The sequence below is a fragment of the Metabacillus litoralis genome (genome assembly GCF_007994985.1).
GTDB lineage: Bacteria > Bacillota > Bacilli > Bacillales > Bacillaceae > Metabacillus > Metabacillus litoralis.
Genome location: NZ_VOQF01000001.1, coordinates 576,715 through 633,266 on the forward strand (window position 1 = coordinate 576,715; position 56,552 = coordinate 633,266).

73 protein-coding genes and 1 pseudogene (2 of these 74 only partly in view) are annotated in these 56,552 nt (G+C 31.6%); 21 read left to right on the top strand and 53 right to left on the bottom strand.

Translation table 11 applies throughout. From position 1 onward, the window contains the following. Both FS935_RS02950 and deoD read right to left on the bottom strand, forming a co-directional pair. Positions 1-655: the 5' portion of a M15 family metallopeptidase gene (locus FS935_RS02950; RefSeq protein ID WP_146946022.1), read on the bottom strand. It extends 209 nt beyond the left edge of the window; only the first 655 of its 864 coding nucleotides appear in the window; the start codon lies at positions 653-655; its stop codon lies beyond the left edge, outside the window. Between the two features lie 211 nt (positions 656-866). Next, on the bottom strand, positions 867-1,571 hold the full coding sequence (gene deoD, locus FS935_RS02955) for a purine-nucleoside phosphorylase (protein WP_146946023.1): 705 nt from the start codon (positions 1,569-1,571) through the stop codon (positions 867-869). 213 nt (positions 1,572-1,784) lie between these two features. On the opposite strand from deoD, the gene FS935_RS23570 reads away from it, so the two are divergent. Together FS935_RS23570 and yoyE are read left to right on the top strand one after the other, a co-directional pair. Beyond that, on the top strand, positions 1,785-1,922 hold the full coding sequence (locus tag FS935_RS23570; protein WP_168714455.1) for a hypothetical protein: 138 nt from the start codon (positions 1,785-1,787) through the stop codon (positions 1,920-1,922). 16 nt (positions 1,923-1,938) lie between these two features. Next, positions 1,939-2,079 carry a protein YoyE gene (gene yoyE / locus FS935_RS23575; protein ID WP_168714456.1) on the top strand — a complete coding sequence of 47 codons (141 nt, stop codon included), beginning with the start codon at positions 1,939-1,941 and terminating at the stop codon, positions 2,077-2,079. A gap of 77 nt (positions 2,080-2,156) precedes the next feature. Here the strand turns inward: yoyE and FS935_RS02960 are convergent, their stop codons facing one another. The 5 genes from FS935_RS02960 to FS935_RS02975 form a co-directional block, all read right to left on the bottom strand. Further along, complete coding sequence (locus FS935_RS02960; protein WP_146946024.1) at positions 2,157-2,465, bottom strand: YodL domain-containing protein; 309 nt, start codon at positions 2,463-2,465, stop codon at positions 2,157-2,159. Positions 2,466-2,534: 69 nt separating this feature from the next. Next, positions 2,535-3,164 (bottom strand): phosphatase PAP2 family protein, encoded by a 630-nt coding sequence (locus tag FS935_RS02965; protein WP_146946025.1) that lies wholly within the window; start codon positions 3,162-3,164, stop codon positions 2,535-2,537. 262 nt (positions 3,165-3,426) lie between these two features. After that, entirely contained in the window at positions 3,427-3,567 is a 141-nt protein-coding gene (locus tag FS935_RS23580) for a hypothetical protein (RefSeq protein ID WP_168714457.1), read from the bottom strand. Between the two features lie 474 nt (positions 3,568-4,041). After that, the gene (locus tag FS935_RS02970) at positions 4,042-4,761 is read right to left on the bottom strand and encodes a YebC/PmpR family DNA-binding transcriptional regulator (RefSeq protein ID WP_146946026.1); all 720 of its coding nucleotides are present in this window, start codon (positions 4,759-4,761) and stop codon (positions 4,042-4,044) included. Positions 4,762-4,973: 212 nt separating this feature from the next. Continuing rightward, positions 4,974-6,275, bottom strand: coding sequence for a hemolysin family protein (locus FS935_RS02975; protein WP_146946027.1), 1,302 nt, complete (start codon positions 6,273-6,275; stop codon positions 4,974-4,976). A gap of 461 nt (positions 6,276-6,736) precedes the next feature. Here FS935_RS02975 and dat point away from each other — a divergent pair, with 461 nt between their 5' ends. Then, complete coding sequence (dat, locus tag FS935_RS02980) at positions 6,737-7,594, top strand: D-amino-acid transaminase (protein WP_146946028.1); 858 nt, start codon at positions 6,737-6,739, stop codon at positions 7,592-7,594. A gap of 267 nt (positions 7,595-7,861) precedes the next feature. Here the strand turns inward: dat and FS935_RS02985 are convergent, their stop codons facing one another. From FS935_RS02985 to FS935_RS23585, 4 genes are read right to left on the bottom strand one after another with little or no spacing between them, the layout of a single operon-like run. Beyond that, positions 7,862-9,031: a CapA family protein gene (locus FS935_RS02985; RefSeq protein WP_146946029.1), complete on the bottom strand. Its 1,170-nt coding sequence runs from the start codon at positions 9,029-9,031 to the stop codon at positions 7,862-7,864. A 52-nt stretch (positions 9,032-9,083) separates the two neighbouring features. After that, positions 9,084-9,854, bottom strand: coding sequence for a sporulation protein (locus FS935_RS02990; protein WP_146946030.1), 771 nt, complete (start codon positions 9,852-9,854; stop codon positions 9,084-9,086). A gap of 13 nt (positions 9,855-9,867) precedes the next feature. Next, positions 9,868-10,668 carry a serine/threonine protein kinase gene (locus FS935_RS02995; protein WP_146946031.1) on the bottom strand — a complete coding sequence of 267 codons (801 nt, stop codon included), beginning with the start codon at positions 10,666-10,668 and terminating at the stop codon, positions 9,868-9,870. Further along, the gene (locus FS935_RS23585; RefSeq protein ID WP_168714458.1) at positions 10,668-10,844 is read right to left on the bottom strand and encodes a hypothetical protein; all 177 of its coding nucleotides are present in this window, start codon (positions 10,842-10,844) and stop codon (positions 10,668-10,670) included. Before FS935_RS23585 ends, FS935_RS02995 begins: the two co-directional genes overlap by 1 nt. A gap of 117 nt (positions 10,845-10,961) precedes the next feature. Between FS935_RS23585 and FS935_RS03000 the strand changes: the two genes are divergently transcribed. Continuing rightward, positions 10,962-12,092: a DUF2515 family protein gene (locus FS935_RS03000; protein WP_146946032.1), complete on the top strand. Its 1,131-nt coding sequence runs from the start codon at positions 10,962-10,964 to the stop codon at positions 12,090-12,092. A 58-nt stretch (positions 12,093-12,150) separates the two neighbouring features. Here the strand turns inward: FS935_RS03000 and FS935_RS03005 are convergent, their stop codons facing one another. Beyond that, on the bottom strand, positions 12,151-12,342 hold the full coding sequence (locus FS935_RS03005) for a YozD family protein (protein WP_146946033.1): 192 nt from the start codon (positions 12,340-12,342) through the stop codon (positions 12,151-12,153). A gap of 254 nt (positions 12,343-12,596) precedes the next feature. Between FS935_RS03005 and FS935_RS03010 the strand changes: the two genes are divergently transcribed. After that, positions 12,597-12,791, top strand: coding sequence for a hypothetical protein (locus tag FS935_RS03010; protein WP_146946034.1), 195 nt, complete (start codon positions 12,597-12,599; stop codon positions 12,789-12,791). Between the two features lie 210 nt (positions 12,792-13,001). Here FS935_RS03010 and yodN read toward each other — a convergent pair whose 3' ends face one another. The 6 genes and pseudogenes from yodN to msrA all read right to left on the bottom strand — a co-directional run bounded on the left by yodN (position 13,002) and on the right by msrA (position 17,307). Next, the gene (gene yodN, locus FS935_RS03015) at positions 13,002-13,661 is read right to left on the bottom strand and encodes a germination protein YodN (RefSeq protein WP_146946035.1); all 660 of its coding nucleotides are present in this window, start codon (positions 13,659-13,661) and stop codon (positions 13,002-13,004) included. Between the two features lie 446 nt (positions 13,662-14,107). Further along, positions 14,108-14,335 (bottom strand): YozE family protein, encoded by a 228-nt coding sequence (locus tag FS935_RS03020; protein ID WP_146946036.1) that lies wholly within the window; start codon positions 14,333-14,335, stop codon positions 14,108-14,110. A gap of 75 nt (positions 14,336-14,410) precedes the next feature. Next, positions 14,411-15,400 (bottom strand): biotin synthase BioB, encoded by a 990-nt coding sequence (gene bioB, locus FS935_RS03025; protein ID WP_146946037.1) that lies wholly within the window; start codon positions 15,398-15,400, stop codon positions 14,411-14,413. Positions 15,401-15,527: 127 nt separating this feature from the next. Continuing rightward, a pseudogene (locus tag FS935_RS24540) lies at positions 15,528-15,608 on the bottom strand (YjcZ family sporulation protein); the annotation flags it as partial. A gap of 233 nt (positions 15,609-15,841) precedes the next feature. Beyond that, complete coding sequence (locus FS935_RS03035; protein ID WP_146946039.1) at positions 15,842-16,225, bottom strand: VOC family protein; 384 nt, start codon at positions 16,223-16,225, stop codon at positions 15,842-15,844. A 119-nt stretch (positions 16,226-16,344) separates the two neighbouring features. Further along, on the bottom strand, positions 16,345-17,307 hold the full coding sequence (gene msrA / locus FS935_RS03040; protein WP_146946040.1) for a peptide-methionine (S)-S-oxide reductase MsrA: 963 nt from the start codon (positions 17,305-17,307) through the stop codon (positions 16,345-16,347). Positions 17,308-17,554: 247 nt separating this feature from the next. Here msrA and FS935_RS03045 point away from each other — a divergent pair, with 247 nt between their 5' ends. Together FS935_RS03045 and FS935_RS03050 are read left to right on the top strand one after the other, a co-directional pair. Further along, positions 17,555-17,977, top strand: coding sequence for a MarR family winged helix-turn-helix transcriptional regulator (locus FS935_RS03045; RefSeq protein ID WP_146946041.1), 423 nt, complete (start codon positions 17,555-17,557; stop codon positions 17,975-17,977). Between the two features lie 351 nt (positions 17,978-18,328). Further along, complete coding sequence (locus FS935_RS03050; RefSeq protein WP_146946042.1) at positions 18,329-18,574, top strand: DNA alkylation repair protein; 246 nt, start codon at positions 18,329-18,331, stop codon at positions 18,572-18,574. Between the two features lie 112 nt (positions 18,575-18,686). Here FS935_RS03050 and FS935_RS03055 read toward each other — a convergent pair whose 3' ends face one another. Both FS935_RS03055 and FS935_RS24140 read right to left on the bottom strand, forming a co-directional pair. Continuing rightward, positions 18,687-19,496: an alpha/beta fold hydrolase gene (locus FS935_RS03055; RefSeq protein WP_146946043.1), complete on the bottom strand. Its 810-nt coding sequence runs from the start codon at positions 19,494-19,496 to the stop codon at positions 18,687-18,689. 264 nt (positions 19,497-19,760) lie between these two features. Then, positions 19,761-19,886 (bottom strand): hypothetical protein, encoded by a 126-nt coding sequence (locus FS935_RS24140; protein ID WP_275669554.1) that lies wholly within the window; start codon positions 19,884-19,886, stop codon positions 19,761-19,763. Positions 19,887-20,185: 299 nt separating this feature from the next. On the opposite strand from FS935_RS24140, the gene FS935_RS03060 reads away from it, so the two are divergent. Continuing rightward, positions 20,186-20,365 (top strand): hypothetical protein, encoded by a 180-nt coding sequence (locus FS935_RS03060; protein ID WP_146946044.1) that lies wholly within the window; start codon positions 20,186-20,188, stop codon positions 20,363-20,365. 39 nt (positions 20,366-20,404) lie between these two features. On the opposite strand, the gene ypmT is transcribed toward FS935_RS03060, so the two are convergent. The 10 genes from ypmT to ilvA form a co-directional block, all read right to left on the bottom strand. Next, complete coding sequence (gene ypmT, locus FS935_RS03065; RefSeq protein ID WP_146946045.1) at positions 20,405-20,596, bottom strand: protein YpmT; 192 nt, start codon at positions 20,594-20,596, stop codon at positions 20,405-20,407. Positions 20,597-20,632: 36 nt separating this feature from the next. Then, positions 20,633-21,754 (bottom strand): S1C family serine protease, encoded by a 1,122-nt coding sequence (locus FS935_RS03070; protein ID WP_146946046.1) that lies wholly within the window; start codon positions 21,752-21,754, stop codon positions 20,633-20,635. A 3-nt stretch (positions 21,755-21,757) separates the two neighbouring features. Further along, positions 21,758-22,912 carry an FxLYD domain-containing protein gene (locus tag FS935_RS03075; protein ID WP_146946047.1) on the bottom strand — a complete coding sequence of 385 codons (1,155 nt, stop codon included), beginning with the start codon at positions 22,910-22,912 and terminating at the stop codon, positions 21,758-21,760. Positions 22,913-23,125: 213 nt separating this feature from the next. Next, positions 23,126-23,707, bottom strand: coding sequence for a YpmS family protein (locus tag FS935_RS03080; protein WP_146946048.1), 582 nt, complete (start codon positions 23,705-23,707; stop codon positions 23,126-23,128). An 8-nt stretch (positions 23,708-23,715) separates the two neighbouring features. Then, positions 23,716-24,522, bottom strand: a complete 807-nt coding sequence (locus tag FS935_RS03085) for an SGNH/GDSL hydrolase family protein (protein ID WP_146946049.1) — start codon at positions 24,520-24,522, stop codon at positions 23,716-23,718. Between the two features lie 374 nt (positions 24,523-24,896). Further along, positions 24,897-25,484 (bottom strand): SCO family protein, encoded by a 588-nt coding sequence (locus FS935_RS03090; RefSeq protein WP_439116616.1) that lies wholly within the window; start codon positions 25,482-25,484, stop codon positions 24,897-24,899. Between the two features lie 82 nt (positions 25,485-25,566). After that, on the bottom strand, positions 25,567-26,556 hold the full coding sequence (locus FS935_RS03095; protein ID WP_240050800.1) for a nucleoside hydrolase: 990 nt from the start codon (positions 26,554-26,556) through the stop codon (positions 25,567-25,569). Between the two features lie 384 nt (positions 26,557-26,940). Then, positions 26,941-27,783: a DegV family protein gene (locus tag FS935_RS03100; RefSeq protein ID WP_146946050.1), complete on the bottom strand. Its 843-nt coding sequence runs from the start codon at positions 27,781-27,783 to the stop codon at positions 26,941-26,943. A 191-nt stretch (positions 27,784-27,974) separates the two neighbouring features. Next, positions 27,975-28,226, bottom strand: coding sequence for a DUF2535 family protein (locus FS935_RS03105; protein ID WP_146946051.1), 252 nt, complete (start codon positions 28,224-28,226; stop codon positions 27,975-27,977). 282 nt (positions 28,227-28,508) lie between these two features. Beyond that, positions 28,509-29,777 (bottom strand): threonine ammonia-lyase IlvA, encoded by a 1,269-nt coding sequence (gene ilvA, locus FS935_RS03110; RefSeq protein ID WP_146946052.1) that lies wholly within the window; start codon positions 29,775-29,777, stop codon positions 28,509-28,511. Between the two features lie 158 nt (positions 29,778-29,935). Between ilvA and FS935_RS03115 the strand changes: the two genes are divergently transcribed. After that, on the top strand, positions 29,936-30,172 hold the full coding sequence (locus tag FS935_RS03115; RefSeq protein ID WP_146946053.1) for a hypothetical protein: 237 nt from the start codon (positions 29,936-29,938) through the stop codon (positions 30,170-30,172). A 204-nt stretch (positions 30,173-30,376) separates the two neighbouring features. Further along, positions 30,377-31,024, top strand: a complete 648-nt coding sequence (gene trhA / locus FS935_RS03120) for a PAQR family membrane homeostasis protein TrhA (RefSeq protein ID WP_146946054.1) — start codon at positions 30,377-30,379, stop codon at positions 31,022-31,024. Between the two features lie 149 nt (positions 31,025-31,173). Here trhA and FS935_RS03125 read toward each other — a convergent pair whose 3' ends face one another. The 9 genes from FS935_RS03125 to FS935_RS03165 form a co-directional block, all read right to left on the bottom strand. Next, on the bottom strand, positions 31,174-31,665 hold the full coding sequence (locus tag FS935_RS03125; protein ID WP_146946055.1) for a dihydrofolate reductase: 492 nt from the start codon (positions 31,663-31,665) through the stop codon (positions 31,174-31,176). Then, the gene (locus FS935_RS03130; RefSeq protein WP_146946056.1) at positions 31,662-32,456 is read right to left on the bottom strand and encodes a thymidylate synthase; all 795 of its coding nucleotides are present in this window, start codon (positions 32,454-32,456) and stop codon (positions 31,662-31,664) included. Before FS935_RS03130 ends, FS935_RS03125 begins: the two co-directional genes overlap by 4 nt. Before the next feature lie 45 nt (positions 32,457-32,501). Then, a complete protein-coding gene (locus FS935_RS03135) occupies positions 32,502-33,245 on the bottom strand; it encodes an anthrax toxin lethal factor-related metalloendopeptidase (RefSeq protein WP_146946057.1) in 744 nt (247 codons plus the stop codon). Between the two features lie 461 nt (positions 33,246-33,706). Beyond that, the gene (locus tag FS935_RS03140) at positions 33,707-34,315 is read right to left on the bottom strand and encodes a YpjP family protein (RefSeq protein WP_146946058.1); all 609 of its coding nucleotides are present in this window, start codon (positions 34,313-34,315) and stop codon (positions 33,707-33,709) included. A 428-nt stretch (positions 34,316-34,743) separates the two neighbouring features. Beyond that, a complete protein-coding gene (locus tag FS935_RS03145) occupies positions 34,744-34,878 on the bottom strand; it encodes a YuzL family protein (RefSeq protein WP_193559346.1) in 135 nt (44 codons plus the stop codon). Positions 34,879-34,906: 28 nt separating this feature from the next. Further along, a complete protein-coding gene (locus FS935_RS03150) occupies positions 34,907-35,686 on the bottom strand; it encodes a class I SAM-dependent methyltransferase (RefSeq protein ID WP_146946060.1) in 780 nt (259 codons plus the stop codon). A gap of 129 nt (positions 35,687-35,815) precedes the next feature. Then, on the bottom strand, positions 35,816-36,250 hold the full coding sequence (locus tag FS935_RS03155; protein ID WP_146946061.1) for a BrxA/BrxB family bacilliredoxin: 435 nt from the start codon (positions 36,248-36,250) through the stop codon (positions 35,816-35,818). Between the two features lie 129 nt (positions 36,251-36,379). After that, complete coding sequence (ilvD, locus tag FS935_RS03160; protein WP_146946062.1) at positions 36,380-38,086, bottom strand: dihydroxy-acid dehydratase; 1,707 nt, start codon at positions 38,084-38,086, stop codon at positions 36,380-36,382. Positions 38,087-38,218: 132 nt separating this feature from the next. Further along, complete coding sequence (locus FS935_RS03165) at positions 38,219-39,343, bottom strand: conserved virulence factor C family protein (protein ID WP_146946063.1); 1,125 nt, start codon at positions 39,341-39,343, stop codon at positions 38,219-38,221. 188 nt (positions 39,344-39,531) lie between these two features. Here FS935_RS03165 and FS935_RS03170 point away from each other — a divergent pair, with 188 nt between their 5' ends. Next, positions 39,532-40,509, top strand: a complete 978-nt coding sequence (locus FS935_RS03170) for a C40 family peptidase (RefSeq protein WP_146946064.1) — start codon at positions 39,532-39,534, stop codon at positions 40,507-40,509. 194 nt (positions 40,510-40,703) lie between these two features. On the opposite strand, the gene FS935_RS03175 is transcribed toward FS935_RS03170, so the two are convergent. After that, on the bottom strand, positions 40,704-41,315 hold the full coding sequence (locus tag FS935_RS03175) for an HD domain-containing protein (RefSeq protein ID WP_146946065.1): 612 nt from the start codon (positions 41,313-41,315) through the stop codon (positions 40,704-40,706). A gap of 108 nt (positions 41,316-41,423) precedes the next feature. Between FS935_RS03175 and FS935_RS03180 the strand changes: the two genes are divergently transcribed. Next, positions 41,424-41,669, top strand: a complete 246-nt coding sequence (locus FS935_RS03180; protein WP_146946066.1) for a hypothetical protein — start codon at positions 41,424-41,426, stop codon at positions 41,667-41,669. A 104-nt stretch (positions 41,670-41,773) separates the two neighbouring features. On the opposite strand, the gene FS935_RS03185 is transcribed toward FS935_RS03180, so the two are convergent. Both FS935_RS03185 and FS935_RS03190 read right to left on the bottom strand, forming a co-directional pair. Next, entirely contained in the window at positions 41,774-42,259 is a 486-nt protein-coding gene (locus tag FS935_RS03185; RefSeq protein WP_146946067.1) for a glutathione peroxidase, read from the bottom strand. A 62-nt stretch (positions 42,260-42,321) separates the two neighbouring features. After that, complete coding sequence (locus FS935_RS03190) at positions 42,322-42,828, bottom strand: hypothetical protein (RefSeq protein ID WP_146946068.1); 507 nt, start codon at positions 42,826-42,828, stop codon at positions 42,322-42,324. Between the two features lie 682 nt (positions 42,829-43,510). Here FS935_RS03190 and metA point away from each other — a divergent pair. From metA to FS935_RS23590, 4 genes are all read left to right on the top strand, one after another. Next, positions 43,511-44,419, top strand: a complete 909-nt coding sequence (metA, locus tag FS935_RS03195; RefSeq protein WP_146946069.1) for a homoserine O-acetyltransferase MetA — start codon at positions 43,511-43,513, stop codon at positions 44,417-44,419. A gap of 241 nt (positions 44,420-44,660) precedes the next feature. After that, entirely contained in the window at positions 44,661-45,818 is a 1,158-nt protein-coding gene (locus FS935_RS03200; RefSeq protein ID WP_146946070.1) for a diglucosyl diacylglycerol synthase, read from the top strand. Between the two features lie 45 nt (positions 45,819-45,863). After that, complete coding sequence (locus FS935_RS03205; RefSeq protein WP_146946071.1) at positions 45,864-46,859, top strand: metal-dependent hydrolase; 996 nt, start codon at positions 45,864-45,866, stop codon at positions 46,857-46,859. A 326-nt stretch (positions 46,860-47,185) separates the two neighbouring features. Beyond that, on the top strand, positions 47,186-47,338 hold the full coding sequence (locus tag FS935_RS23590) for a hypothetical protein (protein WP_168714459.1): 153 nt from the start codon (positions 47,186-47,188) through the stop codon (positions 47,336-47,338). A 36-nt stretch (positions 47,339-47,374) separates the two neighbouring features. On the opposite strand, the gene FS935_RS03210 is transcribed toward FS935_RS23590, so the two are convergent. Together FS935_RS03210 and FS935_RS03215 are read right to left on the bottom strand one after the other, a co-directional pair. Then, entirely contained in the window at positions 47,375-47,641 is a 267-nt protein-coding gene (locus tag FS935_RS03210; RefSeq protein ID WP_146946072.1) for a phosphocarrier protein HPr, read from the bottom strand. Positions 47,642-47,871: 230 nt separating this feature from the next. Next, positions 47,872-48,123 (bottom strand): hypothetical protein, encoded by a 252-nt coding sequence (locus FS935_RS03215; protein ID WP_146946073.1) that lies wholly within the window; start codon positions 48,121-48,123, stop codon positions 47,872-47,874. Positions 48,124-48,389: 266 nt separating this feature from the next. Here FS935_RS03215 and cspD point away from each other — a divergent pair, with 266 nt between their 5' ends. Beyond that, positions 48,390-48,590 carry a cold-shock protein CspD gene (gene cspD, locus FS935_RS03220; protein ID WP_146946074.1) on the top strand — a complete coding sequence of 67 codons (201 nt, stop codon included), beginning with the start codon at positions 48,390-48,392 and terminating at the stop codon, positions 48,588-48,590. Positions 48,591-48,853: 263 nt separating this feature from the next. Here cspD and FS935_RS03225 read toward each other — a convergent pair whose 3' ends face one another. Next, a complete protein-coding gene (locus FS935_RS03225) occupies positions 48,854-49,048 on the bottom strand; it encodes a hypothetical protein (protein WP_158638519.1) in 195 nt (64 codons plus the stop codon). Positions 49,049-49,245: 197 nt separating this feature from the next. On the opposite strand from FS935_RS03225, the gene FS935_RS03230 reads away from it, so the two are divergent. Further along, complete coding sequence (locus FS935_RS03230; RefSeq protein WP_146946076.1) at positions 49,246-49,512, top strand: DUF2564 family protein; 267 nt, start codon at positions 49,246-49,248, stop codon at positions 49,510-49,512. Between the two features lie 72 nt (positions 49,513-49,584). On the opposite strand, the gene FS935_RS03235 is transcribed toward FS935_RS03230, so the two are convergent. Together FS935_RS03235 and FS935_RS03240 are read right to left on the bottom strand one after the other, a co-directional pair. Then, a complete protein-coding gene (locus tag FS935_RS03235; protein ID WP_146946077.1) occupies positions 49,585-49,761 on the bottom strand; it encodes a zinc-finger domain-containing protein in 177 nt (58 codons plus the stop codon). Continuing rightward, on the bottom strand, positions 49,754-50,431 hold the full coding sequence (locus FS935_RS03240) for a reverse transcriptase-like protein (protein ID WP_146946078.1): 678 nt from the start codon (positions 50,429-50,431) through the stop codon (positions 49,754-49,756). Before FS935_RS03240 ends, FS935_RS03235 begins: the two co-directional genes overlap by 8 nt. Positions 50,432-50,646: 215 nt before the next feature. Between FS935_RS03240 and FS935_RS03245 the strand changes: the two genes are divergently transcribed. Beyond that, complete coding sequence (locus FS935_RS03245) at positions 50,647-51,033, top strand: reverse transcriptase-like protein (RefSeq protein ID WP_146946079.1); 387 nt, start codon at positions 50,647-50,649, stop codon at positions 51,031-51,033. Positions 51,034-51,174: 141 nt separating this feature from the next. Next, positions 51,175-52,071, top strand: a complete 897-nt coding sequence (locus FS935_RS03250; protein ID WP_146946080.1) for a DMT family transporter — start codon at positions 51,175-51,177, stop codon at positions 52,069-52,071. Positions 52,072-52,272: 201 nt separating this feature from the next. Here FS935_RS03250 and FS935_RS03255 read toward each other — a convergent pair whose 3' ends face one another. Continuing rightward, the gene (locus FS935_RS03255; protein ID WP_146946081.1) at positions 52,273-52,539 is read right to left on the bottom strand and encodes a DUF6123 family protein; all 267 of its coding nucleotides are present in this window, start codon (positions 52,537-52,539) and stop codon (positions 52,273-52,275) included. 269 nt (positions 52,540-52,808) lie between these two features. Here FS935_RS03255 and sspL point away from each other — a divergent pair, with 269 nt between their 5' ends. Then, positions 52,809-52,949 carry a small, acid-soluble spore protein L gene (gene sspL / locus FS935_RS03260; RefSeq protein WP_146946082.1) on the top strand — a complete coding sequence of 47 codons (141 nt, stop codon included), beginning with the start codon at positions 52,809-52,811 and terminating at the stop codon, positions 52,947-52,949. A gap of 142 nt (positions 52,950-53,091) precedes the next feature. On the opposite strand, the gene FS935_RS03265 is transcribed toward sspL, so the two are convergent. From FS935_RS03265 to FS935_RS03280, 5 genes are all read right to left on the bottom strand, one after another. Beyond that, positions 53,092-53,985 carry a 5'-3' exonuclease gene (locus tag FS935_RS03265; protein WP_146946083.1) on the bottom strand — a complete coding sequence of 298 codons (894 nt, stop codon included), beginning with the start codon at positions 53,983-53,985 and terminating at the stop codon, positions 53,092-53,094. 216 nt (positions 53,986-54,201) lie between these two features. Beyond that, the gene (gene ypzF, locus FS935_RS24145; RefSeq protein WP_275669555.1) at positions 54,202-54,336 is read right to left on the bottom strand and encodes a protein YpzF; all 135 of its coding nucleotides are present in this window, start codon (positions 54,334-54,336) and stop codon (positions 54,202-54,204) included. Between the two features lie 108 nt (positions 54,337-54,444). After that, a complete protein-coding gene (locus tag FS935_RS03270) occupies positions 54,445-54,711 on the bottom strand; it encodes a DUF2533 family protein (RefSeq protein WP_146946084.1) in 267 nt (88 codons plus the stop codon). After that, complete coding sequence (locus FS935_RS03275; protein ID WP_146946085.1) at positions 54,704-54,889, bottom strand: hypothetical protein; 186 nt, start codon at positions 54,887-54,889, stop codon at positions 54,704-54,706. The genes FS935_RS03270 and FS935_RS03275 overlap by 8 nt, the downstream gene beginning before the upstream one ends. A gap of 74 nt (positions 54,890-54,963) precedes the next feature. Continuing rightward, positions 54,964-56,552: the 3' portion of a dynamin family protein gene (locus FS935_RS03280; RefSeq protein ID WP_146946086.1), read on the bottom strand. The gene runs 2,005 nt beyond the window's last position; 1,589 of the gene's 3,594 nt are visible here — the last part of the coding sequence; its start codon lies off the right edge, out of view; its stop codon occupies positions 54,964-54,966.

Sequence of the window (56,552 nt, forward strand, 5' to 3'; positions counted from 1 at the left end):
CTTTTGTTATTTCAAGATTTACACTTCTACTTGTCACATCCATTGCTAGTCCAGTTTGATGTTCACTTTGCCCTGGTAATGCAACTGCCTGTAAAGCTTTTTCTTCCCCTTTATTTCCTTTTTCAACATTAAAGATACCCTGTTGTCGAAAAAAAGATCTATATCCTGAAACTGCAAGCAACTCGATATTATCTTCTTTTGCAAGTTTAAATAATTTTTCTAGAGCAGTAGCAGCATCTTTTCTTAGATAACTTTGAGGAATGTCTGCATCACCAAATGAAAAGTCAACTTCAGGAATCACTAAATCCTTAGGAACATAATCATCTTCTAACCCATATTCTTTATTCACCATTGCCATGATATTTGAGGGATTTTCAATAACCTGGTTTCCATTGACGACTTTTACCTCATTAAAAAAATGAGACTCTAATAAAAATTCCCTATCTATTTCTGTTTCTTCTATTTCTTCACTGTTAATTTGGTTTTCATCGATAGAATCATTGTTATCTGTAGTATGACTGTCACCTTTTTCTATTGCTTCATCCTGGTTTACCTCATTAAATGGAATTCCTCTAGGTAATGAAAAGTTTGTTGTGCATGCTGATAACACAGTAATTCCGCTTATAACGACAAATAGCTTTACATAATAAGACATAAATATCACCCAATCTAAAATAGATAACATCTCTATTTTATCATTAAGTGCCTTAAAATTGATATGAGATAAAGCACCTACACACATTTTTACCCTATTTTCCTATTTGTTAAAACAATCTATTTAAAAAATAGTGTTATTTTTTTCGACATTTTTTTTGCAAAGAAGTAAATCACAAAAAAAACGTATGCAATGGCATACGTTTTGACGTTTATTTTTTTATAGCAGCATCTAAAGCAACAACAATCATATCATTAAATGTTGTTTGTCGCTCTTCAGACGTTGTTTCTTCACCAGTTAAAATGTGGTCACTAACAGTAAGTACTGATAATGCTTTTCTTCCGAATTTAGCGGCTAAAGTATAAAGTGCGGAAGACTCCATTTCTATTGCTAATATCCCATATTTTGCCCATTTCTCTAATTCAGCATTATCATTGTAAAACATATCGGCAGTGAATATATTTCCAACTTTTAAATTTAATCCTTTTTCGATTCCAGTATCATATGCTTTTTTAAGGAGTTCAAAATTTGCAGTTGGTGCATAATCAACTCCTCCAAAAGTTAGACGGTTCATTTGATTATCAGTTGATGCACTCATCGCCAGAATGACGTCTCTAACTTTTACATCTTTTTGGATTGCACCACAAGTACCAACACGAATTAGCTGTTGAACACCGTAGCTACTCATCAACTCATTTATGTAAATTGAAATAGAAGGTACACCCATTCCCGTACCTTGCACTGAAATACGCTCTCCTTTGTATGTACCAGTAAACCCTAACATACCTCTTACTTCATTATAGCATTTAACATCTTCTAGAAATGTTTCAGCAATATATTTAGCACGTAATGGATCTCCTGGTAATAATACCGTTTCTGCTATTTCGTTTTCTTTTGCCCCAATATGTACACTCATTCTCTTTTACCTCCACTTAAAATAATCAAAAAGAATCAATTTACTATAACATAATAAAACAAACATGAAAAATCTTTAAAAGCGCAAAATGGATCTTACTCTACACTTTTATTATCATCCATTATTTTTGTTAGCATTCTAAGTATTATTTTACAGCTTAACTCTACTGATTAAGGGCAATATAAATATGAATACAATTTTGGAGGGATTTCTATGAAAAAAAAGTTGGAACAAGCAGTACAACATGCTAACGAAACAACTCCAGGTTCACGAAATGGAACAATGCCACATGAATCAAAAAAGCCTAGAAAACAAAAAACACATAATACTAATAAATCCAACGAAATTTAAGGGGGGATATGAATAAATGGGTAAAAAACATCGCAACAGAAACACACCTAAAAAAAATAACCATATATCACCAGAAGTTTTAGCAGCAGAAGAAACTGCACATTCGAAAGAACATACTTCTGAGAAACGTAAAAATGGTCCAGGTCACCATATTTAAATGGTAAAAATTCCATATCACTCATGAAGACTTCGGTATAATTAAAAAGAAGCTATGGATAAATACATAGCTTCTTATCACCTTACATGTATTCGGTTAATTTTTTTCCATTCTTGAGGAAATAACTTATAGTAAAATTGCCCTTTTTTACCTTCATCAATTAAGATAATATCTCCTGTACTTAAATACCTTGCAGTATAATCCTGAGGAATTCGATCATTCACATTAAAAACTTGAAATATATTATTTAGAGCATCATTATGCGTAGTACCGACAACACTTATACGATACACTTCTTTATAACCTTTTTTGTCCCCAAAATTTGGCGTTTGAAAAATGGTCATATCATATGTAACTGCACGTTTTTTTACTAGTAAGGAATACATTTTTTCCATCTCCCCTAATTATTTTGTCTATTTAACTTAATTAGAGAAAAGATATGTAAATCCCTTTATCTAATATCTTCTATTTTTGTCGAAAAACACTTTAATTTTAGAGGGAATCGTTGTTATTACAATTAATAACATTAAACCAGCACTAACTCCAGCTATAACATCTGTGATAAAATGAACGCCCAAGTATACTCTACTGATGCATATTAAGCCGATTAATATGATCGTGCTAACCAATACAATAGACTTTTGCTTAGCGCTTTTTATCAGGTGATTTAAAGTAATAAAACATAAAAACCCATAGATTGCTGTAGAGTTCATAGCATGTCCACTTGGAAAACTATAATGACTTTCCTCATATACATATTCAAAAGAAGGACGATCTCTGACAAATAAATTTTTTAATAATCCATTTAATTGTCTAACCGTAAAAAAGATCACAGTTAACATAACAAGATCTAACAGTTTCCTTTTTTTATAATAAAAAAAACCAGCAAAAACTATGCAAATAGGCAGGGTATATTTTATTGAACCAATATCTGTTATGAACATGAAAATATTAGTTAAAATAGGATGACGAATATCCTCAAAAAATAAAGTTACCTTAACATCCCATTGATAGAAAAATTCAATAGGATAAATAAGCGCACATATGCAAAAAACAAATAATAGAGTTAAAAATCTAAATAGCATAATTCCCCATTTTCCCCTCCCACAAAGTTCTATTATTTAAGAGACCCCTAGTTATAGCGGGTCTCTTAAAAATAATATTGTTTTTCACTACATTTTATACCTTTTTGTATTTTATAGTTCAAGATTAGCTCTTATTAACCAATTTCTATTGTGAATAATAACTTACACTATCTTGCTTAAATTATGGATCTGTTTAACTTTGTAGTTGATTTCCGTTAAAGGCATTTGCTTTTCCGGAAAAAATGCAGTTGGTTAGCCTAAATTATTGATTTGTTGCACCAATTGAAGTTGTATTGCGAATATGATCATCTTCATAATTATTTACCTTTGACTTTTTAGCTTTATCATTTACTAATTGCTTTTGATCGACCTCTTTTGAAGGTGTCTCCTTCTTCTTAGACATTCTAAATACCTCCTACAAATAGTTTTAGAGCACTATTAGTTTAACTTAAAAGCAGAAAATCATTCTTATTTTAAATGATCATCTTATAAGGGTGTTCAAATACATATATCACTTGAAATTAGGATAGAAAAGAGTATATGTTAATAAGTAGGTTTTGCAATAAAATATGAAAACAATTACGAAGGGAATAGAGAAGGAACAGAACAAAAGATAATGAAAAAACCGAATTATTAGGTGCTTTTTCAATAATCATTCGCCTAATAGTTCGGGTCTTTATTTACCTTCTTCAATAGATTTTTTGATTTTACATACTATTATTAATAACTAGTGAATGGAGCGGAAGACACACTAGAGCATCTTCGAGATTAGAGGAAGAGCTGATACCTAAGCAGGCGTAGCTGAGGAGGATCTGCTTGCTTCCTCCCCGGTGAACGCGAGTGTCTTTAATTTATGTCCCAGCCTCTACGTTTTAAGCTATTCACTTAAATCTACATTATGATAAACTTGCCTAACATCTTCCAGATCTTCTAAAGCGTCGATTAACTTTTCGAATTGTTGTTGTGAATCATCTGTTAATGAAACATCATTTTGTGCTAACATAGTTAATTCAGCAACATTAAATTCAATTATCCCTGCATTCTTGAATGCCTCTTGTATTGAATGAAATTGATCTGGCTCTGCATAAACAATGACTGAATTTTCTTCTTCTAAAATATCTCGTGCGTCAACGTCTGCTTCCATTAATAATTCAAGAACATCGTCGGCAGATTTCCCTTCAACACCAATTACAGCAGTTGCATCAAACATGTAGGAAACAGATCCACTAACCCCCATATTTCCTCCGTTTTTACCAAATGCTGCTCTGACATCTGAAGCAGTACGGTTAACGTTATTTGTTAAGGCATCAACAATAATCATTGAACCATTAGGTCCAAATCCTTCATATCGAAGCTCATCGAAATTTTCTTCTGATCCACCCTTAGCTTTATCTATAGCACGATCAATTATTGTTTTCGGCACATTATATGTTTTTGCTCTTTCTAGAACAACCTTCAAGGCCTGGTTAGATTCTGGATCAGGTTCTCCTTGTCTAGCTACTACATAAATCTCTCGACCAAATTTGGCATATATACGACTAGTATTAGCATCCTTGGACGCCTTTTTTTCTTTAATATTATTCCATTTACGACCCATTATGAACACTCACTTTCAACATTAAATCATACCACTTAACATAATCACACATTTTCAAAAAAGAGATTTTAAAAATTGATATATTTCAAAATATGTAATGGTATTTCTAAATACTTGTCTTTATTATACCTTAATTGCCTCATTTGTTAAGTGGTTAATCATTAAAAGTCCTCTCATTTATTTCACAAAAATAAATATGAAATGCTGAGGTATTATTCACTTTTCACTACCTCTAAATATGAAATATGATGTCCATTTATAGTTTTAACTCTAAATATATAACCTTCAGCTTGAATTTCTGAGCCTGCTTTTGCTTCAAAATTTCTTGTTAAGAACCAACCACCTATTGTATCAATTTCTTCATCCTCTAATTCGACTCCAAGTAAGTTATTGACTTCATCAATTAAGATCTTAGCATCTAGAATGTAATGATTTTCGCTCACTTTTTGAATTTCTGGAATTTCATCTTCATCAAATTCATCCCGAATTTCTCCAACAATCTCCTCTAAGATATCTTCTACAGTAACTAAACCTGATGTACCTCCGTATTCATCAATTAATATGGCAATATGTGTTCGTTCCTTTTGCATTTTTACTAACAAATCATGAATAGGTACGGTTTCTATCACTTGTATAATTGGATTGATAAAGGATTGAAAAGATTGTTGATTTTTATCTGTTTTTTGCATAATCATTGCAGTGAGAAATTCTTTAATATTAATAAATCCAAGAATATTATCTTTATCACTGTCTTGAATAACCGGATACCGAGTATATTTTTCTACTGTTACAATATTTATAACTTCCTCATAAGTATTTTCCATGGATATACTAACAATCTCAGTTCTAGGGACCATAACCTCTTTAGCGATTCTTTCATCAAAAGCAAAAATATTATTAACATAATTCAATTCATTTTGATTGATTTCACCACTATGAAAACTCTCTGACAGCAATATTCTTAATTCTTCCTCTGAATGTGCTATATCAAACTTCGAGGCTGAACTTAATCCGAATAAACCAACAAAAATACGAGCCGCACCATTTAAAATCCAAATAAACGGGTACATGACTCTATAAAACCAAATGATTGGTAATGAGAAGAATAAGATAATTTCTTCAGCTTTTTGAATAGCTACTGATTTAGGAGCCAATTCACCAACTACAACATGTAAAAACGTAATGATACCAAATGTAATACAATATGATAAAAGTTGTATTAGAGATTCATTAACATTATATTGGTTAAATAAAGGTTGAATAATATTTGTAACAGTAGGTTCCCCTAACCATCCTAGACCTAAAGCAGTGACAGTTATACCTAACTGACAAGCTGACAAATACTCTTCTAGATGAGATAAAACAATCTTAGCCGAATTGGCACCTTTCTTCCCTTCAGATATCAGTTGCTCAATTCTCACCATACGTACTCTCACAATAGCAAATTCAGTTGCCACAAAAAAGCCAGTAAAAGCAATTAATAGGATAATGAATAGTAAATTTAATGTAATCAATAGCACAACCTTACAAATGTAAGATCTACACCTCCTCTATATCCACGGGTAAAAAGTCATAATGGGATGACTTGCATATAATCTAACTAATGGATTTCTTAAGACTGCTGATCCTAATTAGACAGTAATATCATCTCTTTATCTTGCGTAAGGGTACCTTTCTATAAAGAAAAGCTGCCCGATATCTATAAAAGTGCCCTTTTAAATTCACAAAGTTTCGACAATATCCTTGACCAAAAGCCCTTATAATAAACTGTACCCAAAAAAACTAGGACTATACGACAGACAGTATAGAGAAGTCACAAATGTTTTTAATCTAGATTAAATTTTGTAACAAATTTACGTTCCATTTTAGTAAAAAACCTTTTGGGTTAAGTGAACTAAGTTTACTAAAAGTGAATCATCAAGAAGTAAATGTTATATGATACACTAATTAGTAAAACCTTTTAAAGGAGTAAAAAATGAAAAACATCATATTTAATGGCTCAATGGTTGATAAATCCACTGTACATATTGATATTGAGGATCGTGGCTATCAATTTGGGGATGGTATTTATGAGGTTATTAGAATATATAATGGAAAACTTTTCACAGCTGATGAACATTTAGAGCGCCTTATTAAAAGTGCTACAGCTATTGAAATAAATATTCCTTATTCAATAAAGGAAATTAAAAATCTTTTGATCAAACTTATAAATGAAAACAATGTTACGATGGGAATTGTTTATATTCAGGTTTCTAGAGGAGTTTCTCCGAGAAAACATTCATTTACAACTATTCACACAGCTCCTGTATTCATAGCATACACAAGTGAATTAAAGATTCCTAAAGATTCTTTGAGTTGTGGAGTTTCTGCGATTACGATTGAAGACATTCGTTGGCTAAGATGTGATATCAAAAGTTTGAATTTGTTACCAAATGTACTTGCTAAACAAAAAGCCGTAGCTGAAAATTGCTTTGAAGCAATTCAGTATAGAGATGATACCGTTACTGAGGGAAGCTCTTCTAATGTTTGGATAGTTAAAGAGGGAGTAATCAAAACTCATCCAGCAAACAACTTTATTTTAAATGGTATTACTCGTCAAGTCATTTTAAGCATATGTAAAGAGCTAGGAATAAAAACTATTGAAGAAAAATTCACAACAGATGAATTACTAAATGCTGATGAAGTCTTTTTAACTGGAACAACAACAGAAGTCATGCCAATTATCGTAATTAATAACCATAAAATTTCTACAGGTATACCTGGACCTGTGACAAAGAATATACAATCTTTATTCACCCTAAAAATTGAATCCATATGCGGACCTATTAACTAAATTCGAGATAAAAAAGGTTAACGAAAAATTAAAGAAATTCTCAACTATTCAATATATTACTGTTTTCTTTTAAGTAGTTAAGCTGGAACAACAAGTTCGTACCATTGCTCTGCGAACACACGCTTCTAATAGTTATTAAAAATAGCATACATAATCATCAAAATAAAACCCGAACAATACCTACTAGTTCGGGTTTATCATTAGCTTAAATACTTGTGTCCCAATTTTTAGTGTAATCATTTAAGCAGTTGAAGCGAAATTCACTTACTAAATATCTTGATCATAGACAATCCACTGAGAACCATTTATTTCATTTGAATAATGAAGGATCTTTTCCATCACTCGAGAAGATTCTTCACCACTTAACTTTACCGGTTGATAATTGTTTCTAGTAGAAACTGATGAAATCGAATAAGGAATAATATTTATCTCTTTTTTATCTGTCAAAATCCCATCCTTTATATGGAAAGTCTGTTGAAATACAAATGTATCTTTATCACTTGGATTTCTATTTCCACCAAACATAAAATTCCCTAGACTATATACGATAAACTTACCTTTATATTCCTCAATTCCTTGAATCACATGTGGATGGTGACCTAAAATTAAATCAGCACCAGAATCAATTGTGAATTTTGCTAGCGTTTCTTGACTCACATTTGGTATATATTGCTTTTCATCTCCCCAATGAAAATGTATAATAACGATTTGTGTACCTTTCTCTTTTAATCCATCAATATCTTTTTTTATTTTCTCTCTAATGTCAGGTGTGTCCTGCCAGCCTTCATAACCAAGAGCAGCTATTTTCACATCTTTTATTGATGAAATGAATTGATCTTCATAGCCAAAATAGCCAATATTAAACGTATCTAATGCTAGCTTCGTATCTTCATATCCTTTTTGCAAGTAATCAAACATATGGTTATTTGCTAAATTGACCGCATCAATTCCTCCAAGCTTAAGAATTTCTGCATACACTGGGTCTCCTTTAAAACGAAATGTTTTATCAGCTTTATCTGTAGAGTTTGTTAGTGTTGTTTCCAAATTTACCGATGTAAAATCATCCTCTAAAAAAAGTTGATCAATACCCTCAACGAAATACGGAAGGCCATTTTTAGAAGCTTCATCTACAAATGACCCAGAATAGGCGTAATTTTCATCTCTACCAAGTGTAAAATCACCGGCAGCACTAATTTTAATTGATGTATTTAATGTTGCTTCATTAGACTTTACTTTTTCCAAAACACTTGTTTCTTTAGAATTATGTGTATTAACCTTAACAACTTCATTTTCTAAAATAATAAACTTATAGGTTAAAACAATCCCCACTACAAATAACACTAGTAATAAAAATCTACGAACAGACTTCTTAAGTCTACGCTTTTTCTTATTATGTTGGGATCTGACTCTAGAATATGTCCCCTTCTTCTCATCCATCTTTCTACTCCTTAAATAAACTACCAATTAATAAATAAAAATAAATTATAGCTTAGGAATGATTTACTAGAATTTTTTCTATTGTTTCTTGTAATCTAGGTAAATCCTCTTTCTGAATTGAGAACCTAATTATAGATTCATCTAAATCTAATGCTTCAGAAAATAAACCAGATATACCTCTGGCACGACGATCTACTTCCATAAGAATATCCATTTTTGTTTCACTTATAGGAAAAAAGATCACTTCTACTTCATCAAACTTCTTGTAGAATGTACCTCCAGTTGGAACCAGTTCAAATTCTTGAATAAACGGTAATCTTTTTCGGATTTTATATGAAGCCGCTTCATTTTTCACCTTTTTCATAGCAAATCCTAATCTATTAAATACTGCTAGTGTTTCATCCATTAAGTTATTTGGTAAAACAGTCACAATATCACGATCAGTTGGATCTACTGATCCTTTTATATCAATTCCAGTTTGTATCCATACTTTTGATGAACCAGCTGAAATTGGTGTATCTAGAGGTAATTTAAATTGAAACGGTATTGTTTTCGTTTCTCCAGGCATGATGATAAATGGTTCGTTTAATTTAATTGATGAAATGACAGCTTGTTTATGCACAACCCTGTCATCGTCTTCTTGCTGATAATTTGTATTAATTGTTAAATATATTTCCTCAATTGCTTGTTCAACACTTCCTCCTGTTACTTCAACAACTCCTTCTACATCTTCCCCTACTTTTATTGATGATTGAGCTAACTTTGTATCTACCTTTGAGGAACCAATCCCTACACTTGCTAGAATTTTATTAAAAAAAGACATAAAAAAATCTCCTTTACTTGAATAGATTATTGTCAAGATCATTAATTAGTTCATTAACATGATGATATGGCTCATCTAGCTGAAGCATTTTTCTTATTAATCTTTTACTCTCTTCTTTAATAGGTAATTCTTCTTCCCAGGATCTTGATTGATGAGAAACGGGTTCATATGAAGAATATAATAAAAACAACATAAAATGTCCTAATGCATACAAATCACTTTTAAAAGAAACCTCTCTAAACAGTCTCTTTTCTTCATTTTTGAATGCTTCCTCTTGAACTTCTGAAGCTTCATTAATTCTTTTTGCCAAACCAAAATCTATAATGAAAACATTATTTTCAGCTTTAAGGATATTTGGGATTCTTAAGTCTCGATGAACATAGCCTTTAAGATGGATTTTCTGTACTAATTGTAATATTTTGGATAACTCTTTAAATGCTTCCGTTTCACTAAATTTCAGTCCTTCAATAAAGATTAGCTCTTCATAAGTTTTACCATGCATATATTCCATCACGATAAAGAGCTTCCCTTTATCTTCAAATTGATCAAGTAGTGTTGGGAAAGCTTTGTCAGTCAAATCGCTTAATACCTGAGCTTCGAACAAAAAGGAATTTCTCGCAGATTCTTCGACCCTTTTATACTTCCTTAGTTGTTTAAGAACTTTAATATCATCTTTTTCATCTTTCACTAAGTAAGTAAAACCATAGCTTCCTTTACCAAGCAGCTGAAGAATTGTGTATTTCGCACCAACAACTGCACTGGTCTTTAAAGGTTTTTCAAAAAGCTCTATTAATTTAAGATAGAGCTTTTTCATTAACTACTGTAAGAGCTAAAAAACCCACTTGATTTATGTTTTTTCTTATAATGTTGATGTCCATATTTTGAGGGATGATGATTAGTGTATTTCCTTCTTTTAAAATCACTCGAGCTATATGAGCGACGGTGTGTTTGTTTATTTGTTAGTAATGATTTAAGAATTTTTTTAATCATTAAAATACCTCTTTCTTTAATATGTTTACTTATAATACGGTGAAGCTTAACAAAAGTTTCAGAAATTCATATACATATTATATATTATTCAATTAAAGTTTGGGCTGATTAAAAACCATGAAGAAGAAAATAATAACAACAAAGAATTCAAAAAAAGCATCACAGCAACCAACACTCAATAAAACAGATAAATTGCACCTTTATACAAGAATTGAAGAAAGTTTAAGGAAAGTAGATCCAGTCGTAATTACACAAAAAGAGAGAAAGCTTATTAGGAATATACAACGTAATACTAAACGGTTAAACAAAAATAATATCACTAGAACTAAAGCATATCTTTCATTTTTCAAAGATCATGAAGAAATACAATGGGCTTTTTTAGCGCATATGGTTTCACGTAATGGTGGATATAATATGACCGATTTAAAAGGATCCTTGTTAGAGCGATTACTAGATGCAGAAGATAAAAAGGTATTATTTCACTTTCTTGAAAAAGCAAATGCATTGATATTCCATGATGCATTTCCACAATTATTATTGTATAAATTCAGTTTGAAAGAACAAACATCATTATTTCACTTATTACCAGCTTTTAATGTGTCAAAATTTATGATACCTATATGGGAGGATTTCTTAAAACACAAAAATTCTACCCTTTTAACATTTGCATTAATAACAAATGAACAACAATATATTGAAAAAAATTTAATGTCCGAAAAAACAATTAAAGAAAATATCTTACATTCATTATCTTACTTACTGCAGGAAAAATTAGGCTTTACTCATGTTATCTTTCCATATAAACGATATTCCTTTTTACCTAAATATTCTCTAGCTGGAATAGAAGTTCATAACTTTAACTCTGTTGATAATCGGATTAAAATCGGGAAGCATCTTTACAATATTCTTTTTACAAAAAATCGTTATGAAACCATATTAAAATTCGCAATAAAACATCATCATAGTGGTTCTAGGTCTGATTATTGGCCTCATATTTTTTCTAATAATGAACTGGAACATCATAAGCTTATAAGCCCAACACTAACAAATGCTTGGGATAATATTCCTCATAGATTTCATATGAATCAAGATTGGTTTACAAAACTATCCCAGATAGAGAATTTCGAAATAGGAAGCGAGAAGCTCTTTCAGGATATAACAAAGGATATTTCAAAGGACATACATTTATTAAAAACAATAGGAAAGGTAAAAACTCTAACTTTACCTCCACAAAAAGAAAAAGGCTGATAAAGCGCTAAGGACAATTTAGTACCTCAACCTTTATCAGCCTAAGCTTTTTTAAAATTTACTCGAATTCATCAAATTCATCGTCTTCATTGTCTTCATCAATAATGCATTTGTTAAGAAGGTAATCAAATGTGATGTCAGCCAGTTCACCTAGCTCATCCTCTCCAGGAACATACCCTCTCTTCGTGAGCTCATTGTAAAAGAACTCCGCAATCTCCTCTGTATCAATAATCACTTCGATTTCCTTCACAATATCGCCCCCCTTTTATTGTTTATGTCCTTAAAGAGGGACATATGTCTATTCATACAACAAAAATAAATTAACACTTTTTTATTATGTTAAAAATTCACCTTTATTAGATGAATACACACCAGTTTTAGAATAAAAAAGATTTTAAATCTTAAGTTTCAATTCGTTCTACAAAATATAGGCATATATCATAAAAATCATCATATAGATAATTTTAAGTGGACAAGCTTATATGACGAAGGGGAGTTGAAACAATGTTAAGAGATAAATATCAGCAGTTTGAGGTCAATTCCAATGATGATGTAATAAAAGAGAATAAATTAATAACCTTTATTGATGGTGAGGGCTTTGATCGATTTTTACAAAATTTAATAAAAGGATTATATATAAGCATACTCTTTTTTTGTATTCCTTATTTTTGTTTTCTATTTATAACATTTATTTTATAATGCTTTATTAATCTAAAAACACGTTACTATTCGATGAGCTGCAAATTTTTGTGCTTTACTAATTCATATAAAAAGATTATCTAACATAAATATAGCTGTGCTTTATCCTTGCTAGTTTTAATTTAAATACCAACAATGATTGCTCTGTATGCTGTGCATTGATGACTACTGACGCGACTTATAAAATATAGCTCATCTAAAATAAAACATTCAAAGATTGGGGTCTTGATATCTTTTTAAGCTTCTGATAATTAGCTGCATCATGTCTTTATAGTCTTGATCACAAAACATCTGGTATAGAGTATGGTAATCATTATACATATCAAGTAATTCATCAGTTATTTTTATATAGGGTTTTTCTTGATTTTCTTCATTTAAATAGTGAGAAAAGAATTCATCATATCGACTCTCATCTGAGAGTGTATTATTTAGATATAGCTGCTGTATAAAAGATTCTGCCTCATGTTCGCTTATGATAAGACTTATTTCATCCTCATCAGCTTCAAGCCATTCTCCATCTGATATTCTAGTTAACTCATATGTTAGATCTTCCCAACCATCTTCTTCATAACGCCAGATTTCGGTTCTTATTCCTACCACTTTAAAAAAAGATTTTCCATAGCCTTTCACTAGAACAATATCACCTATCTGGTAATGTACATCTATGCTGATTTTTTCTGTTTCGATAACCACTCCATCGTAATCCGAAAATAATTGAAGTGAGTTTTCGAAATATAGAACTTCACTATAGTTTACTTCATAAACATACTGATCATCGACAAAGTGAATTTTTGTGATCGTGCCAACAGTTCCATACAAAACAATCACGACAATATCCCCTAATTTAAATTTTGGTCTATTTTTTTTCATCTCCATCTCTCCTTTGTCGTGATTTATAAGGATAAGATAGTATATGCTTACTTTTATATTTCGTCATGGGCATAAATTTAAACATGAAGGAAGATAGGAAGGAAACCATTCCTCATACTGCAACTCGAAAAAGCTATACAACTGTATGTCTGAAGAGTGATATAAATCTGTTTGCTAGCTCTCTCTAATAAAAAAGATTAAAAATAAAGGCTCTTTTCTAAAAAGATTGTTGCTTTTAGACGTCATTATTGTTGCAAGCAGTGTGTTATCGCATAAAAGGTGCGATTTGTAGAAGAACAGATGCCTCTAGACTTTGTACAGAGTTCTTTTCATCATGAATCCTAAAAACAACAAATTTACGAAAACAGCAAAAATAAAAAACAGGCGAAAAATTCAACTTCACCTGTTTAACAAAAGTAATTCAATTTTTTTCATCTGCAAAAACATTAAATTCTTTTTAGAATTTCGTTTTCGTACCCTTCCCAAGCCTGATCAAATACTGACATACTTTTTAAATAATGGCCATTCATTTCTAAATATGTGCTAAGCTCTTCGTAATTGTCTGTATTTCTAGGGAAGCTATGATCTAGATACGCTTCATTAGCAAATTGTGATATGTCATCTTTCGGCTTAGGATGGCGAAATTTCATTAAAAAGTGATAAAAGGATTTCATCGTTATTCCCCCATCGACAAGATTTTTCAATTATAGCTTGTAAATGATCAGAATGAAACCCTTTATTTTTAGAAATTAAATAGGTGCTTTCTCAAAATTAAAATCAATCTCGAAACCTAAGTCTTCAAGCATTTTATGATCTGCAGTACCTTCTTGTCCAGGAGTAGTTAAATAATCTCCAATAAATATAGAATTCGCAGCATATAAACCTAATGGTTGAAGGGTTCTTAGATTCACTTCTCTTCCACCTGAAATTCTTATTTCCTTCGTAGGGTTAATAAACCGGAATAATGCAAGTACTTTTAAGCAATACATAGGATTCAAATCATCGGTACCTTCTAGTGGTGTTCCATCTATTGCATGAAGAAAGTTGACCGGGATAGAGTCCGCGTCTAATTCTCTTAAACTAAACGCCATATTTATTACATCATGTAAACTTTCTCCCATCCCGATAATAACCCCTGAGCATGGTGAAATACCACTTTCTTTTACAGCTTGAATTGTATTTACTCGATTTTCATATGTATGTGTAGTAGTTATTGAGGGATGATGTTCTTTAGAAGTATTAAGATTATGATTATATCTATCTACTCCAGCTTCTTTTAATCTTTTCGCTTGCTCTGGTTTTAAGATACCTAAGCATGCACAAACCTTTAGACCAAACTTATCTTTTATTTCACTTACAGCAGAAGCAACATGATCTATTTCTTTATTTGAAGGTCCTCTTCCACTCGCAACAATACAATAAGTACCTACTTTTAGATGATGCGCTTTTTCTGCACCCTGTAATATAGATTTCTTATCCAGCATCTTATATTTTTCAATTGGAGCTTTTGAAACTATTGACTGAGAACAATAGCCACAGTTTTCAGGACATATTCCTGATTTAGTATTCATAATCATATTTAGTTTCACTTTTTTTCCATAATAATGTTTTCTAATAGTAAATGCTCCATGTAGTAATAATAACAAATCATCGTCAGAACATTGTAAAATTGATAACGCTTCATTTTCAACTAACATTTTACCTTTAATCACTTCATCAGCTAGAAGTTCCCAATTCATTCTTATCCCCCCATTACATATATGGTAATGAATGGGTTAATTAATGTCAACTAAAAACAATAACAAGTTTACATAAACGTATTTAATTTGAAAAAGAGCCCACTAAGGGGGCTCTTTAGATGTACTTTTAGTGAATATAAGCTGCGCCAACGATTATTAATAAGATGAAAAGAACAACAATTAGCACAAAGCTATTTCCATACCCGCCTTGAACACCCGCATAAGGATATCCGTAATCATAATAACAATGCATAATGAGCTCACTCCCCATAACATATTTACATTTCTTTATAATTTATGTAATGGGTGGGTTGTATTGTGTATATATGTCTCGCCTATTTTTAAGAAGTTGCTATTCATATGGATTTCATATTTTAAAGCCTTTGTTAACACGATTAATAGTAAAAAGATAAAAGGACTTATTGATATCTTACAATTTTCTTAGTTACCAGCCTCATAAAATTCTATCCACTCACGATCAGGTCCTTTAAAAAACAAATACTTAGCCCCATTTGGCAATGTTGTAATATCATTAAAAATCAATTCAACCCCCAAGCCTACTAGTCGTTGTTTTTCTTTTTCTATTTCGTTTACATTAAATGCTATATGATGAACTTTCCCCTCCTCAGGTAAATCCGGGTTATACCCTTCAATTAATTCTACAATAATCTCTCCATTCAAGCCTAGAAACGCAAGTTTTAATTTCCCATCTGTATGTATAAATTGATCAATCAGTTCTAAATTCACCACATCTTGATAAAATTTTATCGATTTTTCGATATCTATTATTTGTACTCCAACATGTTCAAACCCTAATACCGCCATTAAAAACACTCCCCTTTTTCTCTAACAGCTTTATCCAAAATTTAGATGTTATGTTAGCTACATTTTGATTCTAGAAACTTAAAGAGCTGAATCGGATCAAATAATCCAGCCCTATTTAACTATTTTCCAAATAAATTAGAATATTTTCCATACCCTTCTTTTTCAAGATCATCTTTTGATATAAATTTTAATGCTGCTGAGTTAATACAATAACGTAAGCCATTAGGACCAGGTCCATCGTCAAAGACATGTCCTAGATGAGAATCAGCTGTTTTACTTCTGACCTCTGTTCTTACCATACCATGAGTTGTGTCCATTTTCTCTATGACTTCAAAGTCTTGAATCGGTTTTGTAAAGCTAGGCCAACCACAACCAGCATCATACTTATCTAAAGAACTAAATAAAGGTTTGCCTGATATAATATCTACATAAATACCTTCTTCGGTATTGTTCCAATACTCATTACGAAAAGGTGGTTCTGTACCATTATTTTGAGTTACCTCATATTGTATGGGATTTAATTTGTTAAGTATTTGACTTTTATTCGTCTCATTCCAATGTTGTTCAATAAATCTATCTCTTCCAGAACCTGTTCGATATTGTTTATATCTTGCTGTACTCTTTTTATAAAAATCCTGATGATACTCCTCGGCAGGATAAAACGTTTTTGCTTCAAGTATTTTAGTTACAATAGGCTTCTTAAATCTACCGCTTTGCTCAAGTTCTTGCTTAGATTTTTCAGCAAGCTGTCTCTGTTCTTCTGAGTGATAAAATATTGCTGTTTGATAGGACTCACCGCGATCATGAAATTGACCACCTTCATCAGTAGGATCAATTTGTTGCCAAAATAATTCCAACAGTACTTCATATTGAAAAACATCTGGATTAAATGTAATTTGAACAGCTTCAAGATGTCCTGTTTTATTAGAGCAAACTTCCTCATATGTAGGATTTTCTTTTGTTCCACCTGTATAGCCAGAAATAATTGACTCAATCCCTGGTAGCTCATCGAATGGCTGTACCATACACCAAAAACATCCACCAGCAAATGTAGCAAGCTCTATCTTGTGATTATTTGTCATTAACTTATACCCCCAACTAATTAATTTGTCCTTATTATATAGCATGTTATAAAAAGATTAAAAGTAAACTGTTTTTATAAAGCAGTTTTACTGAAAATGGTTGAAAAAAACTAAAATTTACGGCCAAAGCTGTGTTTGTTTCGCATAAAAGAATACTAATTTAAAAATTCCAACATAGTCCTTGACACAGCGTGTAACATTCCTTAGTCTAAACAAAAGAATAAATGTTGTTTCGGAGGAAATTAACTTGGATAATCGTCAGGAAAAAATGTATGAAATGGAAGCTCTTATGCGCCATGTTTATAAAAAACTACGTCAAGAAATGAACCTTATCTATGATAACGAAATATCGAGAAATGAGTTTTTCATTTTAAAAAAGCTTTATGAACATGGACCACAAAAATCATCTGATTTATCTAAAATGTTAAATGTTTCTGCATCCCATATAACTGCGGTAACTGATTCACTTATTGAAAAAGAGTGGATCGAACGAGTTCGTTCAAATAATGATAGAAGGATTGTTGTTATCCATTTAACGAATAAAGGTAAACAAACATTGGAATTATTCGAGAAAAGAAAAACAGATTTTCTCTTGGAAAAGTTCAGCGATTTAAGTAATGAAGATATCGAAAGCTTTATAAAATTATTTAATAAAATGCTCAATAAATAAATCTGTTTCATACCAAGCTGCATCACAATATATTTTGTTGCTATTTATGCGATAAAGCACTTTTATCGCATAAAGGTGTCATAAAACAAAATAGTGTATCTTATGTTACGCTTTTATTTGAATTGAATAAGTGAATTTTACGAAAGGCTACACTTTATTAAATTCATTTATTTCTACTACTTACTTTCACGCAGATAACCCCCAATCATTTGCCCCAACTACCCAAAACATCTTAGTATAAATGTTTCGTTTCTTCCATTTTCAAAAGGACATCCAAAATAGCTTACATATATTCCTTGTTGTTAGAAAAAGCTATGTTAAATACTTTTTCATATAAGGAGGATGACATCTATGAACTCACCATATTTATGTCCTAATTGTAAAACAAATAAAACTAGATTCAATATTATTGAGCAGCATGTAAAGTCTGTTAAATTAGATCCACAAACGGGAAGTGTTATCCAAGAAATCGATAAATTGTCATTAGATCCATTTCATATTCCTTACAAAGGTCCTGAATATAAAGTCCAATGTGGAGCTTGTGGTCTTATAGAGGAAGAGATAACATTCATAAAAAGAGCTGAGTTACAAAAATAGATGGTTATTGTTTTTAATGGTGCTCTGATGTAATTCTATTCTGGAAAGTTTCCTCTAAACACATGTAAAATAGGCCCCTTTTATTACATAACTTACGGGGCCTACTTCATTCTTATTTCATTTTACTATCAATGACTCCTTCTAAAAAAACCTGTAAAACCTCTGACAATTTATCAGGCTGTTCTAGCATTGACATATGACCTGAATTCTCTATTATTGATCGGTGAATATTAGGTTTGTCTACTGAAAAAGTACGGTCGTGTGGAATTACACCGTCATCACGTCCAACAACTAATAAAATTGGAACCTTGAGCTCTTCTAATACCACATTTCGATCCGGTCTATGTTTCATCGCGTTAAGAGCACCAATAGCTCCAAACTCTGATGTTTTATAACCTATATTTTTCACAAGTTTCAATTGATAATCTAGTTCTTCATTATTGTTTTTTGAAAAAAGCTTTGGTACAAGCTCATCTATAAAAGGTTTTATACCACTATTAGTAATTCTTTCAATACCATGATCTCTATTTACTTTTGCTTCAGCTGTATCTGGTAAAGCTGTTGAATGAACTAAAGAAAGTCCACATAACTTATCAGGGAATTTCTCTGCAAATGCCATACTAATGTAACCACCTAAGGAGTGTCCAATCAAGGTAGCTCTTTCTATTCTGAGTGAAGATAAAAGTGAAGCGATATCTTCTGCCAAATCTGTTATTTCAAAATCATCTTTTGGTGTACTTGAATCACCATGACCTCGTAAATCTACAGTAAGAACTCTATTCTTTTTCGCTAATTGTGGAACGATGTATTTCCAATAATGGGAATCACCGCAAAATCCATGAATCAACACAACACAGTGTCCGACTCCTTGATCTGTGTATGAAATCATATTATCTCCTACATTATGTGTATAACGCTCCATCGTTTACCCTCCGAGTTCAAAATGTAAGATTTAGTCTATCATTGGTAATCGTAACAAACATTGGCAATGAACTCAAACATTTAATACTATATCTCTTATATTTAATTTGCACGCACTGAGACTAACTTAGGTATTAAAACTAAAAATCTAATTCTCATATTAGACTCTCAAAAGGATTTAATCTAGCCACAAAGGGTCATTAAGTTTTAGATTGACATTATTAGTTATGGAAGTAATTATGAACAGCAATTTTAAAGCTAAAGATTATTCGCTGTCTTGTGTAGTGTTAAAGAACAATTCTTCTTTCCCTTTATTCTTATTTTTTCTAATATTGTTCTTACCCATTTTCCCATCTGATTCATAACTGAGTTTACTTGTTGTTTTCTTCATGTTGCAATTCCTCCTCTTCATAATATTCACAATCATTCTTTCCATTCCAATAATAAATTATGTGAAACCTATCAAGACTACAGTCTTATTCAGTTCATTAAATAGTATCTTTTCTCCTATTATTTCGATAAGAGTATGTAAATATCATTAATAAGTTTTTAATAAATTATAAATCTTTTAAGAATATGTATCGTTTTTGTAAAAAGAGTTTATTCTCCTCTTTTTTCCATTATTATTATGTTGTACCAGTTACTACTGGTTTAAAAGATATTATCTAATGTTACATGGGAGGAATTTTAATGAACAAAAGTTTATTATTAAAAGTCGGAGCTTCATTACTTGCTGTATTCTTAATGGCTGCATGTAACAACACAGAAGATACTGAACAAGAAGACACAAATGTTGAAGAAACAGAAGAAGGCGCTGAAGAAGGCGCTGAAGAAGGCACAGAGGAAGAAACTGAAGAAGAAGCTGAATAAAAAACAAACAAAAAATGAGAGGATCTATCCTCTCATTTTTTAACTATCCTTTTGCTTTTCATCTTTTACGTGCCATAAATAAATTGATACACTCAAAAATAAAGTTGAATACGCAATATTTAAATAAACCTCATCCATATTTTCCGCTACAAGTTGTTGATATGCAATACTTCCAAAAACAATTGAAATGAGTATCGCAACAATACTAAATATAAATAACTTATTTTTCATTAATAAATACCCCCACATCAATTATTTTGAAAATGCTTAGCCCTCTTGTTTCTCTGATATGATTTTTGCCTGGTCATTTTCATAAGCAACTACAAATGTTTTATTATAGATTTTCGTTATATTTTTTTCACCATTATGTTCTTCTATAGATAAAATTGTTTCAACGATCACTTTATCTTCCTGAATTTCTTTTTTCAATTCAGTGATCTTTATAGCATTAATATGCAAATATTTCTCTCGAAATGTTTCATATTTAACATTTGATTGCCAGTCACTGCCTAAAAGTGAATAAGCTGTAACAAAATCTCTAAAATTAATGCTTTCGATAAAGTAATTAATTAGATAATCAGATGTTTCTAGCATTTTATTTCCATTAACTTTGGATGAAATATCAAAAGAAGTAACTGATGGCAGGTTTCTCATTGGCGTTTCTGACCACCCATTAACTAATGGCAGTACAGCACTTATAGGAATACTGAAGCCTATATTCCCTTGTTCTATGCGTGCTGAATTTATTCCAACAACATGTCCAGATTTGCGATCTAATAAAGGCCCCCCACTATTTCCAGGTGCAATAGGAGCTGATATTTGATAGACATTTTCATAAATATACGGCTCTACATTTAATTCTCTGTCCGTACCGCTAATAATTCCTGTTGTAACAGTATTTTGAAATCCTAAAGGACTGCCCAATGCTAGAATTTCATCACCAATTTCAAGCTCAGTACTTGGAGATAATGTTAATGGTTCGATATTTTTCAGCCCTTCAACTCTTACTACTGCAATATCTGTTTCTGTGCTTATTCCGATAACTTCACCATCGTAACCTTTTGCATCTGTAGTACGGATCTTGACAGAAGATGCACCATCAACAACATGTGCATTTGTAATAATGTCACCATTGTCATTATACAAAAACCCAGAACCAACAGAACCATCCTCTAATTCTACCATAACTACCTTTTTCTGTGATTCTCTAATTATTTCTTTAATTTCTGGAATTGTTTGAGTACTACTTTCTTCACTGTTTTTTTTAAGTATAGTTGATTCAGAATAGATCTTTGAAGCTGTGTAGTTCTTTGTATAAAAATATCCAAATACACCAAAAGCTAAAATAAGAAGGGATACTATTATGCTAAAAATTATTTTTTTATCCATAGTCTATCCTTTCTTTTCTTCTAATAACCAAGAGATCTTTTTAATCTCTACTTTTGCATCATTTTTGGCAGAATAGGTAACATGCTCAAATTCTCCTGTTTCACCGGGCTTTAGTTTATTTGGAAACACATTTGTTTTCCCATCTTCTAGTTTCACGCCATCTTTATTTTTTACCACAAACTCAACTATAATTGAATGGACGGTTTCTGTACCCTTGTTCTGAACGGTACCATTTAAATAAGCATCACCGAATTTATCAACTTGAATTTCTACGGTAGTTAATTCAACAGCTTTTGTTAGATTTAATTGTTCTTCTTGTTTTGCGGCTAACACAGCTTTATCAATCCGTTCCTGTTGAGCTTTTTCAAATGACGCCTTTTCCTCTTTGATTCTATCTCTTAATGATATAAGCTTCTCATTGTTAACTACATATTGAAGAGCAGCATCTACTTGATATAACGCTTGGTTGAAATGCTTATTTTCTAAATCCTTTTCTGCTTCAGTTGAACTTAACATAATCATTTTTGTATATATTTGCTGTTTCAATTCAGATGCTTCTTGTAAGTCTAAGGAATACAAAGTTGACAATTTTTCAGCTAACTGATTGATAGAAGATAATTTAATAATTTCTTCTTTAATTTCACCAACTTTCACACTTGTTTCCACTTGCTCAATTTCATGAGTAAGCTTCGCATATAATGGTGATTGATTTTTATCAACTTGTCGCTTTAACAAATTGATCTCTTTTTGTGCAGTTTCAAACTGCTCGTCCATAATCTTTTTTTCAACAACATGTAAGTCGTCATTAAACTTAACTACTGATTGAATGATTTTCTTATCTTCTTGCAAAATATTGTAATTATTACGGTACGCTATAGCATCATCAAGTAAACTAAGAGCTTCATCAAATTCTCCTGATAGGGCAGCTCTTTCGGCCATATCTTGATATTTTATTACCTTTTCATTAACTTTAGATTCAAAGAAAAAAGTAACAGCCATAATAACCGAAACGATAATAATGCTAATTAGTGGAAGTAAATAAGTTATAATCTTTATTTTTCTGTTTCTCTTGGTATCAATATTAAGCTTTTTTCCACATTGATGACAATAATTTGCCTTATTTTCTATGTTATTTGTTCCACAGTTTGGACAAAACAATAGAATACCTCCTTTTTTTCTATTTTTCCATAGTTAAGGAGAATAATTGTATAGATAACTTATTTCGACATACTATTCTATTAGTATACATGTTTCGCTCACATCATTCTAGGTTTTCGATAAGGGGTAATTCGTACCATTTTGTAAAAAAACCTAAAAACAAAAGGAAAAAGTCCAACAAAATTGAATGTTAGACTTCTTCAACAATAGAATTTAAGGCATAGGCACATATAATGTAAACGTTATATCATCATTCTTTAAATTAAAGCTTTCAGCTCTCGCACTTAGTCCATTCTTAAACGTTAACTCATCAAGATAAATATCAATTACCTTTTCACTCGAGTCTATCACCACATAACTAGGAAGCTCATAATAAGTGTTCATATATTTCAATACATATGATACAGGTAGCTTAAGTTGACCAATGGAAAGCTCTTCTACATGTAACTGTACATTTCCATCTTCTTTCACTACTGGTTCTAAAATTAACTTCATGTTTATATCTTTGTTAAATGCTTTAATACTTCCGTACACATTTACTTCATCTTCTAATTCAACCGTATATTGAAGGTTGTCTTGATCTGCTTCTTTTTCCAAATAACGGTTAATTAAACGTGTAAGATCTTCTTTTTGAGAACTTATTAGGAATGGAACTGTATTTTCAGTTTCAATTGGTTTCGCCTTTTCAATTCTATTAGAAGAATCAGTAGGACTAAATAAAAATGCAAGAAAAATGATTAATACAAATAAATTTAAGCCTACTAAGATCAGAAATAACATTTTCCATTTTTTCATGTTTAATATCACTCTTTTCTGCTTACTGAATCTGTAGTTAATTCTGTATATTTTAAACTATTATAAATTCTATCTGCCATTAATGAATACCCAACCTCATTTGGGTGAAATTCATCTTTATACAACAGTTTACCATTTGTTGTTGAAGAAAAAATATCAGCAACAGAAACAAACACTCCATTCCCATCACTCAAGATTATTTCTTCTGAATCATTATTCCATTCTTCCATAATCGTATCAATTTCACTTATTTCTGGTAACATATATTTAAATGGATTGTATAAACCAATGTAGACAATTTTAGCAGAAGCGTTATAACTTCTTACAGTGGCAAGAATACTTTTAAAGCGTTCTTTATATTTTTTTTGTTCTTCACGAAAAGGCTTAAAATCTAATGAAAAAATGTTATTGCGAACCACATTCATTATGTCATTACCTCCAATGGTCATGACAATAACATCTGCTTCTTTAATACCTTTTATAACCTCTTCATCATTTAATTTTTTCTGAAGATTAGTTGTTTTATGTCCTTTCACACCAAAATTCTTTACTTTTACGTCTTTTATATTGTCCTGTTGTTTTAATTTTTCAGTAACCCTTCCGAAATAACCACCAAGCTTAGCCTCATCACCAACACCTTTTGTTAAAGAATCACCGATTCCAACTAAATTAATTGTTTTTGGTATAAATTCATCAGTAGGATTTTCTTTCATTTTTAAAGCAACTGATTTTGCTTCAAGATTAACGCTTGTTTCTGAACTGCATCCTGATATGACAGTAAGCACTATACTAAATATAAGTAATTTACGCAGCATAACATCACCTTCGTTCTATATAGAGATATTGTTAATGTATTATTTGAGTAAAACACTAAAAAGTGCTTTTTTAACCTGTTACTTAATACTATGAATCTTTATTTTCAATTTACCTAAAACCTTACTAAACTAAAAGAATACAAGAATTTATTTTATCAATTAATTAGTTAATATGATACTAATTTATCATTTTTTATATGGTTTATTTCGTTACCTTTGTTATTTTCTAATCAATTTCACGCACAATACTACTAGAGATAACTTTTTCATTTCATTTTATATATGAATTCTAAAATAACGAATAGCAATAAATTGTGAAAACTTCTTTACAAAAAAGGACTCCTAACAAAGGAATCCACTTTAACTCATAAGAATTATTTACTCAGTGTTTTTATATCGGCAATAATTTGATCGTATGGTGTATCTGTTACTCCACTATAGTCCTTCATAATCACACCATTTTTGTCTATAAGATAAAAATTTGATACGTGTATAACTTGATCACTATCTTGAGGTTTTTGAACAATGGTTTTGAAACTCTCCATTGCAAAGTCTTCAATTTCTTTTTGTTCATAACCGGTTAGAAAATCCCAATTATCATATGTAATTGAATAATTTGCCGCAAATTCCTTTAATTTTTCTGGAGTATCAACTTTAGGATCTACACTAAATGAAACCATCCTTACATCTAAATCCTCTGCTTTTGCCTTCGACTGTAATTCTTTCATATGCGCTGTCATCGGAGGGCAAACAGTTTCACAATTTGTAAAAATGAAATCTGCCACCCAAACCTGGCCTTTTAAATCATCAAGTGATACCGATTCACCATTTTGATTAGTGAATTGAAAAGATTGAATTTCGAAATTTAATGGATCCTTAATAGTTGTTGAATTTCCACACCCAGTGATAATTAATAGAATAGTAACGCAAATTAGTACCTTTGGACATATTATTTTTTTCAATTAACTTCACCCTTCTTTTTATATCAACAATGAAAGTGTATCAAATTCATAACTGAATGAAAAGATTAACAGTGTGAAGGTTTTATGACTCCTTATTACTTAAATGTCTTCCACTGGAGAAAGTTCTAAAGATATCCTTAATAAAATATTCATAATCAAAACTTATCGCAATTGTATGAGTTGGATAATTTGCTAATTCTTTAAATGGTCTGAAATCACCTATACTAACCCCTCTGCATTCTCCGTTATCTGTATTAATTTTTACCGGTTTTTCTGTAAATTGAAATGAATTATTGTTGGTCACGGCCCATATCGTTAATAAATCATGTAATGGACCCCCTTTGATGGATGGGTTTCTATTTTTATACCAATTTGAATAATAAGATATAATCGGCTCTAACAAGACTCCTACTGGATCATTTCTTTTTTGAAATATCGTGTTTAATTCTTGAATCATAGTTTCAGGTAATATTGCATACTCAGTTACGTTTAATGGAAAAATCTTTGTATTTCGCGCATGTTTTAGTACTAAGTTCGCTGCATAATGATCACTATAAAAATTCGCCTCCGCTAGAGGTGAAGCGTTTCCCGGGTACAAAAATGCACCACCCATCATATATATACTTTTAACAGTTGATAAAATATTTGGATATAAAACGACCGCTGTTGCAAGTGAAGTTAATCTTCCTATATTAACTACAACTAATTCATTTTTATAACGATTAATGATCGTTAATATTTCATAGAAATTCTCAAGTTCAGTTGGAGGCAATTTTATTTTAGGAATAATTGGTCCAAGTCCGTATTCTCCATGTATCTCTGGATAATAGGTTGGAATCTCACCGGTAAGAGGGCGGTCTGCACCACTTATAATTGGCACCTCAAACAAGTTAGTCAAGTTTTGAATATATGTTGCTGTAACAAGTGCATTCTCTCTAGATATATTTCCATAGTCCACAACAACACCTACTATTTCTACCTCTTCGCTATAATAGGCATATAATAAAGCTACAATATCATCAATACCAAAATCACCAATAAACAATACCTTCTGACTAATAGTTAACACCACCTAAGGCCTAATCTTATTACTTATTATATGTTGTGTTTTTTGAATTCATTTCAACACATATGATCAAAAGGTAAAAAATGGGTATTTTTGAAGTACATGGGGAGTTAGCATTACCCTTCTTTATCGTAATAAAATGGGATACATAAAAGCTCTATGCTGTGATAATAGCATTTATGAAGGTCTTGTTGCTTAAATTGTGTTAATAAGTATTCCGTAGGTAGCGGGACAGTATCTTCCCTATGAAAAAAAATTTTAGATCTTATTTGATATGAAGTTAACAGAAAATTAAAGAGGCTGGGACTTAAGTATCTAAGCTAATGATAAACCCGAATTATTAGCAAATAAATAACCAACAAAAAAAAGGCCGCATAATAGCCGCCTTCTTTATTCTGCCATAAACATAAAGCCCACTGCACCTGGACCTGTGTGTGTTGAAATAACTGGGGTTGTAAATGATATATCAACTGTACAATTAGGATAGATATCATGTATTGCTTTTTTTAGGTTTGAAGCATATTCATAAGCATCAGCATGAGCAATTCCAACAGCCTTAACAGTTTTTCCTTTAACAGCTTCTGCAAACTGTTTGGCTAAATATTTAATTGCTTGAGATTGGCTTCTTACTTTTGCAACAGGAGTATATACACCATCTTGCAGACTGGCAATTGGCTTAATGTTTAATAATGAACCAATCATCGCCTTACCTCTCCCTATGCGACCACCCTTTACAAGATTATCAAGTGTATCTACTGCAACAAACAAAGATGTATGTTTTCTAATCTCTTCAATTCTATCAAGAATCTCCTGTTTAGAAGAACCATTTTGCGCCATTTTAGCAGCTTCTAAAACTTGGTAACTTAAAGCCTTAGATATATACATTGAATCAATCACTGTAACATCAGCATCTGTCATTTGTGCTGCTCCTTGAGCAGATTGGACTGTTCCACTCATTCCTTTGGTCATATGGATTGATATAATGGAACTACCATCTTTACTAAGCTCCTCATAAACTTCAAGGAATTGTCCACTAGGAGGCTGTGAGCTCTTAGGAAGCTCTTTTGCTGCCTTCATCATATTAATAAATTCATCTGGCATAAGATCTACACCATCTGTATATGTATTATTTTCAATGGTAATAGATAAAGGAACAACTATTACATTGTGGCTATCTAATATATCTTTACTAATATCAATTGTCGAGTCTGTTACAATTCTAATGTTACTCAAGATATCACATCCTTAAAATACTATCCTCTATTATACAGTCAATTCAGAATCATTCAATCAATATTATCAAAAGTAAAACGGAAATTGAAGAAATCTTTATTATTTTATCCATGAAAAGTTTGTAAATACACAGAGTTGATAGTTTATCAAAAAAAAGAACCCAGTAATGCTCTGGATTCCATAAATAATAGTTATGCATTGTACTTTAATATTGTAGCACCAAATAATGCCTCATAATCAGGCCATTTCAATACTTTCTTTAAATAATCTTTAAATGAGTAAATACTTTTAGGTTGTTTTTGAGAATATATCGTTGATAAAAATTTCTGTAAACGGATTTGAAGCATGAAACGATACTTGTTATCTTCCTCCAATACAGGAATATCTGTAATCTTTACCTTCTGTCCATTAATTAACTTGAACTCTAGGCTCTTGAATAACACTTTATCAATCCTCTTTTTTTACCCGTTTCTTATATTATAACCCATTTTTCAAGGATTGTATGTCTAAATATGTCGGCATTATTTTTTTTTGAAAAAATATTATATATGTCTTTTAGAAAGGCTGTATTCGCAAACTTTGTTGCTTTTATATACTCGATATATCAGCACAGTAGTAAGTCTAGTGACATCTTTTCTTCATAAAATGGTAGCTTTATATGTGAAAATACACTGTCACGACTGTATATTTTGTTACATAGAACAATTATTCAGAAAAGAGTCTTATCAAATAAGTAGAGAAAATAAATTGCTATCTTTATTTACTTCTGTATAATAAAAACCTTTTTTCTTCATTCGTTGAAGAAGTGGTTGATAATCTTCTCTTTGCTTAAGCTCAATACCGACTAGTGCTGGTCCCTGATCTTTATTGTTCTTTTTTGTATATTCAAAACGACTAATATCATCGTTAGCTCCTAGTACTTCATCAAGAAATTCTCTTAATGCACCTGCTCGCTGTGGGAAATTCACAATAAAATAGTGCTGTAATCCTTCATAAATCATTGAACGTTCTTTAATTTCCTGCATTCTGCCAATATCATTATTACCACCACTAACCACACATACGATATTTTTCCCTTTAATTCTATCACTTAGAAAATCTAGAGCAGCTATTGACATTGCGCCAGCAGGTTCTGCCACAATTGCATTTTCGTTATATAATTCTAGAATCGTTGTACAAATTTTCCCCTCTGGAACAAGCAGAACATCTTCAACAACATCTCTAATAATAGAAAAGGTTTTATCACCAATCTTTTTCACTGCTGCACCATCTACGAATTTATCTATCTTATCAAGAGTAATGACCTTATCTTCTAATCGAGAGTTATATAAAGCTGGTGCTCCTTCTGGTTCAACACCAATCATTTTTGTATGAGGAGATATTGAGTTGAAATATGTTCCAACACCAGAAAGTAAGCCTCCACCACCAACACTTGCAACAACATAATCGATTTCTACATCTGTATCATTTAATATTTCGACAGCAACAGTCCCTTGACCTGCAATAACATCAAAATCATCAAAAGGATGAATAAATGCACGTTGTTCTTGTTCACTGCTTGCAACTGCTTTTTGATAAGCATCATCAAATGTATCTCCAGCCAAAATGATCTCAACATACTCTTTGCCAAATAACTCAACTTGAGAAACCTTCTGACGAGGTGTGGTAGAAGGCATGAAGATCTTTCCATGGATTTTAAGTTGTTTACATGAATACGCAACACCTTGTGCGTGGTTTCCAGCACTAGCACAAACAATTCCGTTCTTTGTTTGTTCAGTACTTAATTGCTTAATTTTATTAAATGCTCCACGTATCTTAAAGGATCTGACAACTTGTAAATCTTCTCGTTTAAGATAAATATTACACTGATATTTATCAGATAATTGTTCGTTTCTTTGAAGTGGTGTGTGTGTTACAACATCTTTTAACAGATGATGTGCTTTTAAGATATCTTCTACATAAACATTCTCTACATCATTTATCATTTGTTTCATTGTCACGACCCTTTCCAAATGCTTGCTTGTTAATTTGAAATTATATCACGAATATTCTAAATTTAAAGGTAATATCTAAAATTTTTACAGAAATTTAAAATGTAAGGGCTCACATAAAAGAAAAAAAATAAGTCAAACTAAATTCGAGGTGATAATTAATGGAATTTGAACTTAAAAATAAAAATGGAGCAATACCCTGTTTAGTGGTAGCAGACTACGATAACGGTCGTTTTATGATTAGAGAAGAGGATACAAGTGGTGAAATTTTTAATGATCCGACCACCATGCTTTCATGGATTGAAAAAAATTGGAATAGTAAAGACTTCGAGGATGAAATGCTATATAGTAAGATGGTCGCCAGTCTAGAACAAATAGCACATGAGGAAAGCACTTAAAAATGATTATAATATAATTGATGCTTTCTTCCATAATTGTATAATCTCCTAATCAAAAATCTGAGATTTGGAAGAAAGCTTTCTATAAGTTATCATTAGCTATTTATTGATGGTATAATAAAAAAAGATTTGAAGTCTAAACATTTAATTTACTAATAAATACAATTAATAGTTTTAGAGATTGCTTTTTGAAAGGAGAAATAAATGGCTAATACACACACATTTTCTAAAGGTGAAGAGATAGCAAATTCAATTACACACGGTATTGGCGGACTATTAAGCATAGCTGGATTAGTCCTTTTGATCGTTTTCTCGTCTCTATACGGTACACCTTGGCATGTTGTAAGCTTTACCTTATTTGGGGTAACAATGGTGTTACTATATACATCTTCAACACTAGTCCATAGCTTCCCTGCAGGAAAAGCAAAGGATGTATTTGAAATATTAGATCATTCAGCAATTTATTTCTTTATTGCTGGTACTTACACCCCGTTTTTGTTTATAGCTGTCAAGGGTTGGCTTGGTTGGACTTTATTTGGTATAGTCTGGGGATTAGCAATTGGTGGTACGGTATTCAAATCATTTTTCGTTAAAAAATACCTCTTTTTCTCAACAGTTATGTATGTTGTTATGGGATGGTTAATTGTTTTTGCTTGGGGACCAATTGTTACAAGCGTGGCTGTAAATGGAGTTGTGCTTCTTGTAATTGGTGGTGTTTTATACACAATTGGAGCTGTATTTTATGTTTGGCGTGCTTTTAAATATCATCATGCAGTATGGCATCTTTTCGTACTAGCAGGCACGATCCTCCATTTTTTTGCTGTCATTCTATATCTCCTTCCCATAAAATAGTAAACTAGCAGGTTAATTAATGCGGAATTTTTATACGAGGAACTTGTGAAATATATAATTAAAAACAGCTAAAATAAAAAGAGGTAACACATGAGTTTAATCATTGTTACCTCTTTTGGCTGTTACTGTACACAAATTTTAGAGCTTAATTATTTATTAATTTTCTGATATACAACAAAATCAAATTCATATGGATTTTTCATATCCTTTATTCCTGACTCTACTGAAACAGTTTCCCAGTCCGTGTCCTTTAGCTGTGGGAAAAATGTATCTCCTTCAAAATTATGATGAATATGTGTCATATACAGTCTATCAGAATACGGTAAGATTTCTTTAAATATCTCTGCTCCACCAATAACAAAGATGTTTTCATCTGTATTCTTTGATAGTTCAAGAAGTTCTTCTATTGAGTGTAAAACTTTGCAGGCATCCATTTTATAAGAGCGATTCCTTGTTAAAATAATATTCTCTCTTCCTGGTAAGGGTCTTCCGATGGATTCATATGTTTTACGCCCCATCACAATTTTATGATTCATTGTCATTCGCTTGAAATAAGCTAAATCTTGAGGTATATGCCAAGGTAATTGATTGTCTTTACCAATTAAGCGATTTTCATCCATTGCAACAATTAGGGAAATCAAACACTAACAGCTCCTTTTATATGTGGATGTGGATGATAATTTTCAAATGTAAAGTCATCAAAAGTAAAATCAAATAGTGAGTTAACTTGTTTATTAATTTTTAATGTAGGCAAAGTATGTGGCTCTCTTTTTAATTGTTCATTTATTTGATCAAGATGGTTCGTATAAATATGAACATCACCAAATGTATGAACAAAATCACCTACCTCAAGGTTTGTTGCTTGTGCCATCATGTGAACTAATAATGCATACGAAGCAATATTAAATGGTACTCCCAAAAACACATCTGCTGAACGCTGATAAAGTTGTAGTGATAATTTTCCCTCCGCAACATAAAATTGAAAAAGACAATGACATGGAGGAAGAGCCATATGATCAACATCAGAAACATTCCAAGCAGACACAATTAATCTTCTTGAGTCCGGATTGTTTTTAATTTGGTTTACAACATTTGAAATTTGATCAATTGTTTTACCATCACTTGTAGGCCAAGATCTCCATTGATGACCATATACAGGGCCTAGTTCACCATTCTCATCAGCCCACTCATTCCAAATTCGCACACCATTTTCTTGAAGATACTTAATATTAGTATCACCTTTAAGAAACCATAATAGTTCATGAATAATTGATTTAGTATGGAGCTTTTTAGTAGTCATTAATGGAAATCCATCTTGAAGGTTAAATCTCATTTGGTAGCCGAACGAACTTATAGTACCTGTACCTGTTCGATCTTCCTTTTTGACTCCGTTATCAAGTACATGCTTACATAATTCTAAGTATTGCTTCATCGTTTCTAACACTTCCCTTATTTAGTACTCCATGTATTTTAACATCTAGTAATCTGCTTGCCCATAATAACTATTATTAACTTGCTCTGCTGCAATTTTTTCTAACGATTGTATATATTTAAATGTTAAGGGTGCTTCTTGTTTTAAAAAATCATGCGTTTCATCATTATGGTAAAACATCGCAAACGTTTCAGCAAAATATTCTTCAGGAAAATTAATAAAATAATCTCTAAAAGGAAATAACCATTTGACCTCTTGCTTCCATATATTAATAAATACAGGATCTAATCGAATATAGTGAAAAACATGACGATCAATAGCATGGGCAAATTCATGTAACTCTAATGATACCGAACCATGGCCATTTCCAAATTCACTATGCCCAATCTTCGCATATACCACTCTATTGTCACTCATTCCAGGAACTTTGTCCCAATATGAATCCGTTTCATCGTAACCCCTTGGCTTACTACTTTTTAAGCTGCTAAGTCCAGGTTGATTAGTTAGTGATCCAGTAAATAGTTTAATTTGTATACTTTCTTTCGCTGCAAGATATAAAATATTACCATCTACTTTTTCAAGGTTTTTAATCATCTTTATCGCATCTTTTTCTTCAAATGAACTAGTTGGCAAAAAAACTAGTTCTTTTAATATAGGTTTAGATAAAGCAAGATCAGTATCCCTAAATTCGTAGTCTGATAACGGTATCCCTTTTGGAAAAGCAATTGCTAAATGATAAAAGGATACACACAAGCCCAAAATAATTAGAAAAAAAAGAGTCCTTCTCATGGTGTAATCCCCTCGTTGTTTAAAGGAATATGATAAAGTTATTAATCGTAAGAAATCTAGTAATATCAATCATAACATATCTAGTAAAAACCATCTAGACAACTACAAATATTGGAATATATCAATTACGTAATTTCTAGTTTTTCTTTTAATAGGCTCTGTTTAACTTTGCTGTTGATTTCCGTTATAGCCAATCGCTTTCCCGGAAAAAAAATGAAGTTCGTTTTTTCCCGTTTCTCAAACCGAGAGTACCCTATATTTCTCCCAATCAACAAAGTGCAGAAAATCAAAATTAAGTTTATTAGTAAAGCCCTATATAAAAAAGGTCAGCTACTTTCTCTCAATCTAAATTAGTTCAACAACTAAACTAATTTATAAGGGAAAATAACTAACCTAAGAAGATTATTTTCGTAGTAAAGATATTTTTAAACCAATAAACTATACTCTAGTAAATACAAATACTAATGAACAGACTGCCAATTTGGTGGTGTATTTTTATTCCAGTATATACTACCTAGATCTTTATGAGACTGAAATGAGTCATGGTACGTATGATAATGGAAGTTAAACCAGTAACCCTCTAATGGTTTATTTTCTCGACGCACATGAAATCTTAAAACATCCTGTCCTGTTTCAACATTGTAAATATGAAAAATTTTCTCACCTTTACCAGCTGAAGGCTTTGAGATCGCTAATTGTTCAAATTGTTCGTCTGCTTCTACATTTAAATAATACGTAATAACTTCTTCCATTTTCGGGAAAATAACTTGTTTAAATTCATCTTCAATCACAACAGAGATTTTATCTCCAAATTTAAGAAATGATTTTTGCTCTGCCTCAGAAATAAAATTTGTCAAAAACTGCTCTTTAGTAAGTGAGAATTGATCATCATCTAAACTTTGTAACTCAGCGGATAAAGCGTTATCAATTTCTCCATTAGAAAACGTAGCTTTTGAAAGGTTATCTTCAGAAGGCTTATCTTCTACCGCAAGTGATGCTGGTGGTGTTACAAGTCCAAAGGTTGCGATCGAAAATAGAATAACAAGTGATTTTTTCATCCATTTATTCATAGGATTACTTCCTTCCAAACAATACTAATTTATTAATATTCTAACATATAGAAATGAGAAATTGTATAACAAAATTGTTACAATTGCCTAGTAAAGCAGATATCAAAAATGGGTGACCATACCAGACGAAAAAGCTCTTAGAACCTTGGGAATTAAAAGTCTTTTACCAGATAAACAAGGCATTTAGCAACCCACTTTAAGAAAAGAGCTACAAATAAAAAAACGAAAGCCCTTTTAATAGCCAGTAAAAACGTTTAAAATAAGAGTACATATAATTATTTACTGATAAGTTCTAGGAGGGGTAATAACATGGGCTACGATACTGTATTTTTTATTGGCTGTTTTGTAACACTCGCATATTTCATCTATCTTGAAATCACTGATTGATACATAAAAAAAATAAATGGGATCTATAAGATCCCATTTATTCACATCCGCTTTGTTTTCTTTCTAGCAGAATCAGCTTTTTTCCCCTTTGTTTCACTAGTTGTAGTACCTTGTCCTTCAACATTAGGAGAACCTAATCCTACTCTAGATGGATCTTTCTTTATTTTAGACATTATGATAACACCTCCATAATGTTATCATTTGCTATTCACTTATTTCTATAACTCCATAATGAAATTTAGCTGACTTTCTAATTGATACTAAAAATCCATGTTCTTCAAAGCGCGAACTCTTCCAATGATCCTTTAGTACGACTCTTTTCTTTGCAACTCTTTTAGCTTCTTCTATCGCTTCCTTACCTAACTCTTTATAGACAGCAACACTTTTTAATGGTGATAAACCAACTGACTCTTCAATTGATTCCTCAAACATTGGATCAAAATATACAATATCAAAAGATTTATCTTCACATGTTTTTAGATAGGCTAAATGATCTGTTGATATAACTCTGATACGCTTCATAGCTTCATTAAGTTCAGTTAAATCGGTATTCCAGCTTGTTAGCCCCATTTTAACAATATAAGCAATATTTTTACTAGCTTCAATTCCTTGAATGTAACCTTCTTCTCCAACTCGATAACTCGCAATAATACTATCTGAAGCAAGACCTAACGTACAATCTAAAAAAGAATCTCCACTTTTTAATTGACATGCTTCTAAAAAAGTATCAGATTCACCTCTTATTAGTCTTTTTAGCCTAAACATTGCTGAATTTGGATGAAAAAACAAAGGATCTTTATTTTTCACAACATGAAGTTCTATTCTATTTTTTCCAAACACCAATATATTATCATTTAAAGAAGTCTTCATTACCTCTATAGCTTGTTTATTTCTCATAATAAATGAGCTATTTAGATAATTAGCAGCTTCTTTTGCTGTATGTATCAGTTGATTATCAGGTCTACTCGATGTAGTTACTATCATAAGTTTGCACTTCTTTCTACTGTTTAATATGTCTAATAAATAGAGATTACTCAATGTATAGATTTTGGCAGTCCAGTCTTACTCAACAATAACTATAAAGACCAAAAAAAGGATGCAATTGCATCCTTTTTAACAGTGTTTATCAAAAGCATTTTGAAGGTTTTCCATAATATTTTCAATTGAATTTCCTTCGATATCATGTCGTGGAATAAAGTGAACAACTTCTCCGTTTTTCATTAATGCCATTGATGGTGATGATGGTTCATATCCTTTAAAGTACTCACGCATTCTACTTGTTGCCTCTTTATCTTGACCAGCAAACACAGTTACAAGCTTTTCAGGTTTTTTCTCTGCATTTAATGCAGCTTGAGTTGCTGCAGGTCTTGCTAAACCTGCCGCACACCCACAAACAGAGTTAACTACAATAAAAGTAGTTTCTTTTGAATCCTTCATTAACTCGTCAACTTCAGCTTCGCTTGTCAGCTCTTCAAATCCAGCATTTGTAAGTTCCGCTCTCATCGGTTTAACAATTTGTTTCATATATTCTTCATATGCCATTGACATAGAAATCCCTCCTGACAATTTACATGTAGTTAAAGAATACTATAGGGAAACCTTTTCTGCAAATAAAGCAAAATAACCAAAAGTGAGGAATTGCTTTTCACTTTTGGCTATCTTCTAACACTTTATCTATTATTTAACTTCAATAACTTCGTTTTCTTCTTCGAATAGATCTGTAACGGCACCTTTAGATGCACTTGAAACATTACGGGCATACTTCGCAAGAACCCCTCTTGCTTCAAGCTTAGGAGCTTTCCAATTTTTCTTTCTTTCAGCAATTTCAGCTTCAGTTAATTCAACTGTAAGCACTCTTGCCTCACTATCAACTGTTACAATATCTCCATTTTCAACAAATGCTAGCGGTCCACCAACTTGTGCTTCTGGAGAAATATGACCTACGACAAGTCCATGAGAGCCACCTGAGAAACGTCCGTCAGTAAGTAAAGCAACACTCTCACCAAGTCCTTTACCAACTAAAATTGCTGAAATTGAAAGCATCTCAGGCATACCTGGTCCACCTTTAGGCCCTTCGTAACGAATAATTAATACATCACCAGCTTTAATCTCACCTGAAACAACTGCATCTGATGCCTCGTCTTCTGTATCGAATACTTTTGCTGGTCCGGTCAATTTAGATACCTTTAATCCTGAAACTTTAAGAACAGCTCCCTCTGGTGCTAAGTTTCCACGAAGAATAACAAGTGGACCATCCTTACGTTTTGCTTCCGAAATAGGATAGATTACTTTTTGTCCTTCTTTTAAATCAGATGACTCCGCAAGATTTTCAGCAATTGTTTTACCTGTAACAGTTAAACAATCTCCATGTAGTAAACCTTCTTGTAGTAGATACTTCATAACTGCAGAAACACCACCAACTTGATGTAAATCGTTCATAACGTATTTACCGCTTGGTTTAAGATCAGCTAAATGCGGCACACGTCTTTGAATACGATCAAAGTCGTCAATAGTTAGGTCTACATCAACAGCATGAGCAATTGCTAATAAATGCAATACTGCGTTTGTTGATCCACCTAGAGCATATACAACGGTAATTGCATTTTCAAATGCTTCTTTTGTCATAATATCTTTAGGCTTAATACCTTTTGTAACAAGATTATAAACCGCATCACCTGCATCAAAGCAATCTTGATATTTTTCTTCTGATTCAGCAGGATTTGAAGAACTTCCTGGTAAGCTCATACCCATGGCTTCAATTGCAGATGCCATTGTATTAGCTGTGTACATTCCTCCACAAGAACCTGCACCTGGACATGCGTGACACTCAATCTTATTTAGTTCTTCTTTATCAATTTTCCCTGCATTGTATTGTCCTACACCTTCAAAAACTGACACTATATCAATGTCCTTACCATTAAGATTTCCAGGCTTGATCGAACCACCATAAACAAATACAGATGGTAAGTTCATTCGAGATAGGGCAATTAAACAACCAGGCATATTTTTATCACAGCCACCAATTGCAACTACTGCATCTAAGCTCTCTCCACCAACAACGGTTTCAATTGAGTCTGCAATAACTTCACGACTTGGTAAAGAATATCTCATACCTGCTGTACCCATTGATATACCGTCTGATACAGTAATTGTATTGAAGATCACTCCTTTTCCGCCAGCTTCATTTGCACCTTTTTTCGACTGAACAGCAAGCTTGTCTATATGAATATTACACGGAGTTACTTCACTCCATGTACTTGCAATCCCAATAAGTGGTTTCTTAAAATCTTCATCACTAAAACCTACTGCACGTAACATTGCACGGTTAGGTGCTCTTAATGCACCTTCAAATACTTTACTTTCACTTCTATAATCCTTAGTCATGGTTGAACCTCCAAAATTTATTATTGTTAAATACTATAGTGTGAATTTGCTAGTTTTGCAACAATATTCAAACAATTTTTAAAAAAAATAAAAAGCAGTCGATATATGTTGACTGCTTTAATGAATTTATGCTTATCCTTTTCTCGCTTCTGTCATTTGCTTCCAAACAGACCCTTTCGCTTCTTCTCCACCTTCTATACGTTCAATTGCCATTTTAATTTGCATACTAACCTCAAACTCCGAGTCATTTTCTGCTGCCCTTAAGGAAGGGAGAGCCTGTTCGTCACCTACTTCAAATAAGAACATAGCCGCTCTCCATCTAACAAGTTTATTTTTATCTTTTAATGCTTCAATCATGGCTGGCATTGCCGCTGGATCTCCTATGTCTGATAAACAATCTCCTGCGGTTCTTCTTACTGTTACTGATTTATCGTTTAGAGCTTTATATAACAAAGGAAGAACTTCTGACTTTTCTATCATGCCTAAGTAAACAGTTGCTAATCTTCTAATAGATGCTTTTTCATCTTCAAGCGCCTTCTCTAGAACTTCAAGGTCTTCTTCTGCAGGATTCATCTGATCTAAATGAGCAAAACGTTTTGTCCAGTCACTTTCATTTAACATTTCAAGAGTAACTTTGTAAGAACTTCTCATCGGTTTATTCGTTTTGTCTTTTTCCCCACTCGTTTCATTCACCAGCTTTTGTAGTCGCTCGTCAGAATAGGCAGCGTTTATTTCATCAACAACTTCTTTTCCGATATCCTCAAGATCACCATACCTTACACCCTGCTCTTTCCACTCTCGATCTAGCACTACATTTTCATCAGCTTGCTGTGCATTTAAAACAGCTTCTTTAAATCGGTCTTGAAGCCCAAACCGTTCCTCTTTGACCCCATCCGTTAATTTGACTTGCATAGGGATATTATTAAACATCTGGATAAATACTTTCACCTCACCAAATGCATCATCAGTTATTAATTTTTCATTTGATTCTTCATTTATCGCTTCACCAAAAGCTTGACGAACCCCTGCCAAAATATCTTTCCAATCGTATTTGGCATTTCTTTCAACTGCAAGGAAATCAGCAACATGATAAACGCCTTTTACACCTTCCACTTCTAGAATCTCTTTAACTACAGTAGGTGCATCGCTAGCCTGATCCTTTTTATAATTATTACTCTTCCCAGAAGGTAGCTCTTCTGATAAAAGTACTTTCATCGTGTTAGGACTAGGAGTAGGCTCTATTGATTTTATCTTCATTTTGTCACTCCTCGTTAATTTGTTTCCGTAATGATATTGTAACATAGCCACTTCTTCACTTGCTATTAATAGGTTTTAACTTGTCTACATCTGATAGAAAACACATGATTTTGTCATAATATTTGATTTTTACAGTATCTTTTTAGGGACATTGTTTTATATTTTATTCAAGTTAGGAGAGACAAAGTATGTCAATAGCAAGCTCAGCGAAAGAGGCATTTGTTATTTCATCAGTAGCTGCTGGAATAATGCTAAGTGGACCTTCACTGGTAAAAGCAGGGGTTTCTGCAGATCAAAATGATAATAAACATGTATCCATTGAAACATCACAGATTATTAGATACGGTCATATGGGCCAGATTGTGGAGAATGTTCAGACTAAATTGACGAACCTAACTCTTTATAATGGTTCCATTGATGCAGTTTATGGTAAGCGGACCGAAGAAGCTGTTAAGCAATTTCAACGTTTACACCACTTAAAAGTCGATGGGATAGTTGGAAAAGAAACTTTAACAAAACTTACTACATTAAATTCATCACCCAAAGAACTGGTATTTGGAGATCATAGTGAGGAAGTTGAGCCCTTTCAACAACAATTAAAAAAGTTAAATTATTACGAGGGACAGATAGATGGGATATTCGGTCCATTAACATTAAAAGCTGTTAAAAAATACCAAAAGAAGAATAATTTACATGTTACTGGTAAAATAAATACACCAACACAAATCCATCTTCTTTCTAACAGAAATAAAAAAGGAAAAACACTAAAATCTGTTAAAGTCAAAGCAATCCAAACCACAGAAGTGAAGTCATCAGTCACTTCAATAGCAAAATCGCTTATAGGAACAAATTATGTGTGGGGTGGTACATCACCTTCTGGTTTTGACTGTAGCGGCTTTATAAAATATGTTTATGAAAAAGCAGATATCCTCTTACCGCGAACTGTAAACGAAATTTGGAATTATTCTAAAGATGTCCAAAAGGTAGGAGTAGGTGATATAGTCTTTTTTGAAACATATAAACCCGGCCCATCACATGCCGGAATCTACTTAGGTAATGGTCAATTTATCCATACAAGTTCATCAAATGGTGTAACAATTAGTGAATTATCAAATAGCTACTGGAACGCAAGGTATTTAGGAGCGAAAAGGATACCAAACTCATAATAATCCAAATAAGGTTTTGTAAATTGAATATAGATTTATACGCAAGTTATGACAATTTTCATCATACTTGCGTTTTTTTATAACGCTAAGGTTAAAGCCTGATGTGATTATTAGCACTTTGTTGATTGGTAAACTTTATCCACAGGTAAAAGGTTTACTTATTTATAAAAGTAAAGAAATCAAGCTTTTATATTCTATTCTGTTCTACCCCATTCGTGATAAAACTGTTGTAAATATAACTCCATAAACTTATGTCTTTCTTCTGCTAATTCCTTACCAGTTTTAGTATTCATTAAATTTTTTAGTTTTAATAGCTTATCATAAAAATGGCGAATAGCATCTTTTCCTTTTTGATTTTCAGGATCATATATAAGGTGTCCACGTGATCCTGAAAAGGCAAAAGTTCTGGCTATGCCGATTGCTCCAATCGCATCTAAGCGATCGGCATCTTGAACGATTTTCCCTTCAAGTGTTAATAACATTTGAGGTGTATTCGTCCTAAAACTTATTTGTTGAATAATAGAAAGCACATGATCAACTACAGAATCAGGCACTTCATACCTTTTTATTAAGGCTCTTATATCTACTGTAGAGACCCTTATATCTGAAGCAAGTTTTTCATCTATAAGATCATGCAATAAAGCCGCTAGCTCTATAGTTAACAAGTTGGCATTTTCACGTTTCCCTATCAGCAATGCATTCTTTCTCACTCTGTCAATGTGCCACCAATCGTGACCACTCCCTTCATTTATTAGTTTGTTATATACAAAATTAGATATATCATCTAGCACTACCTTTTTATCCATTTGACTTTTCTCCTTACTTACTAGAGTTCTTAAGGCTAATAGGTGTATCGAATCCAAGCCTATATACATATATTATCAATGAAAAGATCAATGAAAGGGAGCTTCTGTATGAGAAGATTAAAACGGCCAACACAATCAACAATAGGTCAGGCTTGGACTGGCAAGCATGTTATATTATTACAGTGTGAAGGTAATCAATTGAAGCAGCTTTACAAAAGTTATCATGCTCCACTTGAGCAACCGCGATATAATTGTGCAGAAACTTTATCACAATTAATAAGCATTGGTTATTATATATACAAAATTACTCCTCTTTCAGGAAATCAAATTCAATACTTTTTAATTTTAGAATAACAAAAAAGTTACACTTAGACTTTATCTAACTTATCATTCAATTTTCTTTACAAAATAACAATAAAAAAAGCGATTATTAAAGACAGAAAAAAAGAAGCCCGGTATTAGACTTCTTCTAGTAATTGCTCTATTTTCGGTTTTATATCACTAGGACTTGTATTTGGGGAGAACCTCTCGACAACCTCACCCTTAGAATTAACTAAGAATTTAGTGAAATTCCATTTAATTGCCTTACTCCCAAGTAACCCTGGAGCTTGAGAAGCTAAATCTACAAAGAGTGGATGTGCATTTTCACCATTTACATCAACCTTTGAATGCATTGGAAATTTCACTCCATAATTTATTTCACAAAAACTTTCTATGTCATCATTATCTCCAGGTTCTTGACCCATAAATTGATTACACGGAAAACCTAGTACTGTGAAGCCTTTACCACCTAGTTCATCATATAATTTCTGCAGTTCCTTATATTGGGGTGTGAAACCACATTTACTAGCAGTATTGACAATCAATAAGACTTGACCTTTATATTCTGATAATGTTTTCTTTTCACCTTTTATCGTTTCAACTTCATAATTGTATATACTCATCTTAAACCTCCATTTTATTTTCATTATCACATGATTAAAATATCATCGCAAAAAGTAGTGTGTTAATTCCTTGACTTCATTTTCAACAAATGAATGGCATTATCTACGATATTTAATAGTTCCTCAAGATCATCTTCTCCAAATAAGGAAATAAAGTTTACTTGATACTTTTGAATATATTTAATAGATGACATCGTCTGTTCTTTTATTGATATCAACTTAACATCATGATTTCCAGACCAATTCTTCTTTAATTTCTTATAAAAGAAAACATCATAATCCTGCGATTTACTGTCTTCAACAAATGATAAAGATACAACACATCCCGGTTTATTTATTGTTTGTAATAGTTCTCCAGCTAATTGCTGTTGATCCATTTTAATTTCAATTTGTACAAATGTACTTCTAAAATGATCACTAACAAATTGAATAGAATATTTACGTGACATAGTCGCCATATCAATAACATCACTTCGGTGTCTAATTGAAATCTCATTTCCTAAGTCCAAGTCATAAATATAGCCTTCGATTACTACCTTCAAATTATCGAATACAGTTGGATCAAACATTCTTACCTCCTAAAGAGTAAGCTGCTTTATCAAATAAAAAGCCGCGTTATTACTATTTGCACGCATCATTTCCTTATTTACACCCATCTAAATGAACTTGTAAATTTGCTATTCTTATAGCTGCAAGTTACTAAGTAACATAGAGCTAAATTTGGATTTCCAATAACTTATATTGCTAATTACAATAAAGACCAACTGAATAATTAAGATTTTACATAGTTCAATTTCTTGCATTGTTGTTACATATTAATATTTAAAGACAAATCAACTTACTATTTTTTCATACAGAATATTTTACCATAAATTTGATAAGAAGCTTTAAATTTAAACTCCCCTACCAGCAAATCCAACCTGCTAAATAGTGATTCGCGAAATTTTTGAATTGAAAAATTTTTCTAATTTTTTTATAATAGTGTATTAGCTATTCAAATCTTGTAATAAATATTAGTTGGTATCTCAATTCATAAGTAAAGAAAATGAAATGTATTATAAAACATTCTATTTTGTTAAGGATTATGTAGTTTATATACTCATAAACAGAAATGTACAAAGTCTAATGTCATCTTTTCTACATAGAATATACCTCTCATGCGATTATAACAAGTTACCATTGTATTCTTACGATTAGTTTGCTGCACCTTTAAACAAAAGAGTCTAATATAAATTTATGGGGGTACTTTTAATGCCGATTAATATACCTAATCATTTACCAGCAAAAGAAATTCTTGAGCAAGAAAACATTTTTATTATGGATGAAAAAAGAGCCTATTCACAAGATATACGGCCTTTGAACATTGTTATTTTAAATATCATGCCTGAGAAAGAGAAAACAGAAACACAATTATTACGACTACTTGGAAATTCACCGTTACAACTAAATATTACGTTTCTAAGACCTGAAACTCATAAGTCGAAAAATACTACGATTGAGCATTTAAAGGAATTTTATACTACGTTTAAGCATATCCAACATAAAAAATACGATGGAATGATTATTACCGGAGCACCAATTGAACATTTAGAGTTTAAAGATGTTTCATACTGGACTGAACTACAAGCAATTATGGATTGGTCAAAAACAAACGTTACTTCAACTTTACATATTTGTTGGGGTGCACAAGCAGGACTTTTCCATCACTATGGCGTAAATAAGTATAAATTGGAAAAAAAATGCTTCGGAATCTTCGAGCATGAAATAATTGATCCTACAGTAAAATTATTGAGAGGCTTTGATGATCATTATTATGTACCACATTCTAGACATACAGATGTTTTTAAGGAACAAATTGAACAAGTTCAAGAATTACAAATACTTTCCGTTTCTGAAAAAGCTGGTGTATGCCTAGTCATGTCTAGGGATGGTAAACAAGTTTTCCTTACCGGACATCCAGAATATGAATTAACTTCATTAAAAGATGAATATGAAAGAGATTTAGCTAAAGGCTTAGAGATTAATATTCCTGAAAATTATTTTAAAAACAATGATCCAAAAAACAAGCCGATTCATTGCTGGAGATCTCATGCCCATCTTCTTTTTGTTAATTGGTTAAATTACTATGTTTACCAGGAAACTCCATATCTTTGGGATTAATTTAAACTTCTGTGTAGAAAAGTGATAGTAATTTCACCATAGAGGATATAATATATGATTTCACTCGCCTTACAATCTCAAATATTTTACAAGAATTTTACATCTTAAGAAATACTTAATAAATGCTTTATAAATAAATAACATTTATATGGTAATCTTTAAGACAAATTCAGTTCATATAAACATATTAATTGATATGAGCTGTTTTTGATTGTATTGAACTGTTTCAGATTAGATTGAGGTGAAAATGTTGAAAAAGGTTTTAATTTTAACAGCCAAGTATGGTAACGGCCACGTCCAAGTTGCCAAAACTCTAGAAAAAAAATGCAAAGATCTTGGATTTGAGAAAATTGTAGTATGCAACCTTTACTCTGAATCCTTCCCTATATTTTCTGAGATAACTCAATACCTTTATTTGAAGAGTTTCTCAATAGGTAAACAATTTTATCGTCTCTTCTATTACGGAGTAGATAAAATTTACAACAAACGTATGATGAATCTATATTTTAAAATGGGACACAAACGTTTACATCAAATTGTGAAAAATGAACAGCCTGATATGATCATCAATACATTTCCCATGATCGTCGTGCCAGAATATCGTCGTAAAACAGGAACTGTCATTCCTACATTTAACGTATTAACAGATTTCTGTTTACACAGAATATGGGTCCATGAAAATATAGATAAATACTATGTAGCAACAAAAAATGTGAAAGAAAAGCTAATTAGTATTGGAATTAGCCCCAGCACGATTAAAGTAACGGGTATCCCAATTCGTACGCAGTTTGAACAAACACTTAATACAGCAGAGATTTATAATAAATATAACCTGGATCCTACTAAAAAGACCTTATTAATCATGGCAGGAGCACATGGAGTTTTAAAAAATGTTAAGGAATTATGTCAAGCTTTTATCTCCAAAAGTACAAATACCCAAACTGTTGTGGTTTGCGGAAATAACTCACTTTTAAAAGAAAGTCTTGAGACTCTTTCATTAAGCTATCCTAAACAAATTAAAATTATGAGTTATGTTGAAAGAATAGATGAGTTATATCGCATCGCTTCATGTATGATTACTAAACCTGGTGGAATAACATTGACTGAAGCAACTGCATTAGGTGTACCTGTCATTCTCTATAAACCAGTTCCTGGCCAGGAAAAAGAGAATGCCTTATACTTTGAAGAAAAAAATGCTGCTATCATTGTAAATCAAATTGAGGATATATTTGATGAAGTAAATAATCTTTTAGGAGATGAAAAACGATTAAAACAAATGAAAGAAAATATTAAAAAAATTCATATCCCTAACTCTGCTGACTTAATATTAGAAGATATGCTTAAAGAAGCATCATATATAAGAGATAAAAAACTGATGATTGGTTCTGTTAATTACTAAATCTTTTTGGGTGAAAGTGTTTAACAACTTACCTGGAGGTTTAAAATGGATACAAGTACTCACATCACTTTTGGGTTTGGGTTAGCAGGTCTAGCTTATCTCGATCCTGCTGTATCTTCAGACCCATCACTTGCTACTGCCATTTTATACGGAACTGTACTAGGTTCAAATGCGCCTGATTTTGACTATTTGATAAAATTAGTTAAAGGTAATGGAATGTATATTGAGCATCATAGAGGTACATCACACTCAGTTTTCGCCCTTATGATATGGACTTTATTAATTTCCGGCATCATTTTATTATTTGCAGGTAATATAGATTTCTTTCCTATACTTTATTGGACATTTTTAGGTGTTGTTTTACATGTTGGGTTAGATCTTATGAATGCATATGGAACACAAGCTGGTAGACCCTTTACAAAGAAATGGCTATCATTAAATTTTCTACCTTTAATAGACCCAATCATCTATCTTTTTCATATAGTTGGCTTTATCTTATGGTATCTTGGTTTCTCACCAGGACCTACATTCGCCTTTGTATATATCTTTGTAGGTATTTACATTATCATTAGGTTTTGCATATACAAAATAATACGCGGTATTATTATTGATTCTACTGAAATAGATGGTATTTTTACACTTATACCTTCAATATGGTTACATAAATGGGATTTTGTTATTGAAACTAATTCAACCTATTATGTTGGTTCAGTAACATATAAAAAGCTGCAATGGATTCACCACTTTGATAAACATGATGAAAATTGTCCTAAAATAAAAACTTCATTAAAAGATAAAAACGTCGGCCATTTTTTATCAAATTCAGCTCATACACATGCGCTTATCGTTCCTGGAATAAACGGAGACGAAGTTCGTTGGTTGGACTTACGATTTCGCCATAAAAATCATTACCCTTATATGGCTGTTGCTAAAATCAATAACCATAATGAGATCATTTCCTCATATACAGGTTGGATTCACCGTTCAAAGAGATTAGAAAATAAACTAGCTGCAAATGATAAAAATTTGGTACAGCTTTAGTACAGAAAAAGTCTGTTCACTTTGATGAACAGACTTTTAATTTGTATATAAAGTATATTTACAAGCCCTTTTAGGCTGTTTAAAAACTATTAACTTTCGAGGCATGAAGCATTTAAGGAGCGGAGTTACACTGTTTAGTTATAATCACCGCAGCAAGGTGAGTAACGAAGAAAGCTAAAGCTTTAAAATGAACATGCATTTCCCATACAGTAATAACCATCTTTATTGGAACTATTAACATCCTGATGAATATTTACTCCCATTAGGTTCAAAATAACCTCATTACAGTAATTAATTCACTTGATCTGTAGGAGGATAATAATAATATGACCAAAAAAATTAATAATGGTAGTGAAAATCAAAACTCACCCAAAAAGAATAAGTATGAATTAGAATTAGCTGAAGAACACATTCCTGGAGATAACAGCAAAGGTAATAAAAGAAATAAAGATCAACGAGATAAAACGAGAAAAGAATAAAAAATGGGCAACAGGAATGGATCCTGTTGCCATTTTTTATTCTCCCAAACCTTCAGTAGTAATTGCTCTTTCAACTGCTGCTAACGCTTCTTCAGCATCGCTACCACTTGCAGAAATCGTAATTTTAGTACCTTTAGAAATCCCTAAAGACATAACACCCATAATTGATTTTAAATTCACTGTACGTCCATTTGCCTCTAAATTCACATCAGATGTGAATGAATTAACAGCATTCACCAATGCTGTTGCTGGTCTAGCATGCAATCCTGCTTCATGTGTAATTGTAAAAGACTTTTCTGCCATATTGTACATTCCCCTTTCTTTTAGCAAATGTAGCTTAGATTTTAAGATGGTTATGTAAAGAACTCATCTTGTGCAGCATATAATAAGCTACATTAGTATTACCATAATTATAAACCTTTTTTCAAAAAAGAAAACTAATTTTCTTACGACATATTCATTAAATATTCAGTTTCTTTTGAATATTTTCGAAATAATTCTTACTAGCCTCTTAATTAGTTTTGTTGCAATCGTTAAACCTTGTAAACTTGTTGATTTAAAATATTATAATGGATATGTAAGGTAAAGGTATCCGTATTCATTCTCTCAATTACAAAATATTCATTTTCTTTCTGAGAAATCAATACTAATGATGATTTTTTTATTAGTAAACATTCATTCTCTAAATCACTTATACTAGCACATGCTCTTTGGAATCCTGTCCAATCAACATTTCTACTACATGTTACAATCACTTCTTGATCCTTTATGTAAAGTTTTCGCATAAAATACCCCCAAGGCTTTACTGCATTATATGTGAATATTTGTGAAGAAATCATTTATTTCAAATAAAATTTCAGAAAGTTTTGTTAAAAATTCCTACTTATCCTTGACGGTTTTTGCTTATCTAATGTATAGTTAAAGTATCATCAATTTGAATATATATAATAGCATCCTTTGTAATCAAATCATCTTCGTACATATCATATTCTTTTTATGATAAAATTTTTTTAGCACCACCTGTGCTACAGTATTAGGAGGATTAAGTACTATGCAAAACGGTAAAGTAAAATGGTTTAATAATGAAAAAGGTTTTGGTTTTATCGAGGTTGAAGGTGGAGACGATGTATTCGTACACTTCACAGCAATTCAAGGTGACGGGTACAAATCATTAGAAGAAGGTCAAGAAGTTTCTTTCGAAATCGTAGAAGGTAACCGTGGACCACAAGCAGCTAACGTTTCAAAGTTATAATCACTTACAATTAAAAAAAGTGATTTAAACCATAAACATATGAATTTACAGAGATTGGGGATATTCTCCAATCTCTTTTTAATTTCACTATTGTTACTGGACCCACTAAATGTGTTTATAGCTAAAACGCATTCACCATAAAAAATAAGCATCAGGTTTTATAATACAAGTTATTTAGAGTTGTTAAAGCTATAGTTTCACAAAACAGTTTAACTAAATATAAATACATATATACATGAAATCTTCAAAAAAACGAGAACCATTTATGTTCTCGTTTTTTGACTTATTAATAAATATTCTATTGCTTTAACGTTTTGTTTAATACCTTTTTCAATTCGACTAACTTCGTTCTGATTAAACACATTTGCATTGTTCGCTATAAAGACTAATTTATCTAGATCTTTATAGATTTCTGAGAATGCTTCTTTAATAGATGAATCTAAAGGCTCATTTGACACCGTCACTTCTACTCCTTCTATTATGAATTTTGCGAAAAAATAGTTCATTATCTTTACTTAGATGCTATATTTTTACAAACAATATATCTACTTCTATTTTACCACGACATTTTAATTTCGGATATATTTATGAAATTGTTTTTTTTAACGAATATTTCATCTTTAAATTCAAAGACTATAGTTGGAGGTGTTAGATCATGGATCAAATTAATCATACAGGACTAATTAGCGGAATGAATGATATAAGTCAACTTGAAGCTGCTGTTAAATCTGCACAGAAAATGGTTGGTTCGGCAACAATGCAATTAGATCCCGAAGCTCTTGAACATGCAGAAAATGCAATAAATGATGCCAAAGAGATCATGAACAGAACAACTGAAACTGGTGTCGATCAGTTGTTTATTTCAAAACAAAAAAAGCTCTTAGAACAATGTGAACATCAATTAAGTGAAGCAAAGCAATAAATAACTGTTTTTTGATATCAAATAGGTTGCTATAAAAAAATCCGCTTTTCGGCGGATTTTTTTCTTCTTTTATTATGTTAGCTTTTTTCCAACATTTTTTATTTTCAATCCTACAGTACATTGATTAATACAAAAAGAATGTGCAAAACGTTTGCCACTTTCCTCACGTAGATGTTTTTTGACTAAACAATCCACACAATATGTGTCAATGATTTCACTTAGTTCTTGTAATGTTTGCTTTTTACTCATCTTCTTCAACTTCCTCATCAATGATCAATTTACTACTTATTTCTATTCCTTCCATAGCTTGTGATGCTAGTTTATCAGCTTCAGTATTTTCTTTTCTGGAAATTGATTCATAACTAGGCATTATTTTAAGCTTTTTTAATTGATGCTCAATTTTATCTAACCATAAATTAAATTCTTCTTCATAACAAGGCCATTCTCCAGATAATTGTTTTAGCACAACTTGCGAATCCCCATAAAACTGAATTTTTTGTTTGTTAATACCATTCTCTTCAAGAATAGTAACTAAAAAAGCAAATGCAGCATATTCTGCTTCATTATTCGATCCTATACCATCTACCTTTTCATTCATTCTAATGCGATATCGCATTCCACTTTGCGTATAATAGATAACAGCACCAAAACCAGCAATACCAGTTGTTTTTTGAAAACCTCCATCAAAAAAAGCAACTACATCATGTGGTTCATCTTTAACAATATCCCTGAATTTTTTAAGTTCTTTTAAGTTCCAAGATTGCTCATCTTCAGATATAAACTGAAGGTTCTTTACTCTACCTGTAGAAGTAAAATCCTCAGCTAATACAATGGCTTCATTTAATGATAAATATTCAGACACAAGACTTGTTTCTAGCTTTCTTTTTGTTATATATGTCCATTCAATTCTATATTTCACTAATTTCACTCCTGAAAACGAATTTTCTATAAGGTGCTTGCACTTTTCGTGAAACTTATCTTCTACATTATTTCTTTTATGTACTAATATTATCAGTATGCTATAATCATATTCGATTTACTTTAGCTTCAACACAAATTAATAATGGTATCTATTTTATCATTGTTTAATTTTTTGTAAAACAATTTACAATTTTAGGGGGGACTTATTTATCTATGATTGAGGTGTATGTTGATGGTGCAAGTGCCGGTGATCCTGGTCTATCAGGTGCAGGTGTGTTTATTAGAGGGCATGGTACTGCTGAACAATATTCCCTTCCTCTTGGCAAAATGACTAATCATGAAGCTGAATATCATGCTCTTATTAAAGGTATGGAAATTTGTCAGAAACAAGGCTATAAAGTTGTATCTTTCCGAACAGATTCTCAACTTGTAGATCAAGCAATTGAAAAGAGATTTGTTAAAAATAAGGCTTTTTATCCCTTATTGCAACAAGTATTGGAACTTTCAGAACAGTTTGACTTATTTTTTATAAAATGGATTCCTAGTAAAGAAAATAAAGTTGCTGATCAGTTAGCAAGAGCAGCAATATTGAAACAATAGGCACTTTTTTGAATGCATGTTGAAAATAGATCTTAGATGTGCATTGAAACAATCATTCAAGAATAACACAGGGAAAAATGACACAAAAGCAATATAGTAAGGTAGTCCCGATAAAAAAGATTTTAGAAAGATGGAAAAAAAGTGAATAAATTAGTAGCAGATTCAAGTTTATTATTTGTAGCATTTATTTGGGGTGCAACTTTTGTCATTGTTCAAAAAGCTATTGAGTTTTTACCACCCCATTTATTTAACGGAACTCGGTTTCTATTGGCAACCCTATTATTATTGCTATTTGTAAGAAAAAGATTTTACTTACGAATCACAAAGGAATTATTAATTTCAGGTGTTTTTTTAGGTTTCATCTTATTCTTAGGCTATGCATTTCAAACTGTAGGGTTACTGTATACAACATCATCTAAAGCAGGTTTTATTACAGGATTAAGTGTAATGATAGTACCTCTATTATCTCTATGGATATTAAAAGAAAAACTAAGATCAATCGTAATTTTTAGCTCGATAGTTGGAACACTCGGCCTATATTTTTTGACACTTTCAGATATATCTACTGTTAATGTAGGAGATCTTCTTGTTTTGTTTTGTGCTTTAGCTTTCGCCCTTCATATCGTTTTCACAAGTAAATACACGAAGAAACATGATGCACTTTTATTAACAATTATTCAATTATTTACCGTATCATTGTTTAGTTTTTTTAGTTCAAGTATATTTGAAAGTCACTCAGCAATTTCAATGGAGGATTTCTTACACATCGATGTTATTGTCGCATTAGTGATTACTTCAATTTTTGCAACTGCATTGGCATTTTTAATACAAACAAAATATCAGCAAATTACGTCTGCTGCAAAGGTTGCATTAATATTTGCCATGGAGCCTGTATTTGCTGCTGTCACAGCATTTGTCGTTATTCAAGAAGTACTATCCCCCAATGGAATACTAGGTTGTACTTTGATTTTTTTAGCGATGATTCTTACGGAATTTCCTATAGTGAAGCTTACAAACCGTAAAGAATTTTCAAAGTAGTAAGATAAACATTCATAAATTGGATTTAAGCAACCTTTACACATTATTTATTTAAATTCTGCCTATTTATCTTATCTCCTAGAAAAAAATGTATAATTGAAATAGCTTGGTCTCTCGAGCTATTTCTTATTCAGGAGCTAAAAACTTAACTAAACCTTTCCGATCTTATAAATACTTCGACTAATAGGGCTAGCAGTGAATTTATAATAAATGAAGTGCTTGTAGATATTTTAATGCCTGTTTACGACCCGTTATCAATTCTTTATTAAACATCTCTAATAATGAGATAAAAAATGCTCCATCAAATTCTTTTTGTATTTTCAACGTAAGTTCAATTGCTAGGTTTACCATTGAATCATCAGCATCTGTATAATGTTTCCCAAACTGGATAAAACCATAAGCATCCTCACCTAGTATAAATCCTTTAGCACATAAATAATCTACGTATTCATCAACTGTTTTTCCCATTTCCTCAAAATCATCCTCAAATTAAACGTATAAGATGATCATATCGAAAATTGTCGATTATATCTATCCTTTTCAATTTTTTAGAACAATTTCTTTCATTTTACTTTAACTTTAACAACCAAGAATTCTAATTACTGAGGAACTTGACTAAACATTTTAACAATATACAAGGTCTCATACCCAATAAGCAAATTGTGAATAATTTCAATAATGCATGACTTTAATTAATTTAGCATTATTGGTCATAATAAAAATGGAGGTGAAATGATATGAGTAGTGAAAAAAGAGGAAATAATCGAGGACAAATAGCGCCTAGTGTAAATCCACAAGGCCATGGTGAGGATGTTGAATTTTCAACAGAACCAAAAAGCAAGCTTGAAAACGCAGCTAAAAAGAAAAATACCAAATAATAAGAAAAGCGAAATAGCCTTGATCATGTCTTACAAACTAAAGATGCATCGACTAAGGATCAAACACTGTAGCTAGTAAAAGTTTTATGTTTTCTGATCTTATAAAATAATGAGAGAGGCAAAATTAAACCGCCTCCCTCTCTTATATCGCTTCTTCAACAGGAGATAGCTTTTTAAGCAGTGAATAAATTCCTTTTAATTCAAGGTCTTTTAACTTTGCCAAAGCTTTGTCCTCGTCAATATTTAGTCTTGCATCCTCCATTATACATTCCAATGGAGCTTCACAATTAATTTCTGCCAGCTTTCTTGATAAATGGAGCATATCAAGGTCATTTTCAATTTTCGTTTTTTGTCCCTTTGTAAGCTCAAATAAATTATCTAAAATTCCTTCGATTGATTGATATTGGGAAATTAATTTAAATGCTGTCTTTTCTCCTATACCTTTTACACCAGGATAATTGTCGCTAGAATCTCCCATTAATGCCTTTACATCTATCAACATAGCAGGTTCAATTTCAAATTCCTCGATATAGTTTTCTTTCGTATAATGCTTGTAATTACCAATACCTTTTTGAAAGATTAATACATTTACTCGATCATTTAAAAGCTGGAGAATATCCTTATCTCCAGTGATAATAGAAATATCCATATCATTTTCAAATGTTTTAGTTAATGTGCCAATACAATCATCTGCTTCATATCCTTCAATTCCGATATTAGGGATATTAAATGCCTCAACAACATCTTTTGCTAAATCGAATTGTGGAATCATTTCAATTGGTGCTTCAGGTCTATTTGCTTTATAATTGTCAAACAATTCATTTCGATACGTTTTACTTCCCATATCCCAACAACATATAACATGTGATGGCTTTGTATATTCGATTACAGCAATTAAATGCTTCAGCATTCCATTTATCGCATTTGTTGGAATTCCATTACTATTGATCATAAATTGCCCATATACAGATGTAGCATAAAATGAACGAAACAATAAAGCCATTCCATCAACAATTAATAAATGATCTTTTTTCATTGTTATTTCGCCTCTTTCATTATTACCTTATTTTATCATGCATAATTAGATTTTGTTTCACCTGTGTTAGTATAACATAGTGAATTTAGAATTGTGATGGTACTTCACGCCAAAACGATTATGGTTTCTTTTTAGCTATTTATTTATCAGTTTTTCAACTGACCATATAAATAAAAAAACCTGTAGAGCATTGGAAACTCTACAGGTAAAGAAAAATTAATCCTTATTTTGACTGCTTAACTTCAGTGCTTCATGTTGAGCGTATGAAGCAAACTCTGTATTAAAATCATTCTTTTTCTTTTTATTATTATTACGTTGAGCATTTGCATTTCCAAGTTTTGTACGACCCATTTTCACACTCACCTTTCAATCATATTCAAGATTAGTTTCCCCCACATAATCTCTTTTTATATAAGTGAAAGGGTTGTTGAATAATGGGAATCGTAAAAATAGATAATGTTATTTACCATATTTTCTTACAACGTATTCTTTAACCATTTGTTTTGTCACTGATTTTCTTGTTGGAACAATACCTTTAGATGCTAAGTAGTTTATTTCAGCTGTCACTTCATTAATTTTATCTACTTCAAAAGGCAAAGCATTAACACAACAAAACACTGCTTCTTCAATTAGTGTCTCTCGCTTTGCTTCTAATTTTAAAAACGTTTGGACATGCTGATGCTGGCTATTACTATGTTTTGTTATTGCTTCATGAACATTACTCATGGAATTCACCTCTTTTTTTCATTAGCTTTTTGACATGTTCTTTAGGAGTCCAGCAATCAAATTTATAAGTTGGCTTTGTTTCATACTTTAACCGATTACAGGTGAACACCATACCCTCTGCTTTACGCTCAGCCAAAAAATGAATACAAGTAGCACAAACATGATATTTAGCTTCCATGCTCATTCCTCCTAAACATGCAATCATATCCATTGATTTTACCACATGTTAAGATACTAGCTCCATCTTTTATTCTATAAAATAAGTTTTAAGGTGTTTTCTATATCGCTTTTTTGTTGCTTAAGAATTTCGGTATTTTGAGGCTGAATATCTAATAAAGCTTCAAAACCTTCTTGAACTTGTTCCATAATATCCTTTACTACATGTGAATGAATTTCATTGATCACTTTTTCATAATAAGTTGAAAAATTATTGTTATACGTTTTTAATATATCAGATATAGGTTCATTAAAACGTTGGGTTAAATCTTCACTCATTACTTTCTTTTCATTTTTTTCAAAAAATGATTTAGTATTCTTAAAAATCTTTAATGATGGTTTCAAAATTGAGATCATATCATTAGAAAACTCTATTGTTATATTCGGAGTATGAATTTCTTGTTTTTCTTGATTTGTCACAGAAATAGAGTTTGATATTCGTTTAATGATTTGTGACAACCTTACATATTCATCATTTATAGCTTTATAAATAACATTTTCAATCCTTAGTGATGTTGCTTGTAGCTCTTGAATTAACTCAAATTCAATTGTTTTTATAAGATCATTCAAACATAATGATAAAGCTTGTTGTGTGTTTGCAGATTGATGAAAAACCCCAGGGTGAAAGGCCTCCTTAAAAAAATCATTAAACCGGAAAAACAACCTCTGTTTTAAGTAAAATATAAGTTCTTCTATCTCTTGATTAACCGTTGAAACAATATGTTGATTCGTTAAACCAATTAATTCATTGTTAACTTGCTCTCTTTCTTTACGAAGCTTTTGTAATTCTTGTTCTTTTTCCGCTTTATCTTTATTTGCTGTCTCTATAAAAGATTGAATTCTTTCTAGACAACGTTTTAAATCCTCACGAATAGAAAGAATAGATGTATTTGTTAATTCCTGTTTGATAAAATACTCGAAATGACTTTTAAACTCATCAAACTCGGTTTCCATTTTATTAGATAAAATATTGTGACTTGATACACCATATAGCCTCATATTTCTTATATCATGCTGTAATAATTGGTCTCTAATATAATCTTTAACAAGATCGACTTCTTCTTCATCCTGTGCAAGATCTATTGCATTTATAATAAAGAACATCTTATCAAGTGTGAATGAATCTTTTACCCTTCCCAACTGTCTTAGAAATTCTCTGTCTCCTTTAGAAAATGGATGATTATAATATGTAACATACAAAATAGCATCTGCTTTTTTAATGTACTGAAAAGCAACATCTGTATGCCTTTTGTGTAAAGAATCAGCTCCTGGTGTATCAACAAGTGTAATTCCTGCTTTAGTAATCGCACAATCATAATAAACAATCACTTCTTCAACCAAACAGGCTTTCTCTTCTTTTGCGACAAAATCCTTCATTTCGTCTGTTGTTGTAACAACCAATAGACCATCCCTAGAACTTGTGAGTTCTTGATAATGAAGTAAAGCCGTTTTATACTTTTTAATTTGCTCAACTTCGGTCGTATTTTTACCCTTAAGTATTTTAAGTTTTTCTGCTGCCATATCAAGAGTAGTAATTGTTCCTACTTCTAATGATGAAATTGCTTCATTCATTTCTGTTAATAACTTTCCGCTCGTTTTAAGTTTAACATCAACAACTCCATGTT

What these genes read in the sequence shown, in the direction of transcription:
- deoD (WP_146946023.1), bottom strand. Translation starts at nt 1,571, where the DNA reads ATGAGTGTACATATTGGGGCAAAAGAAAACGAAATAGCAGAAACGGTA.
- FS935_RS23570 (WP_168714455.1), top strand. Translation starts at nt 1,785, where the DNA reads ATGAAAAAAAAGTTGGAACAAGCAGTACAACATGCTAACGAAACAACT.
- yoyE (WP_168714456.1), top strand. Translation starts at nt 1,939, where the DNA reads ATGGGTAAAAAACATCGCAACAGAAACACACCTAAAAAAAATAACCAT.
- FS935_RS02960 (WP_146946024.1), bottom strand. Translation starts at nt 2,465, where the DNA reads ATGTATTCCTTACTAGTAAAAAAACGTGCAGTTACATATGATATGACC.
- FS935_RS02965 (WP_146946025.1), bottom strand. Translation starts at nt 3,164, where the DNA reads ATGCTATTTAGATTTTTAACTCTATTATTTGTTTTTTGCATATGTGCG.
- FS935_RS23580 (WP_168714457.1), bottom strand. Translation starts at nt 3,567, where the DNA reads ATGTCTAAGAAGAAGGAGACACCTTCAAAAGAGGTCGATCAAAAGCAA.
- FS935_RS02970 (WP_146946026.1), bottom strand. Translation starts at nt 4,761, where the DNA reads ATGGGTCGTAAATGGAATAATATTAAAGAAAAAAAGGCGTCCAAGGAT.
- dat (WP_146946028.1), top strand. Translation starts at nt 6,737, where the DNA reads ATGAAAAACATCATATTTAATGGCTCAATGGTTGATAAATCCACTGTA.
- FS935_RS02985 (WP_146946029.1), bottom strand. Translation starts at nt 9,031, where the DNA reads ATGGATGAGAAGAAGGGGACATATTCTAGAGTCAGATCCCAACATAAT.
- FS935_RS02990 (WP_146946030.1), bottom strand. Translation starts at nt 9,854, where the DNA reads ATGTCTTTTTTTAATAAAATTCTAGCAAGTGTAGGGATTGGTTCCTCA.
- FS935_RS02995 (WP_146946031.1), bottom strand. Translation starts at nt 10,668, where the DNA reads ATGAAAAAGCTCTATCTTAAATTAATAGAGCTTTTTGAAAAACCTTTA.
- FS935_RS23585 (WP_168714458.1), bottom strand. Translation starts at nt 10,844, where the DNA reads ATGATTAAAAAAATTCTTAAATCATTACTAACAAATAAACAAACACAC.
- FS935_RS03000 (WP_146946032.1), top strand. Translation starts at nt 10,962, where the DNA reads ATGAAGAAGAAAATAATAACAACAAAGAATTCAAAAAAAGCATCACAG.
- FS935_RS03010 (WP_146946034.1), top strand. Translation starts at nt 12,597, where the DNA reads ATGTTAAGAGATAAATATCAGCAGTTTGAGGTCAATTCCAATGATGAT.
- yodN (WP_146946035.1), bottom strand. Translation starts at nt 13,661, where the DNA reads ATGAAAAAAAATAGACCAAAATTTAAATTAGGGGATATTGTCGTGATT.
- FS935_RS03020 (WP_146946036.1), bottom strand. Translation starts at nt 14,335, where the DNA reads ATGAAATCCTTTTATCACTTTTTAATGAAATTTCGCCATCCTAAGCCG.
- bioB (WP_146946037.1), bottom strand. Translation starts at nt 15,400, where the DNA reads ATGAATTGGGAACTTCTAGCTGATGAAGTGATTAAAGGTAAAATGTTA.
- FS935_RS03035 (WP_146946039.1), bottom strand. Translation starts at nt 16,225, where the DNA reads ATGGCGGTATTAGGGTTTGAACATGTTGGAGTACAAATAATAGATATC.
- msrA (WP_146946040.1), bottom strand. Translation starts at nt 17,307, where the DNA reads ATGACAAATAATCACAAGATAGAGCTTGCTACATTTGCTGGTGGATGT.
- FS935_RS03050 (WP_146946042.1), top strand. Translation starts at nt 18,329, where the DNA reads ATGAACTCACCATATTTATGTCCTAATTGTAAAACAAATAAAACTAGA.
- FS935_RS03055 (WP_146946043.1), bottom strand. Translation starts at nt 19,496, where the DNA reads ATGGAGCGTTATACACATAATGTAGGAGATAATATGATTTCATACACA.
- FS935_RS24140 (WP_275669554.1), bottom strand. Translation starts at nt 19,886, where the DNA reads ATGAAGAAAACAACAAGTAAACTCAGTTATGAATCAGATGGGAAAATG.
- FS935_RS03060 (WP_146946044.1), top strand. Translation starts at nt 20,186, where the DNA reads ATGAACAAAAGTTTATTATTAAAAGTCGGAGCTTCATTACTTGCTGTA.
- ypmT (WP_146946045.1), bottom strand. Translation starts at nt 20,596, where the DNA reads ATGAAAAATAAGTTATTTATATTTAGTATTGTTGCGATACTCATTTCA.
- FS935_RS03070 (WP_146946046.1), bottom strand. Translation starts at nt 21,754, where the DNA reads ATGGATAAAAAAATAATTTTTAGCATAATAGTATCCCTTCTTATTTTA.
- FS935_RS03080 (WP_146946048.1), bottom strand. Translation starts at nt 23,707, where the DNA reads ATGAAAAAATGGAAAATGTTATTTCTGATCTTAGTAGGCTTAAATTTA.
- FS935_RS03085 (WP_146946049.1), bottom strand. Translation starts at nt 24,522, where the DNA reads ATGCTGCGTAAATTACTTATATTTAGTATAGTGCTTACTGTCATATCA.
- ilvA (WP_146946052.1), bottom strand. Translation starts at nt 29,777, where the DNA reads ATGAAACAAATGATAAATGATGTAGAGAATGTTTATGTAGAAGATATC.
- FS935_RS03115 (WP_146946053.1), top strand. Translation starts at nt 29,936, where the DNA reads ATGGAATTTGAACTTAAAAATAAAAATGGAGCAATACCCTGTTTAGTG.
- trhA (WP_146946054.1), top strand. Translation starts at nt 30,377, where the DNA reads ATGGCTAATACACACACATTTTCTAAAGGTGAAGAGATAGCAAATTCA.
- FS935_RS03130 (WP_146946056.1), bottom strand. Translation starts at nt 32,456, where the DNA reads ATGAAGCAATACTTAGAATTATGTAAGCATGTACTTGATAACGGAGTC.
- FS935_RS03135 (WP_146946057.1), bottom strand. Translation starts at nt 33,245, where the DNA reads ATGAGAAGGACTCTTTTTTTTCTAATTATTTTGGGCTTGTGTGTATCC.
- FS935_RS03140 (WP_146946058.1), bottom strand. Translation starts at nt 34,315, where the DNA reads ATGAATAAATGGATGAAAAAATCACTTGTTATTCTATTTTCGATCGCA.
- FS935_RS03150 (WP_146946060.1), bottom strand. Translation starts at nt 35,686, where the DNA reads ATGATAGTAACTACATCGAGTAGACCTGATAATCAACTGATACATACA.
- FS935_RS03155 (WP_146946061.1), bottom strand. Translation starts at nt 36,250, where the DNA reads ATGTCAATGGCATATGAAGAATATATGAAACAAATTGTTAAACCGATG.
- ilvD (WP_146946062.1), bottom strand. Translation starts at nt 38,086, where the DNA reads ATGACTAAGGATTATAGAAGTGAAAGTAAAGTATTTGAAGGTGCATTA.
- FS935_RS03165 (WP_146946063.1), bottom strand. Translation starts at nt 39,343, where the DNA reads ATGAAGATAAAATCAATAGAGCCTACTCCTAGTCCTAACACGATGAAA.
- FS935_RS03170 (WP_146946064.1), top strand. Translation starts at nt 39,532, where the DNA reads ATGTCAATAGCAAGCTCAGCGAAAGAGGCATTTGTTATTTCATCAGTA.
- FS935_RS03175 (WP_146946065.1), bottom strand. Translation starts at nt 41,315, where the DNA reads ATGGATAAAAAGGTAGTGCTAGATGATATATCTAATTTTGTATATAAC.
- FS935_RS03180 (WP_146946066.1), top strand. Translation starts at nt 41,424, where the DNA reads ATGAGAAGATTAAAACGGCCAACACAATCAACAATAGGTCAGGCTTGG.
- FS935_RS03185 (WP_146946067.1), bottom strand. Translation starts at nt 42,259, where the DNA reads ATGAGTATATACAATTATGAAGTTGAAACGATAAAAGGTGAAAAGAAA.
- FS935_RS03190 (WP_146946068.1), bottom strand. Translation starts at nt 42,828, where the DNA reads ATGTTTGATCCAACTGTATTCGATAATTTGAAGGTAGTAATCGAAGGC.
- metA (WP_146946069.1), top strand. Translation starts at nt 43,511, where the DNA reads ATGCCGATTAATATACCTAATCATTTACCAGCAAAAGAAATTCTTGAG.
- FS935_RS03205 (WP_146946071.1), top strand. Translation starts at nt 45,864, where the DNA reads ATGGATACAAGTACTCACATCACTTTTGGGTTTGGGTTAGCAGGTCTA.
- FS935_RS23590 (WP_168714459.1), top strand. Translation starts at nt 47,186, where the DNA reads ATGACCAAAAAAATTAATAATGGTAGTGAAAATCAAAACTCACCCAAA.
- FS935_RS03210 (WP_146946072.1), bottom strand. Translation starts at nt 47,641, where the DNA reads ATGGCAGAAAAGTCTTTTACAATTACACATGAAGCAGGATTGCATGCT.
- FS935_RS03215 (WP_146946073.1), bottom strand. Translation starts at nt 48,123, where the DNA reads ATGCGAAAACTTTACATAAAGGATCAAGAAGTGATTGTAACATGTAGT.
- cspD (WP_146946074.1), top strand. Translation starts at nt 48,390, where the DNA reads ATGCAAAACGGTAAAGTAAAATGGTTTAATAATGAAAAAGGTTTTGGT.
- FS935_RS03230 (WP_146946076.1), top strand. Translation starts at nt 49,246, where the DNA reads ATGGATCAAATTAATCATACAGGACTAATTAGCGGAATGAATGATATA.
- FS935_RS03235 (WP_146946077.1), bottom strand. Translation starts at nt 49,761, where the DNA reads ATGAGTAAAAAGCAAACATTACAAGAACTAAGTGAAATCATTGACACA.
- FS935_RS03245 (WP_146946079.1), top strand. Translation starts at nt 50,647, where the DNA reads ATGATTGAGGTGTATGTTGATGGTGCAAGTGCCGGTGATCCTGGTCTA.
- FS935_RS03255 (WP_146946081.1), bottom strand. Translation starts at nt 52,539, where the DNA reads ATGGGAAAAACAGTTGATGAATACGTAGATTATTTATGTGCTAAAGGA.
- sspL (WP_146946082.1), top strand. Translation starts at nt 52,809, where the DNA reads ATGAGTAGTGAAAAAAGAGGAAATAATCGAGGACAAATAGCGCCTAGT.
- FS935_RS03265 (WP_146946083.1), bottom strand. Translation starts at nt 53,985, where the DNA reads ATGAAAAAAGATCATTTATTAATTGTTGATGGAATGGCTTTATTGTTT.
- ypzF (WP_275669555.1), bottom strand. Translation starts at nt 54,336, where the DNA reads ATGGGTCGTACAAAACTTGGAAATGCAAATGCTCAACGTAATAATAAT.
- FS935_RS03270 (WP_146946084.1), bottom strand. Translation starts at nt 54,711, where the DNA reads ATGAGTAATGTTCATGAAGCAATAACAAAACATAGTAATAGCCAGCAT.
- FS935_RS03275 (WP_146946085.1), bottom strand. Translation starts at nt 54,889, where the DNA reads ATGGAAGCTAAATATCATGTTTGTGCTACTTGTATTCATTTTTTGGCT.